We start from the raw sequence: 57,210 nt of genomic DNA on the forward strand, positions 1-57,210 counted from the left end.
TCCCTACCGGCGGGGGGCGCGCCCCCAACCCCCCCTTCCCCCCGCCCCCCGGCCCCCCCCGGCCCCCGCGCCTCAAACGCCGGCGAGGCTGATTTCAGCCTCGCCGGCGTTTGAGGCGACGGGCGCGCAGCGCCCGTATCCGGGTCAGGGGCGGAGCCCCTGGGAACGGGCGAAGGGCGGGTAGGGGACCTCGCCCCGCAGGGCTACGGCCCGCACTGGCGGCGCCCCCGGCTCCGCCCCCGGTCCCGGGCCCCCGGCTACGCCGGCCTGGCGGCCCCCGTCACCGACCGGACGGCGGCGGACACCAGCTCCGCCCCACGCAGGGTGAGCACCGACTCCGGGTGGAACTGGACCCCCGCGAAGCCCCGCGCCGCGCAGCGGACCGCGTGGACCTCCCCCGTGACGGCGTCACGCGACACCTCCACCCCGTGCGCCGCGAGTTCCGCCTCCGCCTCCGCGTCGCACGACGCCGCGTACGTGTTGTAGAAGCCCACCACCTCCGGCGTGCCGAACAGGTCGACCACCACCTGCGCCCCCTGCGCCGGCTCGGCCTTCCGTACCAGCGGCAGCCCCAGCTCCGCCGCGATCAGCTCGTGCCCGAGGCACACCCCCAGCAGCCCCCCGCGGTGGGAGGTGAGCAGCTCCCGCGCCAGCCCGCGCAGCATCCGCATCCTGGGGTCGGCCGCGTCCGCAGGGTTCCCCGGGCCCGGGCCGAGGACGACCGGGCCGTCCCAGGCCAGGGCGAGGGGCCGCAGTCCGGGGTCGTCGTAGCGGCGTACGGTCACCTCCAGCCCGGCCACCCGCAGCACGTGGGCCAGCATCGCCGTGAAGGTGTCCTCCGCGTCGATCACCAGCGCGTGCCCGGCGGCGTCCGCCGGCCGCTCCTGCATGCGGAGCCAGAACGGCGCCAGGTCCGCCCGCCGCGAGGCGAGGGCCGCCTGCACCCGGGGGTCGTCGGCCAGCCCGGCCCCGTCGAACGCCGGCCGGGGCGCGGCCGGCCGTACGCCCAGGGCCGCCAGCACCCCGGCGGCCTTGGCGTGGGTCTCGGCCACCTCGCCGAGCGGGTCCGAGTGGCGGACCAGGGTGGCGCCGACCGGCACCCGCAGCGCCCCGTCGGGGGCGATGTCGGCCGTGCGGATCAGGATGGGGGAGTCCAGGGTCTGGGCGCCGGCCGCGTCCAGGCCGAGCAGTGCCAGCGCGCCCGCGTAGTAGCCGCGGCCGCCGCTCTCGTACCGCTCGATCACCCGGCAGGCGTTCTGTACGGGCGAGCCCGTCACCGTCGCCGCGAACATGGTCTCCCGCAGCACCTCCCGGACGTCCAGCGAGGAGCGTCCGCGCAGTTCGTACTCGGTGTGCGCGAGGTGGGACATCTCCTTCAGGCGGGGGCCGACCACCACCCCGCCCATGTCGCCGACGGTGCACATCATCTTCAGTTCCTCGTCGACCACCATCGACAGCTCCTCGGTCTCCTTGCGGTCGGCGAGGAAGGCGAGGAGCGACTCGGCGGTCGGGCCGGAGTCCGGGTAGCGGTAGGTGCCGCTGATCGGGTTCATCACGACCGTGCCGCCGGACATCCGCACGTGCACCTCGGGGCTGGCCCCGACGAGGGTGCGGTCCGGGGTGTGGACCACGTACGTCCAGTACGCGCCGCGCTCGCCCTCCAGCAGCCGCCGGAACAGGGCCAGCGCGTCGGCCCGGCCGAAGCCGTCGATCCGGCCCTCGTAGGTGCGCCGGATCACGAAGTTCGCGCCCTCGCCGCGGCCGATCTCCTCGCGGATCACCCGGTCGACGGTGGCCGCGTACTCCTCGTCGGGGACGTCGAAGCCGCCGCCGTCCACCCGGACGCGGTGGTCCGGGAGCCCGGCCAGCGCCTGCGCGAGCGGGATCTCGTACGCCTCCTCGGCGGTCAGCACCGCCAGCGGCGTGCCGTCGTCGCGGACGTCGAAGCCGCGCTCGCGGATCTGCCGGAAGGGCACCAGGGCGAGGGTGGGGAGCTCCCGTACGGGCAGGTCGGCGAGCCGGCCGGCCTCGTGGACCGGGCCGAGGAGCACCTCGACGGTGTCGTGGTCGCGGCCCGGGGTCCGCCGGCGCAGCAGGGCGAAGGGCGGGGCGGAGTCGTCGAGGAGCCGGGCGAGGTCGAAAGAGCGGCGGGGTGCGGGGCGGGGTGTGGGGCGGGTCATGGGGGCGTCCTTCCGGTGGGGTGTCGGAGGGAGGGACGGCCCGTGTCGGCACACGCAAAAGGCCGCCCCTCGGGGCGGCCTGCGCTTCGCTCGTGTCAGTGGGTACGCGAGGGGAGTGGGCCGCCGGGAGCGGGCCACCACCAGTTCAGGTTGGCGTGCGCGTACATGGGAGGCACCCTAGCCCACCGCGAAGCGCTTCCGCTGCATCTGACCTTTTCCGACATGTGAACCTTGCATTCCGTTCATCCCGGGGCCCTGGGCCTTCGAACGGCCTCGAACGACACCGTCTCATCAGGTGGGCGTCCGGCCGGACACGGCGAATGACGACGTAATGTGTACGAGGTGACCGTGAACGCTGAAAACCAAGCCCTCGCCGCCAAGGCGACCTGGCGAGACCTTCCCGCGGCGCAGCAGCCTTCGTACCCCGATGCCGAGGCCCTGCGCGCTGTCGTCGCGGACCTCGAGTCGTATCCTCCGCTCGTCTTCGCGGGCGAGTGCGACCAGCTGCGCGCCCGTCTGGGAGCCGTCGCCAAGGGCGAGGCGTTCCTGCTCCAGGGCGGCGACTGCGCCGAGGCCTTCGACGCCGTCTCCGCCGACCACATCCGCGCCAAGCTGAAGACCCTGCTCCAGATGAGCGCCGTCCTCACGTACGCGGCCTCCGTGCCCGTCGTGAAGGTCGGCCGCATCGCGGGCCAGTACTCCAAGCCCCGCTCCAAGGACACCGAGACCCGCGACGGCGTCACCCTGCCGACGTACCGCGGCGACTCCGTCAACGGCTTCGCCTTCACCGAAGAGGCCCGCGTCCCGGACCCGGAGCGCCTGAAGCGCATGTACCACGCGTCGGCCTCGACGCTGAACCTGGTGCGCGCCTTCACCACCGGTGGTTACGCCGACCTGCGCCAGGTGCACGCCTGGAACCAGGACTTCGTGAAGTCCTCCCCGTCCGGGCAGCGCTACGAGCAGCTCGCGCGGGAGATCGACAACGCCCTGAACTTCATGAAGGCCTGTGGCACCGACCCGGCCGAGTTCAAGGCGGTGGAGTTCTACTCCTCGCACGAGGCGCTGCTGCTGGACTACGAGGGCGCCCTCACCCGTACGGACTCGCGCACCGGCAAGCTGTACGACACCTCCGGCCACATGGTCTGGATCGGTGAGCGCACCCGCCAGCTGGACCACGCGCACATCGAGTTCTGCGCGCAGATCGCCAACCCGATCGGCATCAAGCTCGGCCCGACCACCTCGGTGGACGAGGCGCTGACGTACATCGACCGCCTGGACCCCGAGCGCGAGCCGGGTCGGCTGACCTTCGTCGTCCGCATGGGCGCCGACAAGGTCCGCGACAAGCTCCCCGAGCTGGTCGAGAAGGTCACCGCGTCCGGTGCGACCGTCGCGTGGGTCACCGACCCGATGCACGGCAACACCTTCGAGGCCGCCTCCGGCCACAAGACGCGCCGTTTCGACGACGTGCTCGACGAGGTCAAGGGCTTCTTCGAGGTCCACAAGGCGCTGGGCACCCACCCGGGCGGCATCCACGTCGAGCTCACCGGTGACGACGTCACCGAGTGCGTGGGCGGCGGCGACGAGATCTTCGTCGACGACCTGCACCAGCGCTACGAGACGGCCTGCGACCCGCGTCTCAACCGCAGCCAGTCCCTGGACCTGGCCTTCCTGGTCGCCGAGATGTACCGCGACCAGTAGTCGCGATCAGTAGGTACCTTCCTACGACGATGGGGCGCGGATCGATGTGATCCGCGCCCCATCGTCGTACCCGGGTCTTTTAGGGGACCCTAACTTTGGGTACGGTTAGGTAAGCCTCACCGAATAGGGGATGGCCTGCCGAACCGTTCCGCTCCAGGGAGGTGAACCGCGTGTACGTCTGCTCTTGCTTCGGCGTCACCGACAAGCAGGTGAAGGAACACGCGGCTGCCGGGGCCTGCACCCCCCGCCAGATCGCCTCGGCCACCAAGGCCGGCACCGACTGCGGCTCCTGCGTACGCACCATCCAGGGCATCCTCGGCCGCGGGGCCTGCCCCCGCCGGGAGCTGGTGGAGAAGGGCAGCGCCGCGGCCGTCCTCGCCGCCGATCCTGCAGGGGCACCCGTACCGGAGCTGGCCGAGGCCGCCTGAGGGCTGCTAGCTCGGCTGCTCGATGAGCTGCGCGATGTACAGCGCCTCGCCGAGGGACTCGATGAGCTCCAGCTGGGTGTCGAGGTAGTCGATGTGGTGCTCCTCGTCCTCCAGGATCTCCTCGAAGAGGCGGGCGGACGTGATGTCGCCCTTCCCGCGCATGACCTCGATGCCGCGCTTGAGGCGGTCGATGGCCTCGACCTCGACCTGCCGGTCCGCCTGGAACATCTCCGTGATCGTCTGTCCCACGCGTACGTGGAAGAGGCGCTGGTAGTTCGGCAGGCCGTCGAGCATGAGGATGCGCTCGGTGATCTTGTCCGCGTGCTTCATCTCGTCGATGGACTCTTCACGCGTGTACTTGGCGAGCTTGGTCCACCCCTTGTTGTCCTGGATGCGGTAGTGCAGCCAGTACTGGTTGATGGCCGTGAGCTCGCCGGTCAGCTGCTCGTTGAGGAATTCGAGGACCTCGGGGTCGCCCTGCATCGCAGAGGCTCCTTCCAAGCAATGTCAGCTAGTGAATGGGCTAGTGACTGGGCTGGTGACTGGCAGTGCGCGCATCCTTGCACTGCCGCCCTGAGGCGTCCAGTAAGTGCCTCCTTAGTGTGAGTTACCGGGACTTGCCCGAATCGGGTCGTACTGCGGGTCGTACCGCGGGTCGTACCTGGTCGTGACCACCCCGCCACGTCTGTCACCATGGAGGCATGGGTCAGCCGGAAAGCCGGGAATCTCCGGGAGCAGAGCAGCTCGAGCTCCCTCCGGGGCAGCGGTTGCAGAGGGGTTGGCCCGTCACCCACTACGGTCCCGTGCCCAAGTTCAAGCCGGACCGCTGGGAGTTCCGCGTCTTCGGCGCGACGGCGGACGGCGAGAAGCGCTGCTGGAACCACGAGGAGTTCGCGGCCCTGCCCTTCGACTCCGTCGAGGCCGATCTGCACTGCGTCACCAGGTTCAGCATGACGGGCGCCGAATGGGGCGGCGTGCTGGCGCGCACCGTACTGGAGCTGGCCCCGCCGGCCCCGCAGGTCACGCACGTGATGGTGTGGGCCGAGTACGGCTTCAGCTCCAACATGAGACTGGCCGACTTCGCCTCCGACCGGACCGTCTTCGCCACCCACATGGGCGGCGAACTGCTGACGGCCGAGCACGGCTTCCCGCTGCGGCTCGTGGTCCCGCACCTGTACGCCTGGAAGGGCCCGAAGTGGGTCCGCGGCGTGGAGTACATGACCGCCGACCGCCGCGGCTTCTGGGAGGAGCGCGGCTACCACAACATCGGCGACCCCTGGCGGGAGCAGCGCTACTCGTACCAGGAGGAACCGGGCGACGGCCCGGAGCTGTAGCCGTAGCCCCGTAGCCCCGTAGCTCAGTGGTGGTACTGGTGGACGACGGCGTGGCCCTTGCCGCGGCCGATCATCCACTTGTTGACCGGGGTGGTCAGGACGAAGGCGACGGCGAGCGAGATCGCCAGCACCGTCCAGAACAGCGGCTCCGACAGGTGGGCGTCCATCGCGCCGGGCCACAGGGCGATCACCCCGTTGTCGACCAGCTCCATGACCGCGATCGACAGGGTGTCCGCGGCCAGCGCCACCCGGACGGCCGAACGGAAGTCCACGCCTGCGGCGAGGATCCCGCGCAGGGTGAGTGCGTAGCCGAAGAAGAAGGCGAGGATGATCGCCAGGATCATCGTCGCGACGTTCCCCCAGCCCAGCGCGGTGCCGACGATCATGCCGAGGACCTCGCCGATGGCGCAGCCGGTGAGGCAGTGCAGGGTCGCCCGGGCCGCCATGGCCCAGCTGACCTTCCCGCCGGGGGTGTGGCCGGCGTGGGCGTTGTGGCCGGCGTGGGCGTCGTGGTGCTGGTGCTCGCCGTGGCCCTGGTGCTCGGGTCCGCTGTGGTGCTCGTGGTGGGCGTGGTGCTGGTGGTGCTCGTGGTTTCCGTGCTCGTGCTCGTGCTCCATGACAACCCCCGAAAGCCTGAGGGGAACGCCTGGTAGCGGTCCCGTCGGTACGACAGAACCGTATACCCCCCTGGGGTATTCCTCAACAGATCTTCGAGCGGTCAGTGGAGGTCGCGGAGCTCCTTCAGCAGCGCCACGTCGGCCGCGTGCCCCTCCTTGCCGCCCGGCGTCTCGATGATCAGCGGGACGCCGTCCATCTCCGGGTGCGAGAACAGCTCGGCGAAGGCATCCCGGCCGATGTGGCCCTGCCCGATGTTGGCGTGCCGGTCCTTGTGGGCGCCGACGCCCTCCTTGGAGTCGTTGGCGTGGATCAGCTTCAGCCGGCCCGCGCCGACCGTCTCCACCAGCAGGTCCAGCGTCTGCTTGGTGCCGCCCGGCTCGGCGAGGTCGTGCCCCGCCGCGAAGATGTGGCACGTGTCCAGGCAGATGCCGAGCTTCGGGTGGTGGTCGAGCGCCTCGAAGTACGGGCCGAAGTCCCAGGTGCGCGAACACAGCGAGGAGCCCTGCCCCGCCGTGGACTCCAGCAGCAGGAACGGGTCGTCGTCGTGCGTCAGCTCGTCCAGCAGCGGCAGCATGTGCTCCCTGACCTGCGCGTACGCCGCCTCGCGCGGGCGGCCCCCGGTGGCCGAGCCGGTGTGCACGACCACCCCGAGGGCACCGATCTCCCGGCCCCGGCGCAACGAGTGGCGCAGGGACTCCACGGACTTCTCGACGGTCGCCTCGGTGTGCGAGCCGAAGTTGATCAGGTACGGGGCGTGCACGTACGCCGGGATCGACTCCTCGGCGCACTGGGCGCGGAACAGCTCGTCCTGCGCCGGGTTACCGGTCGGGGTGGCCCAGCCGCGCGGGTTGGCGACGAAGACCTGCACGGCCTCCGCGCCCATCTCACGGGCGTAGGTGAGGCCGACCGAGGCCAGCCCGCCGGCGACGGGGACGTGCCCGCCCACGGGATTGCGTGTCACTGGCGCTCAGAGTCCCTTGGTCTTGACGGTGATCGTGCTGCCCTCGGGCGCGCTCTGGCCGGCGGGCACCGACTGGGTGTCCACGGTGTTGCTGAAGGAGAGGAAGGGGCGGTCCACCTTCACCTTGAAGCCCAGGGCCTCCAGCGTCTTGCGGGCCACCTCCACGTCCTGCCCGGCGACGTTCGGGACCTGCACCTGGCGGGGGCCCTTCGACAGGGTCAGCGTGACCGTGTCGCCCGCCGCGGCCTGGGTGCCGGCGGCGGCCGACTGGTTGGCGACCGTACCGGCCGGCGAGGGGGAGTTCACCTGCTCGGGGGCCGTCTCGACCTTCAGGCCGACCGCCTCCAGCGCGGCCCGCGCCTGGTCCGCGGACTTGCCCGTCACGCTCGGGACCTGCACCGGGCGGCCCTTGCTGACCAGGAGCGCGACCGCCGAGTCGGGGGCCCGCTTCTGGCCGCCCGCCGGGTCGGTGCTGATCACCGAGCCCTGGGCGACGTCCTGGCTGAAGGCCTGAGAGACGATGCCGGGGGCCAGCCCCGCCTTCGTCAGCTCCTCCTTGGCCTCCTCCAGCGACCTGCCCTTGAGGTCGGGCACGCTGACGACCTCGGGACCCCGCGAAACGGTGAGGGCGACCGCGCCGTTGCCGCGGATCTGCTTGCCGCCGCCGGGGCTGGTCTCCATGACCGTGCCGCGCTCGAACGCCTCGCTGAACTTCCGGTCGACCTTCTCGACGCCGAGGCCCGCGGCCGACAGCTCGTCGCGGGCCTGGGCCTCCGTCTTGCCGAGGAGGTTGGGGACCTTGGTGAACTGGCCGGAGTTGATGTACCAGACACCGCCGCCGATGCCGAGGACGAGCAGGACGGCCGCGATGACGAGCAGCATCCCGCGCTGCGGCACCCGTCGCGGCGGGGCCTGAGCGGCGGTCTGCTGCGCGGGGGCCGGCGGACGCTCCAGCCGGGAGGTGTGGTGCACGGGCCCGCCCTGCCCCACCGGCCGCGGGATCACGCTGGTGCGGTCCTCGGTCGCGGACCGCTCCTGCGCCCGCGCCTGCGGCGGTACGGCGTCCAGCTCGGCCTCGCTCAGCCGGGCCCGGGCCTCCCGGGTCAGGCCGAGCAGGGCAGCGGCGTCGTACGGGCGCAGCTCGGGGCTGCGGGCGGCGGCGTGCGCGACCAGCTCGTCGAGCGCGGCGGGCAGCCCGGGGACGGCGGCCGACGGGGCCGGAACGTCCTCGTTGAGGTGCTGGTACAGCACCTGGGCGGGGGTGCCGCCGGTGTGCGGCTTGGAGCCGGTGAGCATCTCGTACAGGACGACACCGCAGGCGTAGACGTCCGCGCGGGTGTCGGTGATCCCGTCCTCGATCTGCTCGGGCGCGAGGTAGGAGACGGTGCCGAGGACGGAACCGGTGGTGTTGGTGGCCGAGTCCACGGAGCGGACGAGGCCGAAGTCGGCGACCTTGACGCTGCCGTCGTCGCCGATCAGGACGTTCTCGGGCTTCATGTCCCGGTGCACGAAACCGGCCCGGTGGGCGGTGCCGAGTGCGGCGAGGACCGGCTCCAGGATGTCCAGGGCGGCCCGCGGCTGGAGCGCCCCGCGCTCGCGCAGGACGTCGCGCAGGGTGCAGCCGGAGACGTACTCCATCGCGAGGTAGGTGTACGGCCCGTCCGTGCCCTGGTCGAAGACGGCCACGACGTTCGGGTGCGCGAGGCGGGCCACGGACTTGGCCTCGCGGATGAAACGGTCCACGAAGGCGGCGTCGGCGGCCAGGTCCGGGTGCATGATCTTCAGCGCGAGCACCCGGTCGAGCCGGGTGTCGACGGCCCGGTAGACCGTCGCCATTCCGCCGGCCGCGATACGGGCGTCGACGCGGTAGCGGCCGTCGAGCACGCGCCCGACGAGGGGGTCATCCAGGGTCGTATCCACCCGGCGATTCTACGAGCCGCCCCGCCGACCCCGTCCGGGACGTCCACGCTTGCAGCCCAGCCGTGACATGGGGGCGGTCCGGGGTGTGGGGTACGGGGCTTGCGGCTCGGGCCGACTGTCTCCCCCGCGAGGGGGTGGGGGCGGGTCGGTGTTTGCCCACCCGCCCCCTTGTCTGCGGGCCGGTGGGCTGGGGGCGGGATCTCCTTGAACGGGAGCAGGGAGGGTTTGGGGGTTTCCCGTCAGTCCCATCGTCCTTCCGTGTCGGGCCGCCCTGTCAAGGGCGCTCCCTGCGGTCGCGTCGCTTCGCGATCGCCTTCGGCGACCCTTGACAGGCCGTCCCGCCCCGGAATGCCGAAAGACTGCCGGGAAACCCCCAAAAGGAACGGTCACAGGGGGAGAGAGGCCAGGAGCGGGCCCGTCGGAGACGAGACGAGGGGCCGGGCGCCGGCACACCGGGCATACGGCCCTCAGATGTCATGACTCCGGGCCGGGGGAGGCGGCTATCCGCACGAGAGGCCGACCAGAGCAGCCCAGGGAGCCGCCAGGCGCGTCTGATCGCTACGCGCTCCTCATTCCTCAGCGTCCGACGACCGCCTTGGGCTGATACCCGCACCAGAGGCCGAAAAGATCAGCCCAGAGGTCCGGCAGGCGCATCAGATCGCTACGCGCTCCTCTGGTCTCGGCGGCCGGCGGCCGTCTGTGGCTGGTCGTAGGCGGGTTCGACGTTGGTGGCGGCGGTGGTGAACTCACGGCCGGAGGCGTTGCGGATGTAGGCCAGCTCCATCCAGCGCTCATGGGCGGCGGAATCGGAGACGTTCTCGTTGATGACCGCCATCAACACGCCCTCGGTGCCCGAGGCGATGTCGCGGACACGCTGGCGGAGGAGGCGGTGGGGGACGTACTCGTAGCACTCACTCATCGGATGCCCCCTCGAAGGTGTTGAGGAACCGCTCCCAGCCGGCAAGGGCACGGTCCAGGAGTTCTTGGCTGGGTCCGGTGTCGGCCTCCGGCCGTGGCCAGGGTTCGTCTTGCGCGGTCTGGTCATGGGTCGCAGTCATGGGGCCTCCTGCCTTTCACGGGCGTGGGACCAAGTCCAGCGTCTGTGGAGGTGACACGGGCGCCGAGAGGGCGGACGTTCAGGCGGACGTTTTCCCTCGTGGCCGAGCGGCCGTCCATAATCTGGATGCGTGACGAGCGATGTACGGAGGGTGAATCGGCTGTGAGGAAGCTGGTCCTGTTACGCCAGGCGGCGGGGTATACGCAAGCGTCGTTCGTTGCCGCGTTCGCAGCCGAGGCGGCGCGGCTCGGCATTGCTGCTGCGGTGAGCGTGCGCCAGCTGCGGCGATGGGAGAACGAGACACCGCCGCCGCTGCCGCATCCGGGGCAACAGGCTGTGCTGGAAGCGATGTTCGGTGTCCCGCTTGCGGAGATGGGGTTTGAGGTACCTCTGTATCGCCTGACGGTTGCGGAGCCGGTCAGCGACTCTGGAGCGGTGAAGAGGAGGACCTTCGTCGCGGACGCGGGTGCGCTCATGGCTGCGACTCTCATGCCCGCCGCGTCGGGGATGCGGGTGGGTACGGCCGAGCTCGGCCATCTGCGGCAGCGGCTTGCGGGGCTCTACCGGACCGATCACGCCAAAGGGAGCGTGCCGGCGAGCGCACAGGCCGATCGCATCGAGGCGGACATCACCAGCGCCCTGCGCAAAGCGTCGTACACAGCGGCTGTCGGCCGTGAACTTCAGACGATGCTGGCCGAGTTGCACGGCCATCGGGCGTGGTATGGCTACGACGGAGGCCGCATCGCCGAGGGCCGGACCGCATGTATGGAAGCCCTCGCGGCTGCTCAGCTCGTAGACAACCCCCTGCTTCAGATCTCCGTGCTGGAGACACTCGTACTGCTGGCGATCAAGGCCCAGCGACCGTGGGAGGCGGCGAGCGCCGTCGAGAACGCCTTCCGTCTTGCTGCCCGGGCGCAGGCGGGTGCGACGGTTCGTCTGGTGATCGCACTCCGGGGTGCCAATGTGGCCATTCACTCCGGGGACCTGCCGAGTGCCCGCCGAGCCCTGAGCCGAGCCGTTCAGTTCCAAGGACGCACAGACCGCGACGAGGATGTACCTGACTGGGCCAGGTTCGTTGGCCCCTTCGAAGTGGACTACGCCACCGCCGACATGTACATGCGAGCCAACCAGCCGGGCCGAGCAGTGCCCTTCCTCCGGGCTGCAGTGAGCGGCATCGGTAGCGGTCTGGCCCGCAACAGCGCCTCCTACCGCATCAGATTCGCAGATGCGCTGCTCGCGGCCGGAGAGGTCGAGGAGGCATGCGCCGAGGTGGACGGTGTCATGGGTGCCTGGGGCGGTATCTCCTCTCCGCGACTGTTGGGCAAGGTGCGAGATTTCCAGCGCTCGGCATCGGGTATCGAGAGCCGGACCGCCCGCGACTGCGCCGCGCGGATTCGCGAGATCGTCTGAGAGGACCTGCAATGAGCCAGTCAGCACAGTTCGCCGTCGAGAGGCTCGACGGACCTGCTGCGGCACACGCCCTGGAGGCCTTCCGGTCGGTCTACGCAGAAGCCTTCGCCGAACCGCCCTACGAAGAGACCGAAGCGGACGTATCGGCCGCCTTCCGGCGCTTCCGGTCCCAGACCCGCAAGAGCACCTTCGTCGGCGCCCTGGCCACCACTCATGACGGCGAGGCGATCGGCATGGCCTACGGCTATCACCTCGGCCCGAAGACGGGCTGGTGGGACGAGCTCACCGAGCCGGTTCCCGAGGACATGCGCCGCGAGGACGGCCGCAGAACCTTCGGCCTCATGGAGCTAGCCGTCCGCGCCGCCTGGCGTCGGCAGGGGATCGCCCGCCGCCTGCACGACACCCTGCTCGCCAACAACAACGCCGAACGCGTCCTGCTCAACGTCCGCCCGGACAGCAAACCCGCCGTGGCCGCGTACCGGTCATGGGGCTACCGCAAAGTGGGCGACGCGCGGCCATGGCCTGGAGCCCCCCTGCACGACGTGATGCTGCTTGCCCTGGAGGGAGGCGCGTGACCGCCGGAACTGGCACTGCTTCAGGCGAAGAGACCTTCTCGGGGGTGTGGCTCAGCCGCTACGAGTTCTTCTCTTCGAGCCGGGACGCCTCGTACGAGGGCAAGCACTACGTGGTGATCGTCCAGCACGGGAACCGGCTGACTGTGCAGAGCCTGCCCGGGGCGAGCAGCAACCCGGACAGCCCGCTCACCCTCGACCTCACGGTCGACCGCAACGTCGTCACAGGTACTTGGGTCGAGCAGACCGCCGCAGACGGCTACTACAACGGGGCCCGCTACCACGGGGCCATCCAGCTCCTCGTCGAGCCGACCGGACGGCGCATGGCCGGCAAATGGGTTGGTTTCGGCAAGGACTTCGACGTGAACACCGGCCCTTGGGAACTGCGGCTGGTGGACCGGTCCACGACCAAGGCGACGCTGGAGAGGTACAGCCTGCCCCCGGAATGATCGGCTGCAAGCGCCCCATGACGTGCCCGAAGGGCGGTCGTGTTGATGACACAAAGAGGTGAGCGACTTGCCGATGAGCTTCTCGCCCAAGGCGCACTGGACTGGCTCCGCGCAGCCCTGGGCGAACAGCCCTGATCCCCACCCTGGCTGATCAGCCCCAGACGGCCGCCAGTCGCCGAGATCAGAGGAGCGCGTAGCGATCTGAAGCGCCAGAGCGCTTCCCAGAGCGATCTGATCAACCTCTGGTGCGGGCATCAGCCCAGGGCGGTCGTCGGACGCTGAGGAATGAGGAGCGCGTAGCGATCAGATGCGCCCGACCGCTTCCTGGGCTGGTCTGGTCGGCCTTTCGTGCGGGTAGCCGGGCCCCCGGCCCGGAGGCACGACTTCTGAGGGCCCGGATGCCCGGTGTGCCGGCGACCGGCCCCTCGTCTCGTCTCCGACGGGCCCGCTCCTGGACTGTCTCCCCCTGTGACCGTTCCTTTTGGGGGTTTCCCGGCAGTCTTTCGGCTTTCCGGGGCGGGACGGCCTGTCAAGGGTCGCCGAAGGCGATCGCGAAGCGACGCGACCGAAGGGAGCGCCCTTGACAGGGCGGCCCGACACGGAAGGACGATGGGACTGACGGGAAACCCCCAAACCCTCCACGGCTACCGCCCGAGGAGATCCCGCCCCCCGACCCCCGCCCCGCAGACGGGGAGGCGGGTGGGCAAACACCGACCCGCCCCCACCCCCTCGCGGGGGAGACAGCCGGCCCGAGCCGCAAGCCACGTACGTACGTGCCCCCCCGCCCCTCAGAACGCCGGCCGCTCCGGGTCCAGGGCCGCTCGGCCCTCCGCCGGGGAGGAGGGTTCGGCGAAGCGGCGTTGGGGGATGCGGCCCGCGCGGTGGGCCAGGCGGCCCGCCGAGACGGCGTCGCGCATGGCCGCCGCCATCAGGGCCGGCTGCTGCGCGCGGGTCACCGCCGAGGCGAGCATGACCGCCGCGCAGCCCAGTTCCATGGCCAGGGCGACGTCCGAGGCCGTTCCGGCCCCCGCGTCGAGGATCACCGGGACTCCCGCGTGCTCGACGATGAGCTCGAAGTTGTGCGGGTTGCGGATGCCCATGCCCGAGCCGATCGGGGAGCCCAGCGGCATGATCGCCGCGCAGCCCACGTCCTCCAGCTTCCGGGCGAGGACCGGGTCGTCGTTGGTGTACGGGAGGACCGTGAAGCCCTCGTCGACCAGGACCTCCGCGGCGTCCAGCAGCTCGACGCCGTCGGGGAGCAGGGTGCGCTCGTCCGCGACGACCTCCAGCTTGATCCAGTCGGTGCCCAGCGCCTCCCGTGCCAGCCGGGCGGTGAGGACGGCCTCGCCGGCGGTGAAGCAGCCGGCGGTGTTGGGGAGGACGTCGATGTCCAGCTTGGACAGGACCGACAGGACGGAGCCCTGCACGGTGGGGTCCAGGCGGCGCATGGCGACCGTGGTCAGTTCGGTGCCGGAGGCGATCAGGGCGCGTTCCAGGATGTCCAGGCTGGGGGCACCGCCGGTGCCCATGATCAGCCGGGAGGTGAAGGTCCGGCCGCCCAGGGTGAAGACGTCGTCAGCCATCTGCTCAGCCTCCCTGGACCGCGGTGAGGATCTCGATCCGGTCGCCTTCGTCCACCGCCGTGGCGGGCCACTGCCCGCGCGGTACGACGGTCTCGTTGAGGGCGGCGGCCACGCCGGAGGGGGCGGTGGTGAGGGTGGCGACCACCGCGTCGAGGGTGGTGCCGGCCGCGATCTCGCGCGGTTCGCCGTTGACGGAGATGGTCATGCGTAAGACTCCTGACGCGAGGTGGAGAAGCGGCGCGGGGTGAAGGGGCGGGCGATCTCCGGCACCGTGCCGGTGGTCAGCAGTTCCGCCATCACGTCGCCGGTGAGCGGGGTCAGCAGGACCCCGTTGCGGTAGTGCCCGGTGGCCAGGTGCAGGCCGGGGAGGTCGGTGGGGCCGAGCAGCGGCGCGTTGTCGGGGGAGCCGGGGCGCAGGCCGGCCCGGGTCTCGACGAGGGGGAGTTCGGTGATGCCGGGTACGAGTTCGTGGGCGTCGCGCAGCAGCTCGTACACCCCGCCGGCGGTGACGGTGGTGTCCCAGCCGAGTTCCTCGCTGGTGGCCCCGACGACGAGTTCGCCGTTCTCGCGCGGCACCAGGTAGACGTGGCTGCCGCGTACGACGGCCCGTACGGTCCGGTTCAGGAACGGCGCGTACGCGGGCGGCACGGCCAGCCGCAGCACCTGGCCCTTGACGGGCCGTACGGGCGGCACCGCCTCGGCGGGTACGCCGGCCAGCCGGCCGCTGAGCGAGCCCGCGGCCAGTACCACCTGGTCGGCGCGCAGCTCGGTGCCGTCGTCGAGCAGGGCCCCGGCGGCCCGGTCGGCGGTGACGAGCAGCCGCTCGGCGCGGGCCCGGTGGATCGTGACGCCCGCCCGCTCGCAGGCGGCCAGCAGGGCGTCGGCGAGCCGGCGGGGGTCGACCTGGTGGTCGCCGTCGACGCGCAGCCCGCCGCGTACGCCGGGGGCGAGCATCGGCTCCAGGCGGCGGCATTCGCGGCCGGTGAGCCACTCGGACTCCAGGCCGCAGCGGCGCTGGAGGGCGTGGAGTTCCCGCAGGTGGAGGCGGTCGTCGGCGTCGAGGGCGACGGCGAGGGTGCCGCAGGCGCGGTAGCCGAGGTCCATGCCGCCGCTGGCTTCGGTGAGCTCGGCGGCGAAGGCGGGGTAGCGGGCGGCGGAGGCGACGTTGAGGCCGAGCAGGGTCTCCTCGCCGTAGTGCAGTTCGGTGACGGCGGCCAGCATGCCGGCGGCGACCCGGGCGGCGCCGCCTCCGGGGTCGGGGTCGGCCAGCGCGGTGCGCAGCCCGTGCCGGGCCGCCCGCCAGGCCGTGACCAGGCCGATGATGCCGCCCCCGATGACGAGGACGTCGGATCCGTTTCGTCCGGATCCCTTCCGAGATGAGTGCATGGGCGTCCAGCCCCTCCCTTCGCCGGCATGACCCGGATCAGGTTCGTACGGTCGGAGGCCGGCCAGCCTCCCTCTCAGCCCGGTGCGCCCGGACTCCCGCGATAGGTACGGTGGCCAGAGTATCCCCGTGGCCGGAGCCCGGTAAGGCTGCCTCCCCGGTGCCGGTCCGACGATCTCCCCACCCGCCGTTCCTGACGGGCCGTCAGTTCACTAGGGTGGGCCGGGTGAGCGAGCAGACGGAACAGCAGACGGAACAGACGAACCCCGGCGTCGTGATCGTGGGCGCCGGCATGGCCGGCGTGCAGACCGCCGTGGCCCTGCGGGAACAGGGCTACGACGGCCCCGTGACCCTGCTGGGCGCCGAACCCCACCAGCCCTACGACCGGCCCCCGCTCTCCAAGGCGGTGCTCCTCGGCAAGGCCGAGGACTCCGCGTTCGAGGTGGACTTCGAGGGCCTGCGCATCGACCTGCGCCTCGGCGTCGAGGTCACCGGGCTCCGGGCCGGCGCCCGCGAGGTCGACACCGAGGCCGGCCCGGTCCCGTACGAGGTCCTCGTGCTGGCCACCGGAGCCGTGCCGCTGACCCTGCCCGGCACCGAGGGGGTCCCCGGCGTCCACCTGCTGCGCACCCTCGACGACGCCGCCCGGCTGCGCCCGGTGCTGGCCGCCGCCCCCGAGGCGGTCGTCGTGGGGGCCGGCTGGATCGGCGCCGAGTTCGCCACCGCGGCCCGCGAGGCCGGCTGTGCCGTCACGGTGGTCGAGGCGGCGGACCGGGTGCTGGCGGGGGCCCTCCCCGCCGAGGTCGCCGCGCCGATGGCCCGCTGGTACGCCGAGGCCGGCGCCACCCTGCTCACCGGCGCGAGGGTTGCCGGGATCGAGGCGGGCCGGGTCCTGCTGGCGGACGGCCGCGAGCTGCCCGCCGGGGCCGTCGTCGTCGGCATCGGCGCCCGGCCCGCCACCGACTGGCTCGCCGGGAGCGGGATCGAGCTCGGCGCCGACGGATCCGTCACCGCGGACGCGTACCTGCGCACCTCGCTCCCCGGCGTGTACGCGGTCGGCGACTGCTCCTCCTTCCCGTCGGCCCGCTACGGGACGCGGCTGCTGGTCCACCACTGGGACAACGCCCTCCAGGGCCCCCGGGCCGTCGCGGCGAACGTCCTGGCCGGGGAGCCGGTCCAGGCCTACGACCCCGTGCCGTACTTCTGGTCCGAGCAGTTCGGCCGCTTCGTCCAGTACGCGGGCCACCACGGCGGGGCCGACACCCTGCTGTGGCGCGGCGACCCGGCCGGCGCCACCTGGTCGGTGTGCTGGCTGCGCGGGGGCGCGCTGGCCGCCGTACTGGCCGTGGGCCGACCCCGGGACCTGGCGCAGGGCCGCAAGCTGATCGAGACCGGTGCGCCCGTGGACCCCGCCAAGGTGGCGGATCCGGCCGTTCCGCTGAAGTCGGCCCTGGCCTGACGCCCGTCGGCCCCGTCCGGCGTCCGTCCGGCGTCCGCCCGGCCCCCGTCCGGCCCCGGGTCCGGCCCCGGACGGACGGGGCCGGGTACCGGCGGCCCGTCCGAGGTGGCAGGCTTGTGCCCGTGACCGAGATTGACGCAAAGATCGACGCCCTTGTCCCCTCCTGGCTGTACCTCCCCGACATCGCGGAGATGCTCGACATCGAGGTGACCCGGGTCCGCCAGATGGTCAAGGAAGGGCAGCTGATCGCCGTACGGCGGGGAGAGAACCGCGCCCTGCAGGTGCCGGCGCAGTTCATCGACGGCGACAAGGTCGTCAAGGGCCTCGTCGGACTGCTGACCGTACTGCGAGACGACCGCTTCTCCGACGAGGAGATGCTGGAGTGGCTCTTCACCGAGGACCCCTCCCTGCCCGGCACCCCCGTGCAGGCACTGCGGGAGAACCGCGGTACGGAGGTGAAGCGCCGCGCCCAGGCGCTCGCCCTCTGAGCGGCTGATCCACGGACGCGGGCGGGCCGGGTAACCTCGGCCCGCCCGCACACCGCACCATCACCACCAGAGGGGTACTCCCATGCAGCAGCTGTCCGACGCCCGGCTCTACCTGTGCACGGACGCACGCAAGCGGCAGGGGGACCTCCCCGAGTTCCTGGACGCCGTCCTGGCCGGCGGAGTCGACATCGTCCAGCTCCGCGACAAGGGCATGGAGGCGGGCGAGGAGCTCGAACACCTCCAGGTCTTCGCCGAGGCCGCCCGCCGCCACGGCAGGCTCCTCGCCGTCAACGACCGCGCCGACGTCGCGCACGCCATCGGCTCCGACGTCCTGCACCTCGGCCAGGGCGACATCCCCGTCCCCGCCGCCCGCGCCATCCTCGGCGACCGGGTCCTGATCGGCCGCTCCTGCCACGCCGAGTCCGAGGTCGACGCCGCCGTCGCCGAGCCCGGAGTGGACTACTTCTGCACCGGCCCCTGCTGGCCCACCCCCACCAAGCCCGGCCGCCACGCCCCCGGCCTCGACCTGGTCCGGTACACGGCCTCCCTCGCCCAGGACCGCCCCTGGTTCGCCATCGGCGGCATCGACGGGGGCAATCTGGACGAGGTCCTGGACGCCGGCGCCACCCGCGTCGTGGTCGTCCGTGCCATCACCGAGGCCTCCGACCCCGGTGCGGCCGCCGCCGAGCTCGCCAAGCGGGTCCGCGCCCGCCTCGGCTGACGGGGCCGACCGCGCGGGGTGTCCAAAAATCTGTCCATCTTGTGGACAGCGCTTCGGTGTCCGCCGGGGCGCGTCTAACCTGCCGGTATGGCCCTTGGTACCGCTTCCACCTGGTCGGACCGTGCACACACGGTCCGCGACCTCCTCGCGTCCGGAGCCTCGTACTCCTTCGAGTTCTGGGCTCCCAAGACCGAGAGGGGCGAGCGCAACCTCTGGAACGCCCTCCGCCGGATCGAGGCGGTCTCCCCGAGCTTCGTCTCCGTCACGTACGGTGCCGGCGGCTCCACCCGGGGCGGCACCGTCCGCGCCACCCAGCAGATCGCCTCCGACACCACCCTGACGCCCGTCGCGCACCTGACCGCGGTGGACCACTCCGTCGCCGAGCTGCGCCACGTCATCGGCCAGTTCGCCGACGCCGGGATCCGCAACATGCTCGCGCTGCGCGGCGACCCGCCGGGCGACCCCATGGGCCCCTGGGTCAAGCACCCCGAGGGCGTCGACTACGCGGCCGACCTCGTACGCCTGCTCAAGGAGTCCGGAGACTTCTGCGTCGGCGTCGCCGCCTTCCCCGAGATGCACCCGCGCTCGGAGGACTGGGACACGGACATCCGGCACTTCGTGGACAAGTGCCGCGCCGGCGCGGACTACGCCATCACCCAGATGTTCTTCGATCCCGAGAATTATCTGAGGCTGCGCGACAGCGTCGCCAAGGCGGGCTGCGACACCCCGATCATCCCCGAGGTCATGCCTGTTGTGGGCATCAAGCAGCTCGACCGGCTGCCGCAACTGAGCACCGCGGTCTTCCCCGACGCGGTCAAAGAGCGCATGCTCGCCGTCAAGGACGATCCGGCCGCTGTACGCTCCATTGGCATCGAGTTCGCCACGGAGTTCTGCGCGAGGCTGCTGTCCGAGGGTGTTCCGGGACTGCACTTCATCACGCTGAACAATTCCACGGCGACCCTCGAAATCTACGAGAACCTGGGCCTGCACCAGCGGGCCTGACCGGCCGTCTCCCCTTCCCGCGCGGCGGCCGTACCGAGAGGGGCCTTGCATGGGAATGACGGTCCTCTACATCGCGTTCGGCATCGTCGCGTTGTGGCTGCTTGCCGAGGTCCTGATGCAGTACAAGGCCCGGCTGCGCTGGCGCCTGCTCGCCTTCACCGGCTTCGTCGGGGTGGTGGCCGGGGTGATATTGCCGTCGGTGCTCGTGATCGCCGTGGGTGCGACCGCGTTCGCCGTCGGCCAGACCCTGGTCACGCTGTCCTTCCGCAAGGGCTTCGTGGCCGGCTGGGCACTGCGCCGCGGCGGGCGGCCCGCACCGGGCGAGGCGCAGGGGCAGGGCAAGGCGCAGAGCAGACGCCGCCGCTCCGGGGGCGCACCGGCCCCGGAGCCCGCGCTGGAGGTCACCGGGCTGGAGTACGCCGACCAGGACGGGGGCCCCGGAGGGGACACCGGGTCCCGGGACGCGGTGTTCACCCCGCAGCCGGTGCCCGAGGAGACCGGCTCGTACGGGATACAGAGCTTCGTCCCCCAGCAGCCGCAGCAGCAGCCGCAGCAGCCCGGCGCCGACACCCCCTTCGCCTCGCCGTTCACCACGGCCGAGCAGGACGCCCACCAGTACGCGGCCTACTACGACCAGCAGCAGGGCCAGGGCGGCTACTACCCCGGGGGCGAGCAGCAGGTCTACGCCGCCTACTCGGACCCGTACATCGGCACCGGCGGCGAGGTCTCCCCGGCCCCGCCCTACGACGGCGCGGCCTACCCGCCCTACGCCGACCCGGCCCAGCAGCAGTACTCCATGGACACCCCGCCCGGCGGTGTCTGGGTCCCGCAGCAGCGCGCCACGGACGCCGCCCCGCAGCAGCCCTACCCGGAGCAGGACCCGCAGCAGCCGCAGGAGTACCCGTACCCCTACCCGGGCAACGGCGGCGGCAACGGGGAGTACGGCGGCCAGTACCGCCACTGACGGGGGCCCGGCGGGCCGGGGCTCACTGCGAGCCCCGGAACTCCGCCCCCTCCACGATCAGCCCGGCCACCAGGGCCCCCGTCATCCCGGCGTGCGCGAGCCCGCCGCCGGGATGCGCCCAGCCGCCCGCGAGGTACAGCCCGGGCAGTGCCGTCGTGTTCGCCGGGTACAGCATCCGGCCGCCGTCACCGGGCAGCGCGGGCGCCGGCACCGAGCCGCCGCGCGCGCCCGTGGCCGCCTCCACGTCCTCCGGGGTGCGCACCTCCTGCCACAGCAGCCGCTCGCGCAGCCCGGGGACGGCCCGTGCGGCGAGGTCCAGCAGCTTCTCCGGGTCCGGGACCGGCGCACCGCCCGCGGGGCCGCACACGGCGCTCACGGTGACCGCCTCGTGGTCCGCGTCGGGCCGGGTGGCGGGGTCGTCCGGGCGCAGCACCGTGACCAGCCGGACGCCGGCGGTGCCGGGGGAGTGCACCAGCGTGCGGTGGACGGCGTCCGCCGGGCGGGCGCCGCTCAGGGCCAGCAGCAGGGTCAGCCGCCCGGGCGCCTCGCCGCCCTGGGCCGGTACGCCGCCGCGCGGCCGGGGCACGGAGCCGCCCGGCAGCTGCCTCGGGTCGATGCCGCAGACGACGTGGTCGGCGGCGGCCTCGGTGCCGTCGGCCAGCCGCACCCCGGCCGCCCTGCCGTCGCGGGTCAGCACCGAGCGGACGTCGGCGCCGAAGGCGAACTCCACCTTCCGTTCCCGGCAGCGCTCGTACACGGCGGTGGCCAGCTCCCGCATGCCGCCGCGGACGTACCAGCTGCCGAAGGTCTGCTCCATGTACGGCAGCGCGGCCGCGGCGGCGGGCACCGCGTCGGGGTCCAGCCCGTACGCCAGGACCCGGCCGGCCAGCAGCTCGCCGAGGCCGCCGCCGAGCTCGCGCCGGGCGACCTCGGCCAGCGTGGGCGGACGGCGGCGCAGCAGGCCGCTGCCGCGCAGCGCCGGGTACGGGTCGCGGCCCAGCACCTGCCAGTCGGCGCGCAGGGGCTCCTCCAGCAGGGGGCGGCGGGTGGCGTCCCAGGTGTCGCGGGCCCGGCCCAGCAGGGCGTTCCAGCGTTCGCCGGCGCCCGCGCCGAAGGCCTCGTCGAGGGCGGTGGCCACCCCGCCCCGGGAGGCGCCGGGGAGGGTGACGGCGGCGCCGTCCAGGACGTGCCGGACCGCGGGGTCCAGCTGGACCATGCCGACGCAGTCCTCCAGCGGCCGCTTGCCGGTCTTCACGAACAGGTCGCGGTAGACGGCGGGCAGGTGCAGCAGCCCGGGTCCGGTGTCGAAGGCGAAGCCGTCGCGCTCGTACCGGCCGACGGCACCCCCGTACGTAGACCCGCGCTCGTACACCGTCACCTGGTGGCCCGCCACGGCCAGCCGGGCCGCCGTCGCCATCGCGCCCATGCCGGCGCCGATCACCGCAATTCTTGCCATGGCGCTGAGCCTATCGAGCGATTCCTTCCGCTCAGCCGGGCGGTGCCCCGCCGGCCGTCCGGGCGGCGGCGAGGTGTTTCTCCTCGCGGCGCTGGGCGCGCCGCCGGCGGAAGCGCCGGATCCGGCTCCAGAGGAAGACGATCAGGGCCAGGCCGGTCAGCAGCAGTACGGCGGCGATGACCGCGGCCGCCTGCGGGTTGAACATGGCGAAGGTGACGATGCCGGCCACGCCGAGGTCCTCGGCGGTGCTCAGCACGATGTTGCTGAACGGCTCGGGGGAGGTGTTGACCGCCATCCGGGTACCGGCCTTGACGAAATGGCTGGCCAGCGCGGTGGAACCGCCGACCGCCCCGGCGGCGAGGTCGGAGAGCGAGCCGCTCTGCCCGGCCAGGAGGGCTCCGATCACCGCTCCGGCGACGGGCCGGATCACGGTGTGGACGGTGTCCCACAGGGAGTCCACGTACGGGATCTTGTCCGCCACGGCCTCGCAGAGGAACAGCACGGCGGCGGCGATCAGGACGTCGGTGCGCTGGAGCGAGGCGGGGACCTCGTCGGACAGGCCGGTCGCGCCGAAGACGCCGAGCAGCAGGACCACGGCGTAGGCGTTGATCCCGCTGGCCCAGCCGCTGGTGAAGACCAGGGGGAGGACACTCATCTGATCAGCATGCCGCAGCGCGGGCGCCGGGGCGGGCGGAAACGGTGAGGGGACGGCCGCGATCGCGCGGCCGTCCCCTCACCGACGGAGTGTGTGCGGGGCTACTGCCCCTGTTCGTCACGGCGGCGCTGCCACCGTTCCTCGATACGGGTCATCATCGACCGACGCTGCCGGCTGCGGCCACGGGCCGAACCGCCGGCACTTCCGGAGACGGGCTGCTCGCCGGGCTTGGGTGCCTTGCGCCAACCGGTGACCACCAGGACCGTACAGGCCAGCATGACGAGGAATCCCACCACGCTGATCCAGAGCACTTCCTGCCAGATCACACCAGTCATGAGGAGCGCGATACCCACCACAATGCCTACGACTGCCTGGTAGACCCGTCGCCGGGTGTACGTGCGCAGTCCACTGCCCTCAAGCGCTGTCGCGAACTTGGGGTCTTCGGCGTACAGCGCTCGCTCCATCTGCTCGAGCATTCGCTGCTCGTGCTCCGAGAGCGGCACGGGAGTCCTCCTCATCCGTCGGTCGCGGGGGGTAGCGACCAGGGGTCCCCTTCAGGATAGGCGGGGAATCGCCCCCGTGATACCCGCCCTCTACGCCACATTCTGCAAACCACCGTGCCAGGCAGATCCAGCGAGCCGGACGCGGTGCCGAACGAACGGGTGCTTCGAACGTACCGGCGCCAAGGCGGTCATTGAGGCGCTTATTCCCCAATGAGCAGTCCGCCATGCCGACCGGTGCACCCGATCATACGGGTCGGCGCGCCGGAAGGGAGGGGATCCGCCGGAAGCCCGCCCGAGCAAGCCCGCAGATCAGGCGGGCTTCTCGCCGAGGACGTGCAGCTGCGTGGCCACCGCGTGGAAGGCGGGCAGCTCGGCGGCGGCCTCCTCCAGACGCAGCAGCGCGTCCACCGCGCCGGGCTCGGTGTCGACGAGGACCCCGGGGACCAGGTCGGCGAAGACGCGTACGCCGTGGACCGCGCCGACCTCCAGGCCGGCGTCCCCGACCAGCGCGCTCAGCTGCTCGGCGGTGAAGCGGCGCGGCACCGGGTCGCCGGAGCCCCAGCGCCCGGCCGGGTCGGTGAGGGCGGTGCGGGCCTCGGTGAAGTGCCCGGCGAGCGCCCGCGCCAGCACGGCCCCGCCGACGCCGGCGCCGAGCAGGCTGAGGATGCCGCCGGGGCGCAGGGCGGCGACGGCGTTGGCCACGCCCTCGGCCGGGTCGTCCACGTACTCCAGCACGCCGTGGCAGAGCACCACGTCGTACGCGTTCCGCTCGACGACGTCCAGCAGGCCCTGCGCGTCGCCCTGGACGCCGCGCACCAGGTCGGCGACGCCGGCCTCGGCGACCCGGCGCTCCAGCCCGAACAGCGCGTTCGGGCTGGGGTCGACCACGGTCACGCGGTGGCCCAGCCGGGCCACCGGCACGGCGAACTTGCCGGTGCCGCCGCCGGTGTCCAGCACCTCCAGCGTCTCCCGCCCGGTCGCCTTCACCCGGCGGTCGAGGGCCTCCTTGAGGACCTCCCACACCACGGCGGTGCGGAGGGAGGCGCGGGGGCGGGAAGTGTCCGACACGGCTGATGGCTCCTCGGCGCGAAACGGGGTGGGGCGGTGCTTGCCCCACCCTATTGCCTCAGCCGACCTGCCAGCTCATCCGGCGTCCGGACGCTCCGGGCGCGGTTGCGGCAGGGGCTGCGCCACGGGCTGCAGGGCGAGCATCCGCTCCACCAGCCGCAGGAACATGCCCACCTCCCGTACGAGGTCGTCCGCGTCCCGGCCGCTCGCCGCGTCCGGTATCCCCGCCTCGGCCCGGGCCCGGCGGGCCGCACCCGAGGCGAACAGCGCGCTCCACTCGGTCAGCTCCGGCGCTATCTCCGGCAGGACCTCCCACGCGCTGCGGATCCGGGGCCGCCGCCGGGGGTTCACCGGTTCGGGCCGCCCGCGCGCGGCGAGCACGGCCGCGGCCGTGCGCAGCGCCGCGAGGTGGGCCGTGGCGTACCGCTCGTTGGGCCGGGGCAGCAGGGCTGCCTCTGCCAGGCCGCTGCGGGCCTTGGCGAGCAGGTCGAGGGCGGCCGGCGGTGCGGACGCCCTGCGCGGGACGGGGTGGACAGGGGACGGGGACGGTGTGGCCATGACGAACCTCCTGTCGTTGCGTGGTGCTCGGCGTGGTGCCGGTGTCTTCGTTCGTGGGTCCATCGTGACGGCCGCCACTGACAATCGCGCTGACCTGCGTGTTTCCCCGAAGTTCGGTACTCCGCTTCCGGACCTGCTAGTTTTTGAACTGACTGGTCAGTTCAAAAGGAGGGGGAGGGGCGTGGACAGCCCGCACGGCGCCGCCGTCAAGGCCGAGGGCTTCGGACTCAAGGGCCCGCGCGGCTGGGTGTTCCGCGACGTGGGGATCGACGCGGCCCCCGGATCGCTGATCGCCCTCGAAGGCCCCTCCGGCAGCGGCCGGACCTGCCTGCTCCTCGCCCTCACCGGGCGGATGAAGGCCACCGAGGGCCACGCCGAGATCGGCCGCCACCGGCTGCCGAAGAAGATGGCCGCGGTCCGCCGGATCGCCGCCCTCGGCCCGGTCCCCGGGGTCAACGACCTCGACCAGGCACTCACCGTCGCCGAGCAGCTCCGCGAGGGCGCCATGCTCCAGCGGCGCTACGAGGCCCCGCTGCGGACCCTGCTGCGCCCGCGCGGCGACCGCCGCGCCACCGCCCGGACCCGGATCGACGAGGCCCTGGCCGCCGTCGGACTGGACCTGGCCGCCCTGCCCAAGGGCGAGCGGACCTCCGTACGCGACCTGGAGCGCCTGGAGGCCGTACGGCTGTCCATCGCCATCGCGCTGATGGGCGGCCCCCGGGTGCTGGCCCTCGACGACCTCGACCTCAAGCTCTCGGACGCCGAACGCGCCGAGGCCTGGGCCCTGCTCCGCTCGGTAGCCGACCGCGGGACGACCGTCCTCGCGGTGTGCAGCGAGGCCCCGGAGGGCGTGACCGTGCTCCGCACGGGGGCGGAGTCCGGGGCGGCGCCGCGGCCGCAGGGCGGCCGGCCCGGCGGGAAGGCCCCGGCCGTGGCGGCCGTGGCGCGTACCGGAGGTCCGAAGATCACCTGGGGCCAGGCCACCGCCACCGCCCCGGACAGCGACACGGACACCGACACGGACACCGACACGGACCCGCAGCCGGGCCGGCCCGACGCGCCGGACGAGACCGCCGGGCCCACCCCGAAGGACCGGCCGGTCGACCTCGGCAAGCCCGCCGCCACGGCCTCCACCGGCACCGACGAAGACGAAGACGACGAAGACACGAAGGGGGCGGACGATGCGCTCGCCGAAACTGGCCGCGCTTGAGCTGAAGCGGTTCGGGCGGGGGAAGCTGCCCCGGGCCGCCCTCGTCGCGCTGCTCCTGCTGCCCCTGCTCTACGGGGCCCTGTACCTCTGGTCGTTCTGGGACCCCTACAGCCGCCTCGACAAGGTGCCCGTCGCCCTCGTCAACGCCGACAAGGGCGCCGACGCGGGCGGCGAGCACCTCGACGTCGGCGGCGAGATCACCCGCAACCTGCGCGAGCGCAAGACCTTCGACTGGCGCGAGGTCAGCGCCGAGGAGGCGGCCAAGGGCCTGGAGGACGGGACGTACTTCCTCTCCCTGACCATGCCCGCCGACTTCAGCGAGAAGATCGCCTCCAGCGGCGGCGCCGACCCCACCACCGGGGCCCTCCAGGTCCGGACGAACGACGCCAACAACTACATCGTCGGCTCGATCTCCCGCACCGTCTTCTCCGAGGTCCGCTCGGCCGCCTCCACCAAGGCCTCCCGCAAGTTCCTCGACAAGATCTTCGTCAACTTCTCCGACCTGCACGACAAGACCGCCGAGGCCGCCGACGGCGCCGACAAGCTGAAGGACGGCGCGGGCAAGGCCCAGCAGGGCGCCAAGGACCTCGCCGACGGCCTCGACACGGCCAAGGAGAAGACCGGGGAGCTCACCGGCGGCCTGAAGAAGCTCAACGAGGCCGCCGGCAAGCTGGAGACCGGCTCCCGGCAGGTCGCGGACGGCACCCAGAAGGTCGCCGACAAGGTCAACGGGATCACCGACAAGGCCCGCCCCTTCGTCAAGGACCCCAAGAACCTGGCGGACACCGCCAAGCTGGTCGCCGACACCGCCAAGGTGGTCAACAGCCACCTGGACAAGGCCGTCGAGAAGGCACCGGCCGCCGCCGCGATCACCAAGCAGGTCTCGGGCCTCGCGGACGCCAACTACACCCGGTACTGCGCCAAGCCCGACCCCCAGCTGCCCGCCGGCTTCTGCGACTTCCAGAAGAAGCTCAAGGACGACGCGGCCCAGGCCGCCCTGCTGACGGGCGACGTGAACACCGTCCTCGGCAACTCCAACGGCGACATCACCAAGCTCAAGGGCCAGCTGACCGACCTGGAGAACAAGGCCCGCGAACTCGCCGTCAAGGCCCCCGCCCTCGCCGGCGACCTCGACGCGGCCGTCACCCAGGCCAACGCCCTCAACGACGGCGCCCACAAGGTCGCCGCCGGCATGGTCGAGCTGCACAAGGGCATCGGCACCGCCGCGGGCGGCTCCGGCAAGCTGGGCGAGGGCGTCGGCAAGCTCGGCGACGGCGCGCAGCAGCTGGGCGGCGGCATGGTCAAGCTCGTCGACGGCAGCGGACAGCTGGCCGGCGGCCTGCACGACGGCGCCGGCAAGATCCCGGACTACGACCAGCAGCAGCGCGACGCCCGCACCCAGGTCATGGCCGACCCGGTGCAGCTCGCCAACCAGGCCCTGCACAAGGCGCCCAACTACGGCACCGGCTTCGCCCCGTACTTCATCCCGCTCTCCCTCTGGGTCGGCGCGATGGTCGCCTACATGCTGATCGCCCCCATGAACAAGCGGGCCCTGGCCGCCGGCGCCTCGCCCTGGCGGATCGCCCTCGCGGGCTGGCTCCCCGTGGTCGGCCTCGGCGCCGCGCAGGTGGGCGCGCTGATGTCCGTACTGCACTGGGCGCCGGGCCTCGGCCTGAAGATGGCCCACCCGGCCCTGACCATCGGGTTCCTGGTGCTGGTCACCGCCTGTTTCGCGGCGATCATCCAGTGGCTGAACGCCAAGTTCGGCGCGGCCGGCCGCATCCTGGTCCTCGCCGTCCTGATGCTCCAGCTGACCTCGGCCGGCGGCACCTACCCCGTCCAGACCAGCCCGGACTTCTTCAACGGCATCCACCCCTACCTGCCGATGTCGTACATCGTCGAGAGCCTGCGCCGCCTGATCACCGGCGGCGACCTCACCCCGGTGTGGCAGGGCTGCGCCGTCCTGGCGGCCTTCACGGCCGGGGCCCTGGCCCTCACCGCGCTCGCCGCCCGCGGCAAGCAGGTGTGGACGATGGACCGGCTGCACCCCGAACTGAGCCTGTAAGGGGCTGTTGACCTGTGAGAATCAGCGCCATGGAAAGCAGCAGCACCACCGCCGGCGGCGCCCGGCGGCAGGCCACGCGGCAGAAGCTGTACGAGGCGGCCGTCACCCTGATCGCCGAGCAGGGCTTCTCCGCGACCACGGTCGACGAGATCGCCGAGCGGGCGGGCGTGGCCAAGGGCACCGTGTACTACAACTTCGCGAGCAAGACCGAGCTCTTCGAGGAGCTGCTCCGGCACGGGGTCGGTCTGCTGACCGCCTCGCTGCGGGCCGCCGCGGACGAGACCGAGGCGCGCGGCGGCAGCCGGATCGAGGCCCTCGACGGGATGATCCGCGCGGGCCTGGTCTTCATCGACCGCTACCCGGCCTTCACCCAGCTGTACGTCGCCGAACTCTGGCGCACCAACCGGGCCTGGCAGTCCACCCTGATGGTGGTGCGGGGCGAGGCGGTGGCGGTCGTCGAGTCGGTGCTGCGGGAGGGCGTGGAGCGCGGGGAGCTCAGCGCCGAGATCGACGTGCCGCTGACGGCGGCCGCACTGGTCGGGATGGTGCTGGTGGCCGCGCTGGACTGGCAGGCCTTCCAGCGCGAGCGGTCCCTGGACGACGTCCACTCGGCGCTGTCGCTGCTGCTGCGGGGACGGGTGAGCGGAAGCCGCTGAGCCCCCCGGTCGGCGGTGCCGCCGGCCCCGGTCGGCGGCGTAGAACTGAGTATCCGTACCTAGACGTACAGATGAGTACGCGTACGGATGGGCTCCCACCTGCGCAGACAGCAGACTGGAAGCCATGGACAGGGCCGCTCGGCCCGCACCGCGGACACGGGGCCGCGGAGCGGACCGGGTCCCTGCACGGGGAAACGGAACGCCGGTGCGGCGGGCTCGGGGGGAACGAGCCCATGCCGCACCGGCGTTTTCCTTTGCTCCGCCGCGCCCCGCCCGGGGACGCCGGCCGCACCCCGGCAGGGGCGTCAGCCGCGGCCGCGGAGCGGGAGGCGTACGCGGACGCGGGCCGCGGCCGCGCCCATCCGGGCCGAGGCGGCCGACGCCCGGGCCGATGCGGCGGCGGTGACGCGCGCCCCCGAGCGGGGGAACAGCAGTGCGCGCAGCCGGGCCCGGCGGCCCACGGCGGCCAGCAGGGCCGTACCGGCCAGCCGGACGTCGGCGGCCAGTTCCGGGTACGAGACGTCCGCGCCGGGCGGGGCGTAGAGCGCCCGCTCCACCGCGCCGGCGACCCGGTGCACCGCCTGCGCGGGCTCACCGTCCAGCTTGCCCAGGACCACGACCCGGCCCGCGGCCCGGCGCGGCGACAGGGCCTCGTCGGGCGGGATGCCCACGTCCCAGGCGCTGTCGCCGAGCTCCCGCCAGGCGGTCAGCACGTCCCGGGCGGCCAGCCGCCGCTCGCGGACCCGGCGGCGCCACAGCAGCGGCAGCAGCAGGAGCGCCAGGGCCACCAGCACGCCGCCGGTCCAGCCGAGGACCGCGCCCAGCGGGAAGCCGCCGGCGCCCCCGCCGGTGTTCTGCTGGGCGGCGGGCACCCCGCACTCGCCGAGCTTCTTCAGCTCGGGCGGGCACGCCTCGGCCTGCGAGGGCACGGGCGCCGGGGCCGACGCGGACTGCGAGGGCAGTGCGGACGGCGTGGACGGCTGCGGGGCCGGGGCCTCGGGGCGGCTGTAGTCCGGCAGCGAGATGCCCGATCGGGGCGTCGGCTCGAAGCGGGTCCAGCCCACGCCCTCGAAGTACAGCTCGGGCCACGCGTGGGCGTCGCGCATCGAGACGTTCACACTGCCGTCGGCCTGCTTCTCGCCCGGGGTGAAACCGACCGCGACCCGCGCCGGGATGCCCAGGGAGCGGGACATCGCCGCCATCGAGAAGGCGAAGTGGACGCAGAAGCCCTCCTTGTCCGCCAGGAAGCGGGCGATGGCCTGCGAGCCCGTCCCCGACGACACCTTGGTGTCGTAGCGGAAGCCGCCGTTCACCGCGAAGAAGTCCTGGAGCCGGACGGCCCGCGTGTAGTCGTCCTGCGCGCCCTGGGTGACCTTCCGCGCCGTCTCCGCCACCACCGGCGGCAGGTTGTCCGGCAGCTTCGTGTACTCCTCCCGCACCAGCGGGTTCGCCGCCGGGGCGGCCTGGAGCTGCGCGGCCGTGGGCCGCAGCAGCAGGCTGCGTACGGTGTACTGCGCGCCCTGCACGTTCTGGAAGCGGTCCTTGCCCAGCTGGTCGCCGACCAGGGTCCGGCCCGCGGGCTCGTACCGCCACTTGCCGGCGATGTCGATCTGCGTGGCCGGGTACGGCATCGGCAGGTAGCGCTGGGCGTACGTCCCGGCCGCCGAGACGGAGGTCCGCACCTCGGTCGCGCCCTCGCGGACCCGGTCGCCGAGCCCCGTCGGGTTCGGCAGCCGCTCGGGCACGTCCGTCAGCGGGCGCCCGGAGGCCTCCCACTTGACGCCGTTGAACTCGTCCAGCGCCAGGATCCGCAGGTACTGCTCGCCGAGCTGGGGGCTGTCCGTGCGGTACTTCAGCACCACCCGGTTGTCCTGCGCGTTCAGGCTGCTCTGCAGCGACACCAGCGGGTTCACCGCCGAGATGGTGCCGCCGCCCCGGCCCGAGGCGTCCGTCTCGTCGCCCTGGCCGCCCAGCAGCCCGCCGCCGAGCGACGGCAGTACGGCCGGCACGGCCACGGCCACGCCCAGCGCGACCACGCCGATCCGCCGCCCGAAGCGCACGGGCGCCACGGCCCGGCCGCCGCCCCCGCCGCCGTAGCCGGAGGCCGCCGACACCCTGCCGCTGGGGGCGCCGCCGAAGACCCGGCCCCACTGGGCCAGCCGGTCGCGTCCCTCCGACAGCAGCAGCATCAGGTAGCCGGCGCCGGCCAGCAGGAAGGCGAACCAGGAGCCGCCCTGGCCGGTGGAGAGCCCGGCGGCCACCGAGTACAGCGCCAGCAGCGGCAGCCCGGCCGCCGCGGCGGTCCGCAGCGTCACCGCGAGCACGTCCACCAGCAGCCCGATCGCCAGCACCCCGGCGAGCAGCAGCAGCCGGATGCCGTCGGTCAGCGGGGCCGGTATGGCGAACTCGCCCACGTCCCGCACGCCCTGCTGGAACAGCGCCCCGAAGTCGGTGACCAGGAAGGACAGCGGCCCGCTCCCGGTGGACTCGGCCTTGCCCGCGAAGAGGAACGCGAGCAGCAGCAGCGACACCAGCAGCTGCGCCGCGACGGTCAGCGACCGGGCCAGCGGCACCCGCCGCCCGCCCGCGCCGACCGCGGCCTGTACGCCGAGCAGCGCGGCCGCCTGGAGCAGCCAGCCGGAGGACTCCACCAGCGGGGCCAGCGACCAGGAGGTCAGCAGCGTCGCCAGCATTCCGAAGAGCGTCACCCGTGTGCGCCCGCTCATCCCCGGCCTCCGGAGGTCTCCGGGCCGAGGGGAGCGTTCCCGGCCTGCCGCCACAGTTCCGCGAAGGCGGCGCCGGGCGGTACGGCCAGTGCCGTCCAGCCCGCGTCGCGCAGCCTGCGCAGCCGCTCCTCCGCCCGCGAGGGCGCTCCGGTCCAGGTCGCGGAGTCCAGTACGAACGCCACCGCGGCCGCGCTGCGCTGCCGCATCCGGGCCGCCATCTCGGTCTGCTCCTCGTCGAGGTCGCCGAAGAAGGCGATGAGCAGGCCGTCGCCGCCGGAGGAGGCCAGGCCCGCTCCGCCGCTGCGGACCGCGTCGTGGGCGCGGCCCAGCCCGCTGCCGTCGGAGTGGCCGACGACCGCGAGGGTGTCCATCATCAGTCCGGCCGCCTCGGCGGACTCCGTCCCGCCGGAGGAGAACCCGCCGCCCTCGCCGGGCACCGAGTCGCCGGTGTCGGTCAGCAGCCGCACCGAGAACCCCTGCTCCAGGACGTGCAGCAGGGTGGAGGCGGCGGCGGACACGGCCCACTCGAAGGCGGAATCGGGGCCGGCGCCCTCGTACGCGGTGCCGCGGGTGTCCAGCAGGACGGTGGCCTTGGTGCGCTGGGGCTGCTCCTCGCGGCGCACCATCAGCTCGCCGTAGCGGGCGGTGGAGCGCCAGTGGACCCGGCGCAGGTCGTCGCCGCGCCGGTAGGTGCGCGGGATCACGTCGTCGTCGCCGGCCAGCGCGAGCGAGCGGCGGCTGCCGTCGCCGTAGCCGCCGGCCTCGCCGGTCATCCGGACGGCGGGCAGGGGCTGGGTGCGCGGGACGACGGTGAGGGTGTCGTAGGCGGTGAAGGAGCGGGTCAGCTCGACCAGTCCGAAGGGGTCGGTCAGGCGCAGCTGGAGGGGGCCGAGGGGGTAGCGGCCGCGCAGGTCGGAGCGGACCCGGTACGAGACCTCGCGGCGGCCGCCGGACTCGACCCGGTCCAGCACGAAGCGGGGCCGCGGGCCGAGCACGTAGGGCACCCGGTCCTGCAGCATCAGCAGTCCGGTGGGGACCCGGGAGACGTTCTCCAGCCGCAGCTGCACCCGGGCCTCCCCGCCGGCGGGTACCCGCGGCGGGGTCAGGCGGCGGGTCGCGGTGACCCGGTGGCGGGTGCGGTGCAGGGCGAGGACGCAGATCAGGGGGAGCACGACGAGCAGCAGCCCGACCCGCAGCAGCTGGCCCTGGCCCAGTACGTACGCGCAGACGGCGGCGGCGGCCCCGGCGGCCAGGAACGAGCGGCCCCGGGTGGTCAGCCCGGCCAGCGAGGCGCGCAGCCCGCCGGGGTCCCTGACCTGCCCGCCGGCGCCGGGGGCACCGGCGGCCATCAGAAGCTCCGGGCGGCCGCGCCGGGCGGCATCTCGCCGCGGTGGTGCGCGGCGGGGACGGGGGTGCGCTGGAGGATGTCGTGGACGACCTGCTCGGCGGTGCGCCGGTTCAGCTGCGCCTGCGCGGTGGGCAGCAGCCGGTGCGCGAGGACGGGTGCGGCCAGCTGCTGGACGTCGTCGGGCAGGACGTAGTCCCGGCCGGACAGGGCGGCGGAGGCCTTGACGGCGCGCAGCAGGTGCAGGGTGGCGCGGGGCGAGGCGCCCAGGCGCAGCTCCGGGTGGCTGCGGGTGGCCGAGACCAGGTCGACCACGTAGCGGCGTACGGGTGCGGCGACGTACACCTCGCGGACGGCTTCGATCAGCTTGACCACGTCGTGGGCGTGCGCGACGGCGGTGAGGTCGTCGAGCGGGGAGGGTCCGCCGTGCACGTCGAGCATCTGGAGCTCGGCCTCGGGGCTGGGGTAGCCGACGGAGACGCGGGCCATGAAGCGGTCGCGCTGGGCCTCGGGGAGGGGGTAGGTGCCCTCCATCTCGACCGGGTTCTGGGTGGCGACGACCATGAACGGGCTGGGCAGGGCGTAGGTGGTGCCGTCGATGGTGACCTGGCGCTCCTCCATCGACTCCAGCAGCGCGGACTGGGTCTTGGGGGAGGCGCGGTTGATCTCGTCGCCGATGACGATCTGCGCGAAGATCGCGCCGGGCTTGAACTCGAACTCGCGGCGCTGCTGGTCGTAGATGCTGACGCCGGTGATGTCCGAGGGCAGCAGGTCCGGCGTGAACTGGATGCGCTGGACGGAGCAGTCGATGGACTTGGCGAGCGTCTTGGCCAGCATCGTCTTGCCGACGCCGGGGACGTCCTCGATCAGGAGGTGCCCTTCGGCGAGCAGGACGGTCAGTGCGAGCCGTACGACCTCGGGCTTGCCCTCGATCACGCTTTCGACCGATCGGCGGACCCGGTCGGCCGTGCTGGTCAGATCAGCGAGGCTCGCTCGGTCGTCGTACGTGGTCACCTGGTTCTCCTCGGCCCTTTCTCCGGGCCGACGCTGTTGGCGCATGACCGGCCCACCCCGAAACACGGACACCGCCCCGGAGGGGTTCCGGGTGACGTCTCCCCGCATTCTTGACGGCGTCCGCCGGGTCTGTCACTCAGGTGGCCGGATCGATCTCGCGCAGGAGACCGGTGTGCACGTCGAAGACGAAGCCTCGCACATCGTCCTTGTGGAGCAGGAACGGGTTCGTCCGGACTCGCTGCATGGACTGGCGGACGTCCTGGTCGACGTCGCGGAAGGCTTCCACGGCCCAGGCGGGGCGCTGGCCGACCTCGTCCTCCAGCTCGTGCCGGAAGTCCTCGGTCAGGCTTTCGAGACCGCAGCCGGTGTGGTGGATGAGTATGACCGAGCGGGTGCCGAGGGCCCGCTGGCTGATGGTGAGCGAGCGGATGGTGTCGTCGGTGACGACGCCGCCGGCGTTGCGGATGGTGTGGCAGTCGCCGAGCTCCAGGCCCAGGGCCTTGTGCAGGTCGAGGCGGGCATCCATGCAGGCCACGACGGCCACGTGCAGGACGGGGCGGGCGTCCATGCCGGGGTCGGCGAACTGGGCGGCGTAGCGCTGGTTGGCGGCGACCAGCCGGTCGGTGACGGAGTCGCCGCCGGGCGCCTGGGACGCGGGGCTGGCGGGCAGGGATGCGGAAGTCGTCATGGTGAAGACGTTAGTGGTCACAGCTCGGAGAGGCATTGAGTGAGGATGGACAAAGAAGGTCAACGAGCCTTGTTGTGAGCTAACCCACAGGAGTGAGGCGGGGGCCGCCGTTCGGGTGATTCGCGGCTTTTGGGCTTTGCCCCGGGGAAGGGCGCACCGGACGCGGGGCGGTTCGTTGACCGCGGCGACCGTTGCACTAAAGTGACGCGAACCGGCCGGAGCCCGGCCCTCACCGGCCGCCCGGCCCCCTGGTAACACTCCGCGTGCGCGGCGCGGCGTATGCCTGCCGCGCCGTTATCTGAGAGGGCGCTTTGACTAGCGAGTCCCGACATGTCCCGGTGATGCTCCAGCGGTGCCTGGACCTGTTGGCCCCGGCGCTGGAGAGGCCGGGGGCCGTCGTCGTCGACTGCACCCTCGGCCTCGGCGGCCACAGCGAGGCCCTGCTGACCAGGTTCCCCGAGGCGCGACTGATCGGCCTCGACCGCGACAAGGAGGCCCTGCGGCTCTCCGGGGAGCGGCTCGCGCCCTTCGGCGACCGGGCCACCCTCGTCCACGCGATCTACGCCGACCTCGCCGAGGTGCTCGACGGCCTCGGGCTCCCGGCCGTCCAGGGCATCCTCTTCGACCTCGGCGTCTCCTCCATGCAGCTCGACGAGGCCGACCGCGGGTTCGCGTACGCCCAGGACGCGCCGCTGGACATGCGCATGGACCAGACGACCGGCGTCAGCGCCGCCGAGGTCCTCAACACCTACGCCCCCGGCGAGCTGGTGCGGATCCTGCGCCAGTACGGCGAGGAGAAGCAGGCCAAGCGGATCGTGTCCGCGATCGTGCGGGAACGGGAGAAGGAGCCCTTCTCCAACAGCGCGCGCCTCGTGGAGCTGATCCGCGACGCCCTGCCGCAGGCGGCCAAGCGCACCGGCGGCAACCCCGCCAAGCGGACCTTCCAGGCCCTGCGCATCGAGGTCAACGGAGAGCTCTCCGGGCTGGAGCGGGCCATCCCGGCGGCGGTCGACCGGATCTCCGTCGGCGGCCGGATCGCGGTGCTCTCGTACCACTCCCTGGAGGACCGCCTCGTGAAGCAGGTCTTCGCCGCCGGCGCCACCTCCACGGCCCCGCCGGGGCTGCCGGTCGTCCCGGAGAAGTACCAGCCGAAGCTGAAGCTGCTGACGCGCGGCGCGGAGCTGCCGACCGAGGAGGAGATCGCCGAGAACCGGCGGGCCGCCCCGGCCCGGTTCCGGGGTGTCGAGCGCATCCGCGAGGCGCGGCTGTGACCAAGGCCCGCGCGGGCGGCGCCGCCCGGCCGAGGACGCAGGGCGGTGGCGGCGGCGGGGCGGCGCGGATGCCGTTCGTCCTGCTGGTGGTGGCGCTGCTCGCGGGCGGGCTGATCAGCCTGCTGCTGCTGAACTCGGCGCTGAACGAGGGCTCCTTCCAGCTGAGCCGGCTGAAGAAGGAGACCACCGCGCTGACGGACGAGCAGCAGGCGCTCCAGCGGGACGTGGACGGGTACTCGGCGCCGGACGCGCTCCAGCGGCGGGCGCGGGAGCTGGGCCTGGTGCCCGGGGGCAGCCCCGTCTTCCTCGGCCCGGACGGCAAGACCGCGGGCACCCCGGCGGCGGCGGAGGCCCCCGCGCCGGTGGCTCCGCCGGTTCCGCCGAGTCCCGTTCCGGGGTCGCCCACCCCGTCGGCCCCGGCCGCCGCGCCGGCCGCGAGCGGAACCCCGCAACCCACCCCTACCCCAGGCAGGTGACGTCGTGACGCGGACCCCCGCGGGGCACCACCCCGCCGGCCCTGCGGGGCAGCTCCCCGCCCCGCCCTTCCACCGTTCCCCGGGGGCTCCGCCCCCGGACCCCCGCGCCTCAAGCGCCGGCGGGGCTGGTCGGTCGGGCGCCGCCCGGACCTGCGCCTCAAACTCCCCCAGCTACCGCTGGGAGGTGCCCCCAGGCGTGGCTGGTCGGTCGGGGGCCGCCCGGGCGTGCGCCCCGGGCCGCGGGCCGGGTGGGCGCGCGATTCCAGCCCCGCCGGCGTTTGAGGCGCGGGGGCTGGGGCGGGGCCCCAGGGGTCGCGGAGTGCGGCGGTGAGCCCCAAGGCGGCGGTGCCGCGGGCCCGGGTCAACGCCCGGCCAGGGCAACCGCACACCATCCGGCTCGGGAACCCCAAGCCCCGGCTGCGCCTCGTCGGCGTCGGCCTCACCCTCGTCATGCTCGCCTTCGTCGTCCGGCTCCTGCAGGTGCAGGCCGTCGACGCCTCCGCGTACTCCGCCAAGGCCAGCGAGAACCGCTTCGCCAGCCACACCCTGGCCGCCGAGCGCGGGGAGATCACCGACCGCAAGGGCGTGGCCCTGGCCACCAGCGTCGACGCGTACGACATCACCGCCGACCCGAAGATGTTCACCCCGCAGGAGAGCAAGGCCCCCGACGCCCCCCAGCAGGCAGCGGCCCTCCTCGCGCCGATCCTCGCGGCGGACCCCGCGGAGCTCGCCAAGCGCCTCCAGACCAAGAACAGCCGCTACGTGATCCTGGCCCGCCGCCAGACCCCCCAGGTCTGGAACCAGATCAAGGACCTCAAGAAGCTCTTCGCCGACAAGGCCGCCGCCGACAAGAAGAAGAACGGTCCCGGCGCCAACGTCATCGCCGGCGTCTTCAACGAGGTCAGCAGCAAGCGCGTGTACCCGAACGGCGACCTCGCCGCCGGGATACTGGGTTACGTCAACGCCGACGGCAAGGGCGGCGGCGGCCTGGAGTCCGCCCTCGACAAGAAGCTCGCCGGCAAGGACGGCGAACTGACCTACGCCCAGTCCGGCGGTCGCCGCGTCCCCACCGCGGGGTCCAGCGAGAAGCCCGCCGTGCCCGGCGACGACATCGAACTGACCATCGACCGCGACATCCAGTGGGCCGCGCAGAGCGCCATCGCCGAACAGGTCGAGAAGTCCGGCGCCGACCGCGGCTACGTCATCGTCCAGGACACCCGCACCGGCGAGGTGCTGGCCATGGCCAACGCCCCCGGCTTCGACCCCAACGACCTCACCCGGGCCCGCTCCACCGCGATGGGCAACGCCGCCCTCCAGGACGTGTACGAGCCCGGCTCCACCGCCAAGGTGATGTCGATGGCCGCCGTCCTGGAGGAGAAGAAGGCCCGCCCCGACACCCGCGTCGAGGTCCCCAACCGGCTCCACCGCGGCGACCGGCTCTTCAAGGACGACATCGACCACCCGACCTGGTACCTGACCCTCAACGGGGTCCTCGCCAAGTCCTCCAACATCGGCACCATCCTGGCCACCGGCCAGCTCGGCGCCACCCAGTCCGAGGCCAACAAGGTCCTCTACTCCTACCTGGACAAGTTCGGCATCGGACGCCCCACCGGCCTGAACTACCCCGGCGAGTCCCGCGGCATCCTCGCCAAGCCCGAGGCCTGGTCCACCTCCCAGCAGTACACGATCCCCTTCGGCCAGGGCCTGTCCCTCAACGCCATGCAGGCCGCCTCCGTGTACTCCACCATCGCCAACGGCGGCGTCCGCACCACCCCGACCCTGGTCCGCGGAACCAAGGGCCCCGACGGCCGCTTCACCCCGGCCCCGGCCCCCGAACAGGCCAGGGTGATCAGCGCCGAGACCGCCAAGACCCTCTCCGAGATGCTCGAATCCGTGGTCGACGACCAGGAGGGCACCGGCACCAAGGCGAAGATCCCCGGCTACCGGGTCGGCGGAAAGACCGGCACCTCCAACCGGGTGGATCCGGCCACCGGCCGCTACAAGGGCTACACCGCCTCCTTCGCCGGCTTCGCCCCCGCCGACAACCCCCGCATCACCGTCTACTGCGCCATCCAGAACCCCACCAAGGGCAGCTACTTCGGCGGCCAGATCTGCGGCCCGATCTACAAGACGGTCATGGAGTTCGCCCTCAAGACCCTCCAGGTCGCACCCACCGGAACGGCCCCCGCCGGCCTGCCCGTGACCTACGACGCGGCCCCGCCGCCCGCCGCCCCGAGCAGCGCCCCCACCGGTCCCCAGCCCGGGCCGTGAACCGACCGTCCAGCCACCAGAGCGCGAGGCGCAGCCAGTGACAACGATCACCCCGGAACCGGGGAACCAGACGGCCGCCGGCGCCGAAGCGGGGCCCTCGCTTCGCGAGCGGCCCGCCGCGCCCGGTACGCTCACCGCCGTGCCCCACGCTGATCAGCCCAGAACCGCCCAGAAAGACGCCCCGGCAGCGCCGCCGGGAGCGCCCCGGCCCATGTCCGTGCGACCGGTCCCGCTGCGCGAGCTCGCCCACCTGGTCGACCTCGAAGCACCGGGCGACCCGGACGGCCCGCCGATCACCGGCATCACACACGACTCCCGTGCTGTGCGCCCCGGCGACCTGTACGCGGCCCTGCCGGGCGCCAAGCTGCATGGCGCGGACTTCGCGGCCCAGGCGTACGCGAACGGCGCCGCCGCCGTGCTGACCGACCCGGAGGGCGCCGAGCGCGCCGCCGCGACCGGCCTGCCGGTCCTGGCCGTCGCCGACCCGCGCGGCCGGATGGGCGAGCTCGCCGCCGAGATCTACGGCCGGCCCGGCGAGGCCCTGCTCCAGCTCGGCATCACCGGCACCTCCGGCAAGACCACCACCGCGTACCTCGTCGAAGGCGGGCTGCGCGCGGCGGGACGCACCACCGGACTCGTCGGCACCGTCGAGATGCGCATCGGCGACGAGCGCATCAAGTCCGAGCGGACCACCCCCGAGGCCACCGACCTCCAGGCCCTGTTCGCCGTCATGCGCGAACGCGGCGTCCAGGCCGTGGCCATGGAGGTCTCCAGCCACGCCCTGGTCCTGGGCCGGGTCGACGGCTGCGTCTTCGACGTCGCAGTCTTCAACAACCTGAGCCCGGAACACATGGAGTTCCACACCGGCATGGAGGACTACTTCCAGGCCAAGGCGCAGCTCTTCACCGAGCGCCGGGCCCGCCTCGGCGTGGTCAACCTCGACGACGAGTACGGCCGCCGCCTCGCCAAGGAGTCGCCGATCCCGGTCGTCACCTTCTCCGCCGCCGGCGACCCGGCCGCCGACTGGCGCGCCGAGGACGTGGTCAGCGGCCACATGGACTCCACCCTGACCCTGGTCGGCCCCGAAGGACAGCGCGTACGGGCCAAGGCCCCGCTGCCCGGCCCGTTCAACGTCGCCAACACCGTCGCCGCGATCGTCACGCTCGCCGCCGCCGGACTCGACCCGCAGGCCGCCGCCGACGGCGTCGCCGCGGTCCCCGGGGTCCCCGGCCGCCTGGAGCGCGTCGACGCGGGACAGCCGTACCTGGCCGTCGTCGACTACGCCCACAAGACGGACGCCGTCGAGTCGGTGCTCCGCGCCCTGCGCGAGGTCACCACCGGCAAGCTGCACATCGTCCTCGGCTGCGGCGGCGACCGCGACACCACCAAGCGCGCCCCGATGGGCGCCGCGGCCGCCCGGTACGCCGACACCGCCGTCCTGACCTCCGACAACCCGCGCTCCGAGGACCCCCTGAAGATCCTCGCCGCGATGTTCGAGGGCGCCGTCTCCGTGCCCGCGGAGGAACGCGGCACCGTCCTCGTCGACGCCGACCGGGCCGCGGCCATCGCCGCCGCCGTCGCGCGCGCCGAGGCCGGCGACACCGTCCTCGTCGCCGGCAAGGGCCACGAGCAGGGCCAGGACACCGCCGGCGTCGTACGCCCCTTCGACGACCGCGCCGTGCTCCGCGCGGCCATCGAGAACCAGCAGCTCAGCGCCCGACAGGCCGAGGTGGACCAGTGATCGCCCTTACCCTCGCCGAGATCGCCGACATCACCGGCGGGCGGCCCCACGACATACCGGATCCGTCGGTGCGGATCGCCGGACCCGTCGTCATCGACTCCCGCCAGGTGGAGCCCGGCAGCCTCTTCGCCGCCTTCGAGGGCGAGCACGTCGACGGCCACGACTACGCCGAGCGGGCCGTCGCCGCCGGCGCCGCCGCCGTCCTCGCAGCCCGGCCCGTAGGCGTACCGGCGATCGTGGTGCCCGACGTGGAGAAGGCGCTCGGCGCCCTCGCCCGCACCGTCGTCGAACGTCTCGGCACCGACGTGGTCGCCCTGACCGGCTCCGCCGGCAAGACCTCCACCAAGGACCTCATCGCCCAGGTGCTCCAGCACCACGCGCCCACGGTGTGGACGCCCGGCTCCCTCAACAACGAGATCGGCCTGCCGCTCACCGCGCTGAAGGCCACCGCGGAAACCCGCCACCTGGTCCTGGAGATGGGTGCCCGCGGCATCGGCCACATCGCCTACCTGACCGGTCTCACCCCGCCCCGCATCGGCCTCGTCCTGAACGTCGGCACCGCCCACATCGGCGAGTTCGGCGGGCGCGAGGCCATCGCCCAGGCCAAGGGCGAGCTGGTCGAGGCGCTGCCGTCCGAGGCCGAGGGCGGCGTCGCCGTACTCAACGCCGACGACCTGCTCGTGCGCGCCATGTCCGCCCGCACGAAGGCCCGTACGGTCCTCTTCGGCGAGGCCGAGGACGCCGACGTACGCGCCACCGAGGTCCGGATGACGCCCGCGGGACAGCCCTCCTTCACACTCCACACACCGACCGGGTGCAGTGATGTGACCTTGCGGCTGTACGGTGAGCACCACGTGTCGAACGCGCTCGCCGCGGCCGCCGTCGCCCATGTCCTGGGCATGCCGGTCGAGGAGATCGCCACAGCGCTCTCCGGAGCGGGCACGCTGTCCCGGTGGCGGATGGAGGTCACCGAGCGCGAGGACGGCGTGACGATCGTCAACGACGCCTACAACGCGAACCCGGAGTCCATGCGGGCCGCCCTGCGCGCACTCGTCGCGATGGGGGAGGCCGGCAAGGCGGACGGGGGACGTACGTGGGCGGTGCTCGGCCCCATGGCCGAGCTCGGCGACGCATCGCTGGCCGAACACGACGCGGTGGGGCGGCTTGCCGTCCGGCTCAACGTGAGCAGGCTCGTGGCAGTCGGGGGCAGGGAAGCGTCCTGGCTGCAACTGGGCGCATATAACGAGGGTTCGTGGGGTGAGGAGTCGGTGCTCGTGTCCGACGCGCAGGCGGCTGTCGACCTGTTGCGCAGTGAACTGCGCCCGGGGGACGTCGTGCTGGTGAAGGCTTCCAGGTCGGTCGGCCTGGAGCGGGTCGCGCTGGCGTTGCTGGAGCGCGAGGGCGGGGTCGCCGACCGATGAGGCAGATCCTGTTCGCCGGTGTCATCGGCATGTTCCTGACCGTGATCGGCACGCCGCTGCTGATCAAGCTGCTGGCCCGCAAGGGCTACGGCCAGTTCATCCGCGACGACGGCCCCCGCGGCCACGCCGGGAAGAAGGGCACGCCCACCATGGGCGGTATCTCCTTCATCCTGGCCACGCTCATCGCGTACGCCCTGACCAAGGTCATCACCGGTGAGGAGCCGAGCTTCTCGGGCCTGCTGGTGCTGTTCCTGATGGCGGGCATGGGCCTGGTCGGCTACCTCGACGACTACATCAAGATCGTCAAGCGGCGCTCGCTCGGTCTGCGGGCCAAGGCCAAGATGGCCGGCCAGCTGATCGTCGGCATCGCCTTCGCGGTGCTCGCCCTCCAGTTCAAGGACTCCCGCGGACTGACCCCGGCCTCCGACAAGCTGTCGTTCGTCACGGACTTCGGCTGGTCCATCGGCCCCGTGCTGTTCGTGGTCTGGGCCCTGTTCATGATCCTGGCCATGTCCAACGGCGTGAACCTGACCGACGGCCTGGACGGCCTCGCGACCGGTGCCGCCGTGATGGTCTTCGGCGCCTACACCTTCATCGGCGTCTGGCAGCACCAGGAGTCCTGCGCCAACGCGGTCGACCTCACCAACCCGAACGCCTGCTTCGAGGTGCGCGACCCGCTGGACCTCGCGGTCGTCGCCTCCGCCCTGATGGGCGCCTGCTTCGGCTTCCTGTGGTGGAACACCTCGCCCGCCAAGATCTTCATGGGCGACACCGGTTCGCTCGCGCTGGGCGGCGCCCTCGCGGGTCTGGCCATCTGCTCCCGCACGGAGTTCCTGATGGCCCTCCTCGGCGGCCTCTTCGTGCTCATCACGATGTCGGTCGTCATCCAGGTCGGCTCCTTCAAGCTGACCGGAAAGCGCGTCTTCCGCATGGCCCCGCTCCAACACCACTTCGAACTCAAGGGCTGGTCGGAAGTCCTCGTCGTGGTCCGGTTCTGGATCATCCAGGGCATGTGCGTGATCGTCGGTCTCGGTCTCTTCTACGCGGGATGGGCAGCAGACAAGTGACCTCCTGGCAGGACAGGAACATCACCGTCGCCGGTCTCGGCGTGAGCGGCATCAGCGCCGCCCGCGCCCTGGCCGGCCTCGGCGCGGTCGTGACCGTGGTCGACAACGGGGACGGGGACGCGCACCGTGCGCGGGCCGCCGAACTCGCGGAGCTGGGCATCGAGGTCCGCCTCGGCCGCCTGGAGGGCGGCGGGGGAGCCGGCGAGGTCCTGCCCGAGGGCACCGACCTCGTCGTGACCTCCCCGGGCTGGAAGCCCGACAGCCCGCTCTTCCTGGAGGCGGCCAAGGCCGGCGTGGACGTCGTCGGCGACGTCGAGATCGCCTGGCAGCTGCGCGGCGAGGGGGCGGCCCCCTGGCTCGCCATCACCGGTACCAACGGCAAGACCACCACCACCCAGATGCTGGCGTCGATCCTGAAGGCGGCCGGCCTGAAGACCGCCGCCGTCGGCAACATCGGCACCCCCATCATCGACGTGGTGACCGGCGACGAGCAGTACGACGTGCTCGCCGTCGAGCTCTCCAGCTACCAGCTGCACTGGGCCCCCTCGGTGCGCGCCCACTCCGCGGCCGTGCTCAACCTGGCCCCGGACCACCTCGACTGGCACGGCTCCATGGAGGCGTACGCCGCCGACAAGGGCCGCATCTACGAGGGCAACACCATCGCCTGCGTCTACAACGTCGCCGACCCGGCCACCGAGCGCCTGGTCGAGGAGGCCGACGTCGAGGAGGGCTGCCGGGCCATCGGCTTCACCCTCGGCGCCCCCGGTCCCTCCATGCTCGGCGTGGTCGACGGGATCCTCGTGGACCGGGCGTTCGTGCAGAACCGGCAGAAGAACGCCCAGGAGCTGGCGCACGTCGACGACGTCAACCCGCCCGCCCCGCACAACATCGCCAACGCCCTCGCGGCGGCGGCCCTGGCCCGCGCCTTCGGCGTCGAGCCGCGCGCGGTCCGCGACGGGCTGCGGGACTTCCGCCCCGACGCGCACCGCGTGGCGTTCGTGGACGAGGTCGACGGGGTCCGCTACGTCGACGACTCCAAGGCCACCAACACGCACGCCGCGGAGGCCTCCCTGGCGGCCTTCGAGCCGGTCGTCTGGATCGCCGGGGGCCTCGCCAAGGGCGCGACCTTCGACGAGCTCGTCCAGAAGTCCGCGAAGCGGCTTCGCGGGGTCGTGCTGATGGGCGCCGACCGGGCGCTGATCGCCGAGGCGCTGGCGCGACACGCGCCCGAGGTCCCGGTGACCGACCTCGAACGGACCGACACTGGGGCGATGCTCGCAGCGGTCCGGGAAGCGGCCCGGCTCGCGGAGCCCGGGGACACGGTCCTGCTGGCGCCCGCGTGTGCGTCGATGGACATGTTCGCGAACTACAACAAGCGTGGGGACGCGTTCGCCGACGCGGTGCGCGAACTGGCCTCCGGGAGTGCCGCGGACACGGCCTAGGCCGGGACGCCGGGAAGGTCCTCTCCGGCCGGCTGCTCGCCTCGTACGAGTGGAGGGGAAGAACACAGATGCCGGCCAAGCAGATGCTGCCGGGGCGGCGGCCCGCCGCCGTCAAGGCGCAGGGCCGCAAACGCCCGGCGGGCGGGGCCAAACGGCCCGCCGGGCGCGGGCCGTTGTCCGGGCTGCGGCGTACGCAGCGGCAGTTGAGCAAGGCCTGGGACCGCCCGCTCACGGCGTATTACCTGATTTTCGGCAGCTCGTTGCTCATCACCGTGCTCGGGCTGGTGATGGTCTACTCGGCCTCCATGATCAAGGCGCTCCAGCTGGGCCTGGGTGACGCCTACTTCTTCAAGAAGCAGTTCCTGGCCGCCCTCATCGGCGGCGTCCTCCTCTTCGCCGCCTCCCGGATGCCGGTCAAGCTGCACCGGGCGCTGTCCTACCCCGTGCTCGCCGGCACCCTGTTCCTGATGGTCCTGGTCCAGGTCCCCGGGATAGGGGTCTCGATCAACGGCAACCAGAACTGGATCTCCCTGGGCGGCCCGTTCATGCTCCAGCCCAGCGAGTTCGGCAAGCTGGCGCTGATCCTGTGGGGCGCCGACCTGCTGGCCCGCAAGGGCGACAAGGGGCTGCTGACGCAGTGGAAGCACCTGCTGGTGCCGCTGGTCCCGGTGGCCTTCCTGCTGCTCGGGCTGATCATGCTCGGCGGGGACATGGGCACCGCGATGATCCTCGGGGCCGTCCTCTTCGGCCTGCTGTGGCTGGCCGGGGCGCCCACGCGGATGTTCGTGGGCGTGCTCGCCTTCGCGGGTGTGATCGTCGCACTGCTCATCAAGACCAGCCCGCACCGCATGGACCGGCTCGCCTGCCTCGGAGCGACAGACCCGGGCAAGAACGACCTCTGCTGGCAAGCCGTACACGGGATCTACGCCCTCGCGTCCGGCGGATGGTTCGGTTCCGGTCTCGGGGCGAGTGTGGAAAAATGGGGTCAACTGCCGGAAGCCCACACCGACTTCATCTTTGCCATCACCGGTGAGGAACTGGGCCTGGCGGGGACGCTGTCGGTGCTCGCCCTGTTCGCGGCTCTAGGCTATGCGGGTATCCGCGTGGCCGGACGCACGGAGGACTCCTTCGTACGGTATGCCGCGGGAGGCGTGACCACCTGGATCACGGCCCAGGCCGTGATCAACATCGGTGCGGTGCTCGGCCTGCTGCCGATCGCCGGGGTCCCCCTCCCGCTGTTCTCCTACGGAGGGTCGGCCCTGCTGCCGACCATGTTCGCGGTCGGACTGCTCATCGCGTTCGCGCGGGAGGAACCGGCGGCGCGGGCGGCGCTCGCGATGCGACAGCCGAGAGCCGGCTGGAAGCGGAGCGGGCCGATATGGAAGTCGATGAGACGGCGCGTCAAGAGGCGTCCGTCCGGAGAGCGGTGAAATTCGGTGCATGTCGTACTCGCCGGCGGGGGGACCGCCGGCCACATCGAGCCGGCGCTGGCCCTCGCGGACGCACTGCGCAGGCAGGACCCGACCGTGGGCATCACCGCCCTCGGCACGGAACGGGGCCTGGAGACCCGCCTGGTACCGGAGCGCGGCTACGAGCTGGGCCTCATCCCCGCCGTGCCGCTGCCCCGCAAGCCCACCCCGGAGCTGATCACCGTCCCCGGGCGGCTGCGCGGCACCATCAAGGCCGCCGAGGAGATCCTCGTACGCACCAAGGCCGACGTGGTCGTCGGCTTCGGCGGCTACGTGGCCCTGCCGGGCTACCTCGCCGCCAAGCGCCTCGGGGTGCCGATCATCGTCCACGAGGCCAACGCCCGCCCCGGACTGGCCAACAAGATCGGCTCCCGCTACGCGCACGCCGTCGCGGTCTCCACCCCCGACAGCAAACTGCGCGGCGCCCGCTACGTGGGCATCCCGCTGCGCCGCGCCATCTCCACCCTCGACCGGGCCGCCGTCCGCCCCGAGGCCCGCGCCGCCTTCGGCCTGGACCCCAACCTGCCGACGCTGCTGGTCTCCGGCGGCTCCCAGGGCGCCCGCCGCCTCAACGAGGTGATCCAGCAGGCCGCGCCGACCCTCCAGCGCTCCGGGATCCAGATCCTGCACGCGGTCGGCCCGAAGAACGAACTGCCGCGTGTCGACAACATGCCCGGGATGCCGCCGTATGTGCCGGTACCGTACGTGGACCGGATGGATCTCGCGTACGCCGCCGCCGACATGATGCTGTGCCGCGCGGGAGCGATGACCGTCGCCGAACTCTCCGCCGTCGGACTGCCGGCCGCCTACGTACCGCTGCCCATCGGCAACGGCGAACAGCGGCTCAACGCCCAGCCGGTGGTCAAGGCCGGCGGCGGCCTGCTCGTGGACGACGCGGAGCTGACGCCCGACTGGGTGCTCGGCCAGGTCCTCCCGGTGCTGTCCGATCCGCACCGCCTGTACGAGATGTCCCGCGCCGCCGCCGAGTTCGGCCGCCGGGACGCCGACGAACTGCTCGTCGGCCTCGTGTACGAGGCGATTGCGGCTGCACGCGGGTAACCGCTGACCCAGGAGGCACAGGAGTGGCCGGAGCGACGACGGCACGGCGCGGCCCATCCGGCCGGGGAGGCAAGGGCGGCAAGGGTGCGGACGCCGCCAAAGCGCCCAAAGCCCCCAAGCGGCCCAAGTCGTCGAAACCGCCCGGGAGATCCGGCCCGCGGGGGCCCGGTCGCGCACTGCCGCGCCGGGTCCGCGTGCTGGCCTCCCTCGCCGCCGCAGTGCTCCTCGCCGCCGGCGTCACCTGGGCGCTGTACGGCTCCTCCTGGTTCCGCGTCGAGAAGGTCACGGCCTCCGGCACCGAGGTGCTCACCCCCGGGCAGGTCCTCGAAGCCGCGGCCGTGCCCGTCGGCGCACCCCTGGTGAGCGTCGACACCGACGAGATCGCGGCCCGGGTGCGCGGCCGGCTGTCCCGCATCGATTCGGTCGACGTGGTGCGGTCCTGGCCGCACGGGATCGCCCTGAAGGTGACGGAACGCAAACCGGTCCTGCTCATCAAGAAGGACGGACAGTTCACCGAAGTGGACTCTTCCGGTGTGCGATTCGACACGGTCAGGCAGGCACCCGCGCACGTTCCGGTCCTCGAACTTGCGGCGGAGGGTTCCCCGAGCGCCCGCCGCTTCGACGGCGAGCGGCTGCTGCGCGAGGCCGTCGGCATCGCCGGGAGCCTCCCCGAGGCCGTCTCCAAGGAGACGCTGCAGGTCACGGTCCGGTCGTACGATTCGGTCGTACTGCAACTCACCAGGGGCCGCACGGTCGTCTGGGGGAGCGGCGAACTGGGTGAGGCCAAAGGCCGGGCGCTGACGGCTCTGCTGAAGGCCTCGCCCAAGGCCGACCACTTCGACGTGAGCGTCCCCACGGCACCTGCGGTGTCCGGGAGTTGACGTCAGGTCGAACACCGACGCACCCTGGTTGGCCACCGATACGGGTGATCACATAGGGTGAAAAGAAAAACGGGAGGTTCGGCGTGTTCGTTGAACACGCGCTACTTGTCGACTTAGTGTCCTGTTCGGAAGAGTCCAGGGAACAGACACACCCCTAACCCTAAACTTAAGGGTGAGGGTTCGGGTCGGCGCGTACGGACCGTCCCACATTTCGGCATCAGTCGTCGCTACGCAGGCCCGCGAGGCGGCGACACGTAACTCGAGGCGAGAGGCCTTCGACGTGGCAGCACCGCAGAACTACCTCGCAGTCATCAAGGTCATCGGTGTCGGCGGCGGTGGTGTCAATGCCATCAACCGAATGATCGAGGTCGGTCTCAAGGGCGTCGAGTTCATCGCCATCAACACCGACGCCCAGGCGCTGTTGATGAGCGACGCCGACGTCAAGCTCGACGTCGGCCGTGAACTCACCCGGGGCCTCGGCGCCGGAGCCAACCCGGCCGTCGGCCGCAAGGCGGCAGAGGACCACCGCGAGGAGATCGAGGAGGTCCTCAAGGGGGCCGACATGGTCTTCGTCACCGCCGGCGAGGGCGGCGGCACCGGCACCGGCGGCGCACCCGTCGTCGCCAACATCGCGCGCTCGCTCGGCGCCCTGACGATCGGTGTGGTCACCCGCCCGTTCACCTTCGAGGGCCGGCGTCGCGCGAACCAGGCGGAGGACGGCATCGCCGAGCTCCGCGAAGAGGTCGACACCCTCATCGTCATCCCCAACGACCGGCTGCTGTCCATCTCGGACCGCCAGGTCAGCGTGCTCGACGCCTTCAAGTCGGCCGACCAGGTCCTGCTGTCCGGCGTCCAGGGCATCACCGACCTCATCACCACCCCCGGCCTGATCAACCTCGACTTCGCCGACGTCAAGTCCGTGATGTCCGAGGCCGGCTCGGCCCTGATGGGCATCGGCTCGGCCCGCGGCGACGACCGCGCGGTGGCCGCCGCCGAGATGGCCATCTCCTCGCCGCTGCTGGAGGCGTCCATCGACGGCGCCCGCGGCGTGCTGCTCTCCATCTCCGGCGGCTCGGACCTCGGTCTCTTCGAGATCAACGAGGCCGCGCAGCTGGTCAGCGAGGCCGCGCACCCCGAGGCGAACATCATCTTCGGCGCCGTCATCGACGACGCGCTCGGCGACGAGGTCCGCGTCACCGTCATCGCGGCCGGCTTCGACGGCGGACAGCCCCCGGCCCGCCGGGACAACGTCATCGGCGCCGCGTCCACCAAGCGCGAGGAGCCGGCCCCCGCGCCGGTCCGCGCGCCCGAGCCGGTCCGCCCGGCCTTCGGCGGACTCGGCACGGTCACCCCCCGCGAGGAGCCCCCGGCGCCGGTGGAGATCCCGGTCGAGGCCGTGGCCCCCGCACCGCAGGTCCCGACGGCCCGGCCCTACCAGGACAGCCCGGCCGAAGAGCTGGATGTACCGGACTTCTTGAAGTGACACTGGGGCAGCACAGCGAGAACGGCGCCCACTTCGCCTTCACCGACCGGTGGGGCGGGGTGAGCGCCGTTCCGTACGAGGAGCTCAATCTCGGCGGCGCGGTCGGAGACGACCCGGCCGCCGTTCGCGCGAACCGGAAGACCGCGGCCGAGGGCCTGGGCATCGACCCGGACCTGGTGGTCTGGATGAACCAGGTGCACGGCCGGGACGTGGCGGTGGTCGACGGCCCCTGGGCCGCCGGAGCCCCCGTCCCCTCCGTGGACGCGGTGGTGACCGCCCGTCGGGGGCTCGCCCTCGCGGTTCTCACCGCCGACTGCACGCCGGTCCTGCTGGCCGACCCCGTCGCCGGGGTCGCCGGCGCCGCCCACGCCGGGCGGCCCGGGCTGGTCGCGGGGGTGGTGCCCGCCGCCGTCGAGGCGATGACCGCCCTCGGCGCCGACCCCGCGCGGATCGTCGCCCGTACCGGACCGGCCGTCTGCGGCCGCTGCTACGAGGTGCCGGCCGAGATGCGGGAGGCGGTCGCCGAGGTGGTGCCGGCCGCGTGGGCCGAGACCAGCTGGGGGACACCGGCCGTCGACGTGGTCGCCGGGGTGCACGCGCAGCTGGCGGAGGCGGGGGTGGCGAACATCCACCGCTCCCCGGTCTGCACACTGGAATCGCGGGACCACTTCTCGTACCGCCGCGACCGGGTGACCGGGCGGCTTGCCGGATATGTCTGGTTGGACTGACGAATGACGGATCGTAAGGCCGAGCTCGCGGAGAACCTCGCGCGGGTGGAGGAGCGCATCGCGTCCGCCTGCGCGGCGGCCGGGCGCGGGCGGGAGGAGGTGACCCTGATCGTGGTCACCAAGACCTACCCCGCGAGCGACGTACGACTGCTGGCGGACCTGGGTGTCCGTCATGTGGCGGAAAATCGGGACCAGGACGCCGCCCCCAAGGCGGCCGCCTGTGCGGATCTGCCGCTGAGCTGGCACTTCGTGGGCCAGTTGCAGACGAACAAAGTCCGTTCCGTGGCGGGATACGCGCAGGTCGTGCAGTCGGTCGACCGGCCCAGGCTCGTCAGCGCGCTGTCGGCGGCCGCCCAGGCGCAGGGGCGCGAGCTCGGCTGCCTCGTCCAGATCGCGCTCGACGCCGAGTCGGGCGAGCGCGGCTCCCGCGGCGGCGCCGCGCCGGACCTGATGGAGGAGTTGGCGGACCTCGTCGCCGGCGCGCCGGGACTGCGGATCGACGGCCTCATGACCGTCGCCCCCCTGGCGGGTCCCTACGCGGGGCGCGAACAGGCCGCCTTCGAGCGGATGATGGAATTGTCATCCAGCCTGCGCGAGGCCCATCCGGCTGCCACGATGGTGTCGGCCGGGATGAGCGCCGACCTGGAGCAGGCCGTGCTGGCGGGTGCGACACATGTACGCGTCGGCACTGCGGTACTCGGCGCGAGACCCCGGCTCGGGTAACGTCGCGAAGAAAGTCGGACCACAGCAGAAAATATGGTCATTTCCGCAGATGAGCGGACAGACCACGTGGATCGCGGGCAGTTGGTGACTTTGGTGACACAGCTACTTTGCTGACGGACACTCGACACCTGCGACAGGGCGATCCACCACAGAGCGGAGGACTCGGAGAATGGCCGGCGCGATGCGCAAGATGGCGGTCTACCTCGGCCTCGTGGAGGACGACCGGTACGACAACCCGGGGTACGACCCCGATGACGAGTTCGAGCCCGAACCGGAACCGGAACGGGCCCGAGACCGGGATCGTAGACAGCAGCCGGTGCACCAAACGCCCGTAACGGACGAACCGGTACGAGTTGCGCAGCCGCCGGCTCCGCGCGAACCCCTCCCAATTCCGTCAGAAAACGGACGTCCCGCGCGAATTGCCCCCGTGGCATCCATCACACCTGACCGCACCAACCTGGAGAAGAACGCCCCCGTGATCATGCCCAAGGTCGTCTCCGAGCGGGAGCCGTACCGCATCACGACGCTGCACCCCCGGACCTACAACGAGGCCCGTACCATCGGGGAACACTTCCGTGAGGGCACTCCGGTGATCATGAATCTCACGGAGATGGACGACACGGACGCGAAGCGTCTCGTGGACTTCGCGGCCGGTCTCGTCTTCGGTCTGCACGGCAGTATTGAACGCGTGACACAGAAGGTGTTCCTGCTGTCTCCTGCTAACGTCGATGTCACGGCGGAGGACAAGGCCCGCATCGCGGAGGGCGGGTTCTTCAACCAAAGCTAGACCGATCCGTCAGAAACGGGACCGGGAACAGAGCGGAAGCAGGGGAGAGGGAAGCACGGGATGGGCGTCGCACTCCAGGTGGTCTACATCGCGCTGATGTGCTTCCTCATCGTGCTGATCTTCCGACTGGTCATGGACTACGTGTTCCAGTTCGCACGTTCATGGGCACCCGGCAAGGCGATGGTGGTGGTTCTGGAGGCCACCTACACTGTCACCGATCCACCGCTCAAGCTTCTTCGGCGCTTCATCCCGCCGTTGCGTCTCGGGGGCGTGGCACTCGACCTGTCCTTCTTCGTTCTGATGATCATCGTTTACATCCTCATCAGCTTCGTGAGCACCGCTGCGAGAAGCGTGTGAACGATGAGCTCCCCCGCAGGCGCGGGGACAGTCCCGATACGGTCCTGCCGACTGCCGACGACTACGTAGAGGTGAAGAAGACATGCCGCTGACTCCCGAGGACGTGCGGAACAAGCAGTTCACGACCGTCCGCCTGCGAGAAGGCTATGACGAGGACGAGGTCGACGCCTTCCTCGACGAGGTCGAGTCCGAGCTGACCCGTCTGCTGCGCGAGAACGAGGACCTGCGCGCGAAGCTGGCCGCTGCCACGCGCGCCGCCGCGCAGAACCAGCAGCAGCAGAACATGCGCAAGCCGGAACCCCAGGACCAGCGCCCGGGCGCCCCCGTGCCGGCGGCCATATCCGGCCCGCCGCAGCAGCAGCAGCAGCCGCAGATGGGCCCGCCGCAGCTTCCGGGCGGCCAGCCGCAGCTCCCGCCGGGCCCCGGCGGCAACGGACCGCAGGGTCCGGTCCCGATGGGCGGCCCCATGCAGCAGCAGTCCATGGGCGGCCAGCACCCGATGGCGCCGCAGCAGCAGCAGATGGGCCAGCCCCCCATGCCGCAGCAGATGCAGCAGTCCATGGGCGGCCAGAACCAGCTCGGCCAGCAGATGCAGCCGATGGGCCAGCAGATGCAGCCGATGGGGCAGCCGATGCAGCCCATGGGCCAGCAGATGCAGCCCATGCAGCAGATGCAGCAGCCGCAGCTCCCGCAGCAGGGTCCCGGTGGCGACAGCGCCGCCCGCGTCCTGTCGCTCGCGCAGCAGACCGCCGACCAGGCGATCGCGGAGGCCCGCTCCGAGGCCAACAAGATCGTCGGCGAGGCGCGCAGCCGTGCCGAGGGCCTGGAGCGGGACGCCCGTGCCAAGGCCGACGCGCTGGAGCGGGACGCCCAGGAGAAGCACCGCGTCGCGATGGGCTCCCTGGAGTCCGCCCGCGCCACGCTGGAGCGCAAGGTCGAGGACCTGCGGGGCTTCGAGCGCGAGTACCGTACGCGCCTGAAGTCCTACCTGGAGTCGCAGCTGCGCCAGCTGGAGACCCAGGCCGACGACTCCCTCGCGCCGCCGCGCACCCCGGCCGGCCCGGCCCTGCCGCCGTCGCCGTCCCCGTCGATGGCTCCGGCCGGCGCCATGGGCATGGGCGGCCCGTCCCCGATGGGCGGTCCGTCGCCGATGGGCGGCCCCTCCCCGATGGCCGGCGGCCCGTCCTACGGCGGCCAGCAGCAGATGTCCCCGGCGATGACGCAGCCGATGGCTCCGGTGCGGCCGGCTGCGCCGCAGCCGATGCAGGCGCCGTCTCCCATGCGGGGCTTCCTGATCGACGAGGACGACAACTGACGTAGCCCTCGGCAGTCACCACGGGCCGGGCCCGGACCCCCTCAGGGGATCCGGGCCCGGCCCGTTTGTGCGCCCCGGGGCCGGTGGCCCGCCTGCGGGTGCCCGGCCGCTGCGCGGGGCCAAGTCCCCTACCCGCCCTTCGCCCGTTCCCTGGGGCTCCGCCCCAGACCCCGCGCCTCAAACTCCCCCAGCTACCGCTGGGAGGTGCCCCCAGGCGGGGCTGAAAGACCCCGGGGCTCTGCCCCGGACCCCGTTGCGCTCAACGCCGCGCGGGCTGGATTTCGCGCAGCGAAATTCCAGCCCCGCCGGCGTTCGAGGCGCGGGGTCCGGGGCGGAGCCCCGGGGAACGGTGGAAGGGCGGGGAGGGGCAGGCCCCGCGCAGCGGCCCCACCACCGGGCCCGCAGACGGCAGTGGCCCGGCACCCCCCCCGGAGGGGAGGGGCCGGGCCACTGGGGCGGGAGGGGTTACGCCTTGCGGAGGCGGAACGTCAGGGACAGGGAGTCGTCCGTGAACGGGTCACCGTACGCGGCGTCGGCCTCGCCCGAGGCGTAGTCGGTCGCCAGGACCTCGTCCGAGATCAGGGCCGCGTGGTCCGTCAGGGCCGTCACGACCTCCGGGTCCGACGAGGACCACCGCAGGGCGATGCGGTCCGCCACGTCCAGGCCGGAGTTCTTCCGGGCCTCCTGGATCAGCCGGATCGCGTCACGCGCCAGGCCCGCCAGCCGCAGCTCCGGGGTGATCTCCAGGTCCAGGGCGACCGTCGCGCCGGAGTCCGAGGCCACCGACCAGCCCTCGCGCGGGGTCTCCGTGATGATGACCTCCTCCGGGGAGAGGGAGATCTCCTCGCCGTTCAGCGTGATCGTCGCCGAACCGGACCGCAGGGCCAGCGACAGCGCTGCCGCGTCCGCCGCGGCCACGGCCTTCGCGACGTCCTGGACGCCCTTGCCGAAGCGCTTGCCCAGCGCCCGGAAGTTGGCCTTGGCCGTGGTGTCCACCAGCGAGCCGCCGACCTCGGACAGGGAGGCCAGGGAGGAGACGTTCAGCTCCTCCGTGATCTGCGCCTGGAGCTCCGGGGACAGGGCGTCGAAGCCCACCGCCCCGACCAGCGCGCGCGACAGCGGCTGGCGGGTCTTGACGCCGGACTCGGCGCGGGTGGCCCGGCCCAGCTCGACCAGGCGGCGGACCAGCAGCATCTGCTGCGACAGGGTCGGGTCGATCGCCGAGGCGTCCGCCACCGGCCAGGTGGACAGGTGCACCGACTCCGGCGCGTCCGGGGTGACCGGGACGACCATGTCCTGCCAGACCCGCTCCGTGATGAAGGGGGTGAGCGGGGCCATGAGCCGGGTCACCGTCTCGACCACGTCGTGCAGCGTGCGCAGCGCGGCCGCGTCGCCCTGCCAGAACCGGCGGCGCGAGCGGCGCACGTACCAGTTGGACAGGTCGTCCACGAAGGCGGAGAGCAGCTTGCCCGCGCGCTGGGTGTCGTAGGCCTCCATCGCGTCCGTGACCTCGGTGACGAGGGTGTGGAGCTCGGAGAGCAGCCAGCGGTCGAGGACCGTGCGGTCGGCCGGCGCCGGGTCGGCGGCGGAGGGCGCCCAGTTCGACGTGCGCGCGTACAGGGCCTGGAAGGCGACGGTGTTCCAGTACGTGAGGAGCGTCTTGCGGACGACCTCCTGGATCGTGCCGTGGCCGACGCGGCGCGCCGCCCACGGGGAGCCGCCGGCCGCCATGAACCAGCGGACCGCGTCGGCGCCGTGCTGGTCCATGAGCGGGATCGGCTGGAGGATATTGCCCAGGTGCTTGGACATCTTGCGGCCGTCCTCGGCGAGGATGTGGCCCAGGCAGACCACGTTCTCGTAGGACGACTTGTCGAAGACGAGCGTGCCGACCGCCATCAGCGTGTAGAACCAGCCGCGCGTCTGGTCGATGGCCTCCGAGATGAACTGCGCCGGGTAGCGCTTCTCGAAGATCTCCTTGTTCTTGTACGGGTAGCCCCACTGCGCGAACGGCATCGAGCCCGAGTCGTACCAGGCGTCGATGACCTCCGGGACGCGGACGGCGGTCAGGGAACAGCCCTCCGCCGTGCAGGGGAAGGTGACGTCGTCGATGTACGGGCGGTGCGGGTCCAGGGAGGAGTGGTCCTGGCCGGACAGCTCCGACAGCTCGGCGCGGGAGCCGACGCAGGTGAGGTGGTCCTCCTCGCAGCGCCAGATCGGCAGCGGGGTGCCCCAGTAGCGGTTGCGGGAGAGCGCCCAGTCGATGTTGTTGTTGAGCCAGTCGCCGAAGCGGCCCTGCTTGACCGAGTCCGGGAACCAGTTCGTCTTCTCGTTCTCCCGCAGCATCGCGTCCTTGACGGCGGTGGTGCGGATGTACCAGGACGGCTGCGCGTAGTAGAGCAGGGCCGTGTGGCAGCGCCAGCAGTGCGGGTAGCTGTGCTCGTAGGCGATGTGCTTGAAGAGCAGGCCGCGGGTGTCGAGGTCGGCGGTCAGGCGCTCGTCGGCCTTCTTGAAGAAGACGCCGCCGACGAGCGGGACCTCCTCCTCGAAGGTGCCGTCGGCGCGGACCGGGTTCACGACCGGCATGCCGTACGCGCGGCAGACCGCGAGGTCGTCGGCGCCGAAGGCCGGGGCCTGGTGGACCAGACCGGTGCCGTCCTCGGTGGTGACGTACTCGGCGTTGACCACGTAGTGGGCCGGCTCGGGGAACTCGACCAGCTCGAAGGGGCGCTGGTAGGCCCAGCGCTCCATCTCCTTGCCGGTGAAGGTCTGGCCGGTGGCCTCCCAGCCCTCGCCGAGGGCCTTCTCCAGCAGCGGCTGGGCGACGACGAGCTTCTCGTTGCCGTCCGTGGCGACGACGTACGTGACCTCGGGGTGGGCCGCGACGGCGGTGTTGGAGACCAGGGTCCAGGGGGTGGTGGTCCACACGACCAGCGCCGCCTCGCCGGCCAGCGGGCCGGAGGTCAGCGGGAAGCGGACGTAGACGGAGGGGTCGACGACCGTCTCGTAGCCCTGCGCGAGCTCGTGGTCGGACAGGCCGGTGCCGCAGCGCGGGCACCAGGGGGCCACGCGGTGGTCCTGGGTCAGCAGGCCCTTGTTGAAGATCTCCTTCAGCGACCACCAGACGGACTCGACGTACTCGGGGTCCATGGTCCGGTAGGCGTCGTCCAGGTCGACCCAGTAGCCCATGCGGGTCGTGAGCTCGGTGAACGCGTCGGTGTGGCGGGTCACGGACTCGCGGCACTTGGCGTTGAACTCGGCGATGCCGTACGCCTCGATGTCCTGCTTGCCGTTGAAGCCCAGTTCCTTCTCGACGGCCAGCTCGACGGGCAGGCCGTGGCAGTCCCAGCCGGCCTTGCGGGCGACGTGGTAGCCGCGCATGGTGCGGAAGCGGGGGAAGACGTCCTTGAAGACGCGGGCCTCGATGTGGTGCGCGCCGGGCATGCCGTTCGCGGTGGGCGGGCCCTCGTAGAACACCCACTCGGGGCGGCCCTCGGACTGCTCCAGCGTCTTGGCGAAGGTCTTGCTCTCACGCCAGAAGTCGAGGACGGCGTGTTCGAGGGCGGGCAGGTCGACCTGGGCGGGTACCGGGCGGTACTGGGGCGGTGTGGTCATGAGGCTGAACTCTTCCTCCGGCGGGGTGTCACTTCCGTCCGGAGGGACGAGAGCGCTGCTGCTCCCGCGGTACCACCCTCCTTGGCCTCCGGACGGGTCCGGCGGCCCCCTCATTGGGGTGCGAAGCCGGTTCTACTCGCCGTACGGGGATCCGTGCGGGCTTTCTTCCGGCGGCTCCGGGGTGATCCTTCGCATCGCGCTCGCCCCCGGGCTCTCACCGTCCCCGGGTCGCTCCTGGCTGCGTCCGACGCTACTCGTCCCCATCCATGCCTTTCGCTGCGCCCAGTGTACGGGCCGGGGCGCGGGTCGGCAGACCGGTTTTGCGGGGCCCGGCGGCGCGTCGCGGGGCGGCTCGCGGCGTGACCCGGATGGGCTGACGAGCGGCTCCGGGATCCGCTGGGGCGGGTGGGGCGGATTACGGGGCTCCCCGCTGGGCACAACGGATGCAGGTTGACCTCGACGGACGCGTGCCCCGTTGCCGTGGGGTCGGAGGCGATTTATCGTTCCGGCACGATCTGCGAAGAAGATCACAGTATGTGAAAAGGGGCCGCGGCCATGGTGGCGAAGAAGACGGGGACACGGGAGGTGGCCGAGCCCGCGGTCGAGGACGCGGCGGCCGGACGGGCCCCGGCCGGATCGGCTGCCGCCGCGAAGTCCCCGGGCAGGAAGGCCGCTGCCGAAGCCGCTGCCGCGGAGAAGGCGGGGGCCAAGAAGGCTCCGGCGAAGAAGGCCCCGGCCAAGACGGCGGCGGTGAAGGAGGCTGCCGCTGAGGAGGTGGTGGCGAAGAAGGCTCCGGCCAAGAAGGCTGCCGCTGAGGAGGCCGGGGCGAAGAAGGCCCCGGCCAAGACGGCGGTGGCCAAGAAGGCTGCCGCTGAGAAGGCGGTGGCCAGGAAGGCTCCGGCCAGGACGGCTGCCGCCGAGAAGGCGGCGGTGAA

The 57,210-nt window shown here is 72.4% G+C and carries 50 protein-coding genes, 1 pseudogene and 1 riboswitch (1 of these 52 only partly in view); of the genes and pseudogenes, 31 read left to right on the forward strand and 20 right to left on the reverse strand.

The features are described 5' to 3' along the window. Positions 1-257 precede the first annotated feature (257 nt). Positions 258-2,180, reverse strand: a complete 1,923-nt coding sequence (locus ACQKM2_RS27500) for an anthranilate synthase family protein (protein WP_427714445.1) — start codon at positions 2,178-2,180, stop codon at positions 258-260. Positions 2,181-2,513: 333 nt separating this feature from the next. Here ACQKM2_RS27500 and ACQKM2_RS27505 point away from each other — a divergent pair, with 333 nt between their 5' ends. Then, positions 2,514-3,878, forward strand: a complete 1,365-nt coding sequence (locus tag ACQKM2_RS27505) for a class II 3-deoxy-7-phosphoheptulonate synthase (protein ID WP_427714447.1) — start codon at positions 2,514-2,516, stop codon at positions 3,876-3,878. 170 nt (positions 3,879-4,048) lie between these two features. Next, positions 4,049-4,306 (forward strand): (2Fe-2S)-binding protein, encoded by a 258-nt coding sequence (locus ACQKM2_RS27510; protein ID WP_427714448.1) that lies wholly within the window; start codon positions 4,049-4,051, stop codon positions 4,304-4,306. 6 nt (positions 4,307-4,312) lie between these two features. On the opposite strand, the gene bfr is transcribed toward ACQKM2_RS27510, so the two are convergent. Continuing rightward, positions 4,313-4,789 (reverse strand): bacterioferritin, encoded by a 477-nt coding sequence (gene bfr, locus ACQKM2_RS27515; RefSeq protein ID WP_030037303.1) that lies wholly within the window; start codon positions 4,787-4,789, stop codon positions 4,313-4,315. Positions 4,790-5,007: 218 nt separating this feature from the next. Between bfr and ACQKM2_RS27520 the strand changes: the two genes are divergently transcribed. Continuing rightward, positions 5,008-5,640 (forward strand): sulfite oxidase-like oxidoreductase, encoded by a 633-nt coding sequence (locus ACQKM2_RS27520; protein WP_427714449.1) that lies wholly within the window; start codon positions 5,008-5,010, stop codon positions 5,638-5,640. A 23-nt stretch (positions 5,641-5,663) separates the two neighbouring features. Here ACQKM2_RS27520 and ACQKM2_RS27525 read toward each other — a convergent pair whose 3' ends face one another. The 5 genes from ACQKM2_RS27525 to ACQKM2_RS27545 form a co-directional block, all read right to left on the reverse strand. After that, entirely contained in the window at positions 5,664-6,257 is a 594-nt protein-coding gene (locus tag ACQKM2_RS27525) for a DUF4396 domain-containing protein (RefSeq protein WP_427714450.1), read from the reverse strand. Positions 6,258-6,358: 101 nt separating this feature from the next. After that, a complete protein-coding gene (locus ACQKM2_RS27530; protein WP_427714451.1) occupies positions 6,359-7,219 on the reverse strand; it encodes a deoxyribonuclease IV in 861 nt (286 codons plus the stop codon). Between the two features lie 6 nt (positions 7,220-7,225). Then, a complete protein-coding gene (pknB, locus tag ACQKM2_RS27535; protein ID WP_427714452.1) occupies positions 7,226-9,139 on the reverse strand; it encodes a Stk1 family PASTA domain-containing Ser/Thr kinase in 1,914 nt (637 codons plus the stop codon). Positions 9,140-9,800: 661 nt separating this feature from the next. Beyond that, entirely contained in the window at positions 9,801-10,058 is a 258-nt protein-coding gene (locus ACQKM2_RS27540) for a hypothetical protein (RefSeq protein WP_427714453.1), read from the reverse strand. Beyond that, positions 10,051-10,197, reverse strand: a complete 147-nt coding sequence (locus ACQKM2_RS27545) for a hypothetical protein (protein WP_427714454.1) — start codon at positions 10,195-10,197, stop codon at positions 10,051-10,053. The genes ACQKM2_RS27540 and ACQKM2_RS27545 overlap by 8 nt, the downstream gene beginning before the upstream one ends. A gap of 161 nt (positions 10,198-10,358) precedes the next feature. On the opposite strand from ACQKM2_RS27545, the gene ACQKM2_RS27550 reads away from it, so the two are divergent. The 3 genes and pseudogenes from ACQKM2_RS27550 to ACQKM2_RS27560 all read left to right on the forward strand — a co-directional run. Continuing rightward, on the forward strand, positions 10,359-11,606 hold the full coding sequence (locus tag ACQKM2_RS27550; protein ID WP_427714455.1) for a hypothetical protein: 1,248 nt from the start codon (positions 10,359-10,361) through the stop codon (positions 11,604-11,606). A gap of 11 nt (positions 11,607-11,617) precedes the next feature. Then, positions 11,618-12,181: a GNAT family N-acetyltransferase gene (locus ACQKM2_RS27555; RefSeq protein ID WP_427714456.1), complete on the forward strand. Its 564-nt coding sequence runs from the start codon at positions 11,618-11,620 to the stop codon at positions 12,179-12,181. Next, positions 12,181-12,627, forward strand: a pseudogene (locus ACQKM2_RS27560) (XRE family transcriptional regulator); the annotation flags it as partial. The gene ACQKM2_RS27555 and the pseudogene ACQKM2_RS27560, both read left to right, overlap by 1 nt. A 788-nt stretch (positions 12,628-13,415) precedes the next feature. On the opposite strand, the gene ACQKM2_RS27565 reads toward ACQKM2_RS27560, so the two are convergent. The 3 genes from ACQKM2_RS27565 to thiO all read right to left on the reverse strand — a co-directional run bounded on the left by ACQKM2_RS27565 (position 13,416) and on the right by thiO (position 15,596). Next, on the reverse strand, positions 13,416-14,210 hold the full coding sequence (locus ACQKM2_RS27565) for a thiazole synthase (RefSeq protein WP_427714457.1): 795 nt from the start codon (positions 14,208-14,210) through the stop codon (positions 13,416-13,418). A 4-nt stretch (positions 14,211-14,214) separates the two neighbouring features. Further along, entirely contained in the window at positions 14,215-14,415 is a 201-nt protein-coding gene (gene thiS / locus ACQKM2_RS27570) for a sulfur carrier protein ThiS (RefSeq protein ID WP_427714458.1), read from the reverse strand. Then, a complete protein-coding gene (thiO, locus tag ACQKM2_RS27575; RefSeq protein ID WP_427714459.1) occupies positions 14,412-15,596 on the reverse strand; it encodes a glycine oxidase ThiO in 1,185 nt (394 codons plus the stop codon). Before thiO ends, thiS begins: the two co-directional genes overlap by 4 nt. Then, a riboswitch (TPP riboswitch) is annotated at positions 15,594-15,706 on the reverse strand. It overlaps the preceding gene by 3 nt. Positions 15,707-15,820: 114 nt before the next feature. On the opposite strand from thiO, the gene ACQKM2_RS27580 reads away from it, so the two are divergent. The 5 genes from ACQKM2_RS27580 to ACQKM2_RS27600 all read left to right on the forward strand — a co-directional run bounded on the left by ACQKM2_RS27580 (position 15,821) and on the right by ACQKM2_RS27600 (position 20,228). Beyond that, complete coding sequence (locus ACQKM2_RS27580; RefSeq protein WP_427714461.1) at positions 15,821-17,053, forward strand: NAD(P)/FAD-dependent oxidoreductase; 1,233 nt, start codon at positions 15,821-15,823, stop codon at positions 17,051-17,053. Between the two features lie 122 nt (positions 17,054-17,175). Then, the gene (locus ACQKM2_RS27585) at positions 17,176-17,541 is read left to right on the forward strand and encodes an Rv2175c family DNA-binding protein (RefSeq protein WP_042803199.1); all 366 of its coding nucleotides are present in this window, start codon (positions 17,176-17,178) and stop codon (positions 17,539-17,541) included. 82 nt (positions 17,542-17,623) lie between these two features. Continuing rightward, on the forward strand, positions 17,624-18,262 hold the full coding sequence (thiE, locus tag ACQKM2_RS27590; RefSeq protein WP_427714463.1) for a thiamine phosphate synthase: 639 nt from the start codon (positions 17,624-17,626) through the stop codon (positions 18,260-18,262). A gap of 87 nt (positions 18,263-18,349) precedes the next feature. Continuing rightward, positions 18,350-19,264, forward strand: coding sequence for a methylenetetrahydrofolate reductase [NAD(P)H] (gene metF, locus ACQKM2_RS27595; protein WP_427714464.1), 915 nt, complete (start codon positions 18,350-18,352; stop codon positions 19,262-19,264). 49 nt (positions 19,265-19,313) lie between these two features. Continuing rightward, positions 19,314-20,228, forward strand: coding sequence for a hypothetical protein (locus tag ACQKM2_RS27600; protein WP_427714466.1), 915 nt, complete (start codon positions 19,314-19,316; stop codon positions 20,226-20,228). 22 nt (positions 20,229-20,250) lie between these two features. On the opposite strand, the gene ACQKM2_RS27605 is transcribed toward ACQKM2_RS27600, so the two are convergent. The 5 genes from ACQKM2_RS27605 to ACQKM2_RS27625 all read right to left on the reverse strand — a co-directional run bounded on the left by ACQKM2_RS27605 (position 20,251) and on the right by ACQKM2_RS27625 (position 24,468). Next, positions 20,251-21,684 (reverse strand): phytoene desaturase family protein, encoded by a 1,434-nt coding sequence (locus tag ACQKM2_RS27605; RefSeq protein ID WP_427714467.1) that lies wholly within the window; start codon positions 21,682-21,684, stop codon positions 20,251-20,253. 31 nt (positions 21,685-21,715) lie between these two features. After that, positions 21,716-22,339 carry a DUF4126 domain-containing protein gene (locus ACQKM2_RS27610; RefSeq protein ID WP_427714469.1) on the reverse strand — a complete coding sequence of 208 codons (624 nt, stop codon included), beginning with the start codon at positions 22,337-22,339 and terminating at the stop codon, positions 21,716-21,718. Positions 22,340-22,440: 101 nt separating this feature from the next. Beyond that, positions 22,441-22,842: a DUF3040 domain-containing protein gene (locus tag ACQKM2_RS27615; RefSeq protein WP_125816834.1), complete on the reverse strand. Its 402-nt coding sequence runs from the start codon at positions 22,840-22,842 to the stop codon at positions 22,441-22,443. Between the two features lie 309 nt (positions 22,843-23,151). After that, positions 23,152-23,910 carry a methyltransferase domain-containing protein gene (locus ACQKM2_RS27620; protein ID WP_427714471.1) on the reverse strand — a complete coding sequence of 253 codons (759 nt, stop codon included), beginning with the start codon at positions 23,908-23,910 and terminating at the stop codon, positions 23,152-23,154. 75 nt (positions 23,911-23,985) lie between these two features. Then, a complete protein-coding gene (locus ACQKM2_RS27625) occupies positions 23,986-24,468 on the reverse strand; it encodes an SAV_6107 family HEPN domain-containing protein (protein ID WP_427714473.1) in 483 nt (160 codons plus the stop codon). Between the two features lie 181 nt (positions 24,469-24,649). On the opposite strand from ACQKM2_RS27625, the gene ACQKM2_RS27630 reads away from it, so the two are divergent. Genes ACQKM2_RS27630 through ACQKM2_RS27640 form a run of 3 tightly spaced genes read left to right on the forward strand, consistent with a single transcriptional unit; the run spans position 24,650 to position 28,399 of the window. Further along, entirely contained in the window at positions 24,650-25,678 is a 1,029-nt protein-coding gene (locus ACQKM2_RS27630) for an ATP-binding cassette domain-containing protein (protein ID WP_427714475.1), read from the forward strand. Then, positions 25,650-27,743, forward strand: coding sequence for a YhgE/Pip family protein (locus tag ACQKM2_RS27635; RefSeq protein ID WP_427714476.1), 2,094 nt, complete (start codon positions 25,650-25,652; stop codon positions 27,741-27,743). Before ACQKM2_RS27630 ends, ACQKM2_RS27635 begins: the two co-directional genes overlap by 29 nt. 29 nt (positions 27,744-27,772) lie before the next feature. Then, positions 27,773-28,399, forward strand: coding sequence for a TetR/AcrR family transcriptional regulator (locus ACQKM2_RS27640; protein WP_042800801.1), 627 nt, complete (start codon positions 27,773-27,775; stop codon positions 28,397-28,399). A gap of 305 nt (positions 28,400-28,704) precedes the next feature. Here the strand turns inward: ACQKM2_RS27640 and ACQKM2_RS27645 are convergent, their stop codons facing one another. The 4 genes from ACQKM2_RS27645 to ACQKM2_RS27660 all read right to left on the reverse strand — a co-directional run bounded on the left by ACQKM2_RS27645 (position 28,705) and on the right by ACQKM2_RS27660 (position 34,172). Next, on the reverse strand, positions 28,705-31,125 hold the full coding sequence (locus ACQKM2_RS27645; protein ID WP_427714478.1) for a transglutaminaseTgpA domain-containing protein: 2,421 nt from the start codon (positions 31,123-31,125) through the stop codon (positions 28,705-28,707). Then, positions 31,122-32,474: a DUF58 domain-containing protein gene (locus ACQKM2_RS27650; RefSeq protein WP_427714480.1), complete on the reverse strand. Its 1,353-nt coding sequence runs from the start codon at positions 32,472-32,474 to the stop codon at positions 31,122-31,124. The genes ACQKM2_RS27645 and ACQKM2_RS27650 overlap by 4 nt, the downstream gene beginning before the upstream one ends. Beyond that, on the reverse strand, positions 32,474-33,484 hold the full coding sequence (locus ACQKM2_RS27655) for an AAA family ATPase (RefSeq protein ID WP_427714482.1): 1,011 nt from the start codon (positions 33,482-33,484) through the stop codon (positions 32,474-32,476). Before ACQKM2_RS27655 ends, ACQKM2_RS27650 begins: the two co-directional genes overlap by 1 nt. Before the next feature lie 136 nt (positions 33,485-33,620). Continuing rightward, positions 33,621-34,172 (reverse strand): beta-class carbonic anhydrase, encoded by a 552-nt coding sequence (locus tag ACQKM2_RS27660; RefSeq protein WP_427714484.1) that lies wholly within the window; start codon positions 34,170-34,172, stop codon positions 33,621-33,623. A 341-nt stretch (positions 34,173-34,513) separates the two neighbouring features. On the opposite strand from ACQKM2_RS27660, the gene rsmH reads away from it, so the two are divergent. From rsmH to ACQKM2_RS27740, 16 genes are all read left to right on the forward strand, one after another. Continuing rightward, on the forward strand, positions 34,514-35,443 hold the full coding sequence (gene rsmH, locus ACQKM2_RS27665) for a 16S rRNA (cytosine(1402)-N(4))-methyltransferase RsmH (protein ID WP_427714485.1): 930 nt from the start codon (positions 34,514-34,516) through the stop codon (positions 35,441-35,443). Then, the gene (locus ACQKM2_RS27670; protein ID WP_427714487.1) at positions 35,440-35,919 is read left to right on the forward strand and encodes a hypothetical protein; all 480 of its coding nucleotides are present in this window, start codon (positions 35,440-35,442) and stop codon (positions 35,917-35,919) included. The genes rsmH and ACQKM2_RS27670 overlap by 4 nt, the downstream gene beginning before the upstream one ends. A gap of 327 nt (positions 35,920-36,246) precedes the next feature. Continuing rightward, positions 36,247-38,190: a peptidoglycan D,D-transpeptidase FtsI family protein gene (locus ACQKM2_RS27675; protein WP_427714488.1), complete on the forward strand. Its 1,944-nt coding sequence runs from the start codon at positions 36,247-36,249 to the stop codon at positions 38,188-38,190. Between the two features lie 37 nt (positions 38,191-38,227). Further along, positions 38,228-39,931, forward strand: a complete 1,704-nt coding sequence (locus ACQKM2_RS27680) for a UDP-N-acetylmuramoyl-L-alanyl-D-glutamate--2,6-diaminopimelate ligase (RefSeq protein ID WP_427714489.1) — start codon at positions 38,228-38,230, stop codon at positions 39,929-39,931. Beyond that, a complete protein-coding gene (locus ACQKM2_RS27685) occupies positions 39,928-41,352 on the forward strand; it encodes a UDP-N-acetylmuramoyl-tripeptide--D-alanyl-D-alanine ligase (protein WP_427714490.1) in 1,425 nt (474 codons plus the stop codon). The genes ACQKM2_RS27680 and ACQKM2_RS27685 overlap by 4 nt, the downstream gene beginning before the upstream one ends. Next, positions 41,349-42,419, forward strand: coding sequence for a phospho-N-acetylmuramoyl-pentapeptide-transferase (mraY, locus tag ACQKM2_RS27690; protein ID WP_427714491.1), 1,071 nt, complete (start codon positions 41,349-41,351; stop codon positions 42,417-42,419). The genes ACQKM2_RS27685 and mraY overlap by 4 nt, the downstream gene beginning before the upstream one ends. Continuing rightward, complete coding sequence (gene murD, locus ACQKM2_RS27695; RefSeq protein ID WP_427714493.1) at positions 42,401-43,861, forward strand: UDP-N-acetylmuramoyl-L-alanine--D-glutamate ligase; 1,461 nt, start codon at positions 42,401-42,403, stop codon at positions 43,859-43,861. The genes mraY and murD overlap by 19 nt, the downstream gene beginning before the upstream one ends. A 68-nt stretch (positions 43,862-43,929) precedes the next feature. Further along, positions 43,930-45,291 carry a putative lipid II flippase FtsW gene (ftsW, locus tag ACQKM2_RS27700; protein WP_427714494.1) on the forward strand — a complete coding sequence of 454 codons (1,362 nt, stop codon included), beginning with the start codon at positions 43,930-43,932 and terminating at the stop codon, positions 45,289-45,291. A gap of 6 nt (positions 45,292-45,297) precedes the next feature. After that, entirely contained in the window at positions 45,298-46,389 is a 1,092-nt protein-coding gene (gene murG, locus ACQKM2_RS27705; protein WP_427714495.1) for an undecaprenyldiphospho-muramoylpentapeptide beta-N-acetylglucosaminyltransferase, read from the forward strand. Positions 46,390-46,412: 23 nt separating this feature from the next. Continuing rightward, the gene (locus tag ACQKM2_RS27710; RefSeq protein WP_427714496.1) at positions 46,413-47,270 is read left to right on the forward strand and encodes a cell division protein FtsQ/DivIB; all 858 of its coding nucleotides are present in this window, start codon (positions 46,413-46,415) and stop codon (positions 47,268-47,270) included. A 280-nt stretch (positions 47,271-47,550) separates the two neighbouring features. Then, the gene (ftsZ, locus tag ACQKM2_RS27715) at positions 47,551-48,753 is read left to right on the forward strand and encodes a cell division protein FtsZ (protein WP_267035330.1); all 1,203 of its coding nucleotides are present in this window, start codon (positions 47,551-47,553) and stop codon (positions 48,751-48,753) included. Next, entirely contained in the window at positions 48,750-49,481 is a 732-nt protein-coding gene (pgeF, locus tag ACQKM2_RS27720) for a peptidoglycan editing factor PgeF (RefSeq protein ID WP_427714498.1), read from the forward strand. Before ftsZ ends, pgeF begins: the two co-directional genes overlap by 4 nt. A 3-nt stretch (positions 49,482-49,484) precedes the next feature. Then, a complete protein-coding gene (locus tag ACQKM2_RS27725) occupies positions 49,485-50,204 on the forward strand; it encodes a YggS family pyridoxal phosphate-dependent enzyme (RefSeq protein ID WP_427714500.1) in 720 nt (239 codons plus the stop codon). Between the two features lie 169 nt (positions 50,205-50,373). Beyond that, positions 50,374-50,991, forward strand: a complete 618-nt coding sequence (locus ACQKM2_RS27730) for a cell division protein SepF (protein WP_361604916.1) — start codon at positions 50,374-50,376, stop codon at positions 50,989-50,991. 60 nt (positions 50,992-51,051) lie between these two features. Next, positions 51,052-51,348, forward strand: a complete 297-nt coding sequence (locus ACQKM2_RS27735; RefSeq protein WP_007263603.1) for a YggT family protein — start codon at positions 51,052-51,054, stop codon at positions 51,346-51,348. A gap of 82 nt (positions 51,349-51,430) precedes the next feature. Further along, positions 51,431-52,663 carry a DivIVA domain-containing protein gene (locus ACQKM2_RS27740; RefSeq protein WP_427714501.1) on the forward strand — a complete coding sequence of 411 codons (1,233 nt, stop codon included), beginning with the start codon at positions 51,431-51,433 and terminating at the stop codon, positions 52,661-52,663. Positions 52,664-53,128: 465 nt separating this feature from the next. On the opposite strand, the gene ileS is transcribed toward ACQKM2_RS27740, so the two are convergent. Then, the gene (ileS, locus tag ACQKM2_RS27745) at positions 53,129-56,275 is read right to left on the reverse strand and encodes an isoleucine--tRNA ligase (RefSeq protein WP_427714502.1); all 3,147 of its coding nucleotides are present in this window, start codon (positions 56,273-56,275) and stop codon (positions 53,129-53,131) included. A 555-nt stretch (positions 56,276-56,830) separates the two neighbouring features. Between ileS and ACQKM2_RS27750 the strand changes: the two genes are divergently transcribed. Continuing rightward, on the forward strand, positions 56,831-57,210 hold the start of the coding sequence (locus ACQKM2_RS27750; RefSeq protein WP_427714503.1) for a TraR/DksA family transcriptional regulator. 679 nt of this gene lie beyond the right edge of the window; the window shows 380 of its 1,059 coding nt (coding positions 1-380); its start codon is at positions 56,831-56,833; its stop codon lies off the right edge, out of view.

Source organism: Streptomyces sp. NPDC004126 (genome assembly GCF_050275515.1).
GTDB lineage: Bacteria > Actinomycetota > Actinomycetes > Streptomycetales > Streptomycetaceae > Streptomyces.

Bases quoted from the DNA above. Each gene is read 5' to 3' on its own strand.
- ACQKM2_RS27565 (WP_427714457.1), bottom strand. From the start codon at position 14,210: ATGGCTGACGACGTCTTCACCCTGGGCGGCCGGACCTTCACCTCCCGG.
- ACQKM2_RS27740 (WP_427714501.1), top strand. From the start codon at position 51,431: ATGCCGCTGACTCCCGAGGACGTGCGGAACAAGCAGTTCACGACCGTC.
- bfr (WP_030037303.1), bottom strand. From the start codon at position 4,789: ATGCAGGGCGACCCCGAGGTCCTCGAATTCCTCAACGAGCAGCTGACC.
- ACQKM2_RS27640 (WP_042800801.1), top strand. From the start codon at position 27,773: ATGGAAAGCAGCAGCACCACCGCCGGCGGCGCCCGGCGGCAGGCCACG.
- ACQKM2_RS27645 (WP_427714478.1), bottom strand. From the start codon at position 31,125: ATGAGCGGGCGCACACGGGTGACGCTCTTCGGAATGCTGGCGACGCTG.
- thiO (WP_427714459.1), bottom strand. From the start codon at position 15,596: ATGCACTCATCTCGGAAGGGATCCGGACGAAACGGATCCGACGTCCTC.
- ACQKM2_RS27520 (WP_427714449.1), top strand. From the start codon at position 5,008: ATGGGTCAGCCGGAAAGCCGGGAATCTCCGGGAGCAGAGCAGCTCGAG.
- ACQKM2_RS27545 (WP_427714454.1), bottom strand. From the start codon at position 10,197: ATGACTGCGACCCATGACCAGACCGCGCAAGACGAACCCTGGCCACGG.
- metF (WP_427714464.1), top strand. From the start codon at position 18,350: ATGGCCCTTGGTACCGCTTCCACCTGGTCGGACCGTGCACACACGGTC.
- ACQKM2_RS27555 (WP_427714456.1), top strand. From the start codon at position 11,618: ATGAGCCAGTCAGCACAGTTCGCCGTCGAGAGGCTCGACGGACCTGCT.
- ACQKM2_RS27610 (WP_427714469.1), bottom strand. From the start codon at position 22,339: ATGAGTGTCCTCCCCCTGGTCTTCACCAGCGGCTGGGCCAGCGGGATC.
- ACQKM2_RS27500 (WP_427714445.1), bottom strand. From the start codon at position 2,180: ATGACCCGCCCCACACCCCGCCCCGCACCCCGCCGCTCTTTCGACCTC.
- ACQKM2_RS27725 (WP_427714500.1), top strand. From the start codon at position 49,485: ATGACGGATCGTAAGGCCGAGCTCGCGGAGAACCTCGCGCGGGTGGAG.
- ACQKM2_RS27735 (WP_007263603.1), top strand. From the start codon at position 51,052: ATGGGCGTCGCACTCCAGGTGGTCTACATCGCGCTGATGTGCTTCCTC.
- ileS (WP_427714502.1), bottom strand. From the start codon at position 56,275: ATGACCACACCGCCCCAGTACCGCCCGGTACCCGCCCAGGTCGACCTG.
- mraY (WP_427714491.1), top strand. From the start codon at position 41,349: ATGAGGCAGATCCTGTTCGCCGGTGTCATCGGCATGTTCCTGACCGTG.
- ACQKM2_RS27525 (WP_427714450.1), bottom strand. From the start codon at position 6,257: ATGGAGCACGAGCACGAGCACGGAAACCACGAGCACCACCAGCACCAC.
- ACQKM2_RS27600 (WP_427714466.1), top strand. From the start codon at position 19,314: ATGGGAATGACGGTCCTCTACATCGCGTTCGGCATCGTCGCGTTGTGG.
- thiS (WP_427714458.1), bottom strand. From the start codon at position 14,415: ATGACCATCTCCGTCAACGGCGAACCGCGCGAGATCGCGGCCGGCACC.
- murD (WP_427714493.1), top strand. From the start codon at position 42,401: ATGGGCAGCAGACAAGTGACCTCCTGGCAGGACAGGAACATCACCGTC.
- thiE (WP_427714463.1), top strand. From the start codon at position 17,624: ATGCAGCAGCTGTCCGACGCCCGGCTCTACCTGTGCACGGACGCACGC.
- rsmH (WP_427714485.1), top strand. From the start codon at position 34,514: ATGCTCCAGCGGTGCCTGGACCTGTTGGCCCCGGCGCTGGAGAGGCCG.
- ACQKM2_RS27605 (WP_427714467.1), bottom strand. From the start codon at position 21,684: ATGGCAAGAATTGCGGTGATCGGCGCCGGCATGGGCGCGATGGCGACG.
- ACQKM2_RS27625 (WP_427714473.1), bottom strand. From the start codon at position 24,468: ATGGCCACACCGTCCCCGTCCCCTGTCCACCCCGTCCCGCGCAGGGCG.
- ACQKM2_RS27730 (WP_361604916.1), top strand. From the start codon at position 50,374: ATGGCCGGCGCGATGCGCAAGATGGCGGTCTACCTCGGCCTCGTGGAG.
- ACQKM2_RS27540 (WP_427714453.1), bottom strand. From the start codon at position 10,058: ATGAGTGAGTGCTACGAGTACGTCCCCCACCGCCTCCTCCGCCAGCGT.
- ftsW (WP_427714494.1), top strand. From the start codon at position 43,930: ATGCCGGCCAAGCAGATGCTGCCGGGGCGGCGGCCCGCCGCCGTCAAG.
- ACQKM2_RS27650 (WP_427714480.1), bottom strand. From the start codon at position 32,474: ATGGCCGCCGGTGCCCCCGGCGCCGGCGGGCAGGTCAGGGACCCCGGC.
- ACQKM2_RS27660 (WP_427714484.1), bottom strand. From the start codon at position 34,172: ATGACGACTTCCGCATCCCTGCCCGCCAGCCCCGCGTCCCAGGCGCCC.
- ACQKM2_RS27635 (WP_427714476.1), top strand. From the start codon at position 25,650: ATGCGCTCGCCGAAACTGGCCGCGCTTGAGCTGAAGCGGTTCGGGCGG.